This is a genomic window from Pseudomonas sp. 5Vm1k, assembly GCF_056161485.1.
This window is the reverse complement of the sequence record NZ_JBSPCZ010000002.1, coordinates 402,752-458,808: the sequence shown is the minus strand read 5'-3', so window position 1 is coordinate 458,808 and position 56,057 is coordinate 402,752. Positions and strand designations below refer to the sequence as shown.

Sequence of the window (56,057 nt, the reverse complement as noted above, 5' to 3'; positions counted from 1 at the left end):
ACTCCGCAGGTGGACCCACGCACAATCAACCGCGCCGCAAAATCCACGGTCCGCACGGGGCCAACATCCCCACGCAAGCGCTTGAGCAAACATTCAAACGCACTCGCGCCAATCTCGGCCGTCGGCTGGGCGAGGGCGGTGATCCCGCTGCCCACCAACGGATACCAATCCAGATCATCCAGGGCAATCAGCCCGATATCCTCGAACAGCTTGCAGCCCAGTTCTCGCAACGCATGAGTGCTGGCCAGCGCCGCAATCCCGTTGGCACAGAACAGTGCTTTTGGTCCTGGCCCGGGTGTATCGAGGAAGGTTTTCAAGCGTGAGGTCAGATCATTGCCGGTTTCGACTACGGCACCTTGCAACGCCGAACGCTGCTCGATCTGCGCCTTGAAACTGCTCACCCGCTCGATCCGCGAACTAGTGCCGTCAAACGGTTCGGTCACTAGCAGCACATCGCGGTAGCCGCGCTCTTCAAGGTGGGCGAGGGCCATTTCAACGGCGACGGGATTATCCAGCCCCACCAGGTCGCTTTCGAGCTGCTCGACCTTGCGGTCCACCAACACCAGGGGCATTTCCCGATGCAATTCGAGCAGTTCGTCGCGGTGATGACCCAGGGTGTTCACGATCAAGCCTTCAATGTTGTACGAGCGCAGCAACGCCAGATGCTGACGTTCCTGCTCGTCATCGCGGTCGGTGTTGCACACTACAAGGCTGTAACCGTGTTGACGGCAGGCGGTTTCCACGCCATGCATCACGGCAATCGAATATGGGTTACGGATGTCGGCTACCAGCATGCCGATCAGGCGGGTTCGCCCGCGTTTAAGGCCGCGGGCCATCTGGTTCGGGCGGTAGCCCAATTGGCTGATCGCTTGCTCGATGCGCAGGGCAATGGCATCGGAAAGCAGGGCGCGGTCGTCGCCAATAAAGCGCGAAACGCTGGCTTTGGACACACCCGCGTGTTCGGCGACATCGAGCATGGTGACGCGGCTGCGCTGGGCGGCGGAAAAGTCGTTCACGGTCTGAAACCTTTTTATTGGATTTATTAGGTTCAGCGCTTCGTGATAACGCGGAAACCGGTTTCAGGAAACACCAAAAGCAAATCACCCGTCAAGCGATTGGTGGTTCATCGCCTCATGAACACCGACGGATGGCAGTCAGATCAACACGCTCAGCCATGCCGAAACCAGCAACAGCAGGGCCATCAGCCGATTGAAACGCTGCATCGCCCGGGGTGAGCGCAACCACCGGCTGGAACCTGCACCGAGCAAGGCCCAGACACTCAGGCAAGGCAGCGAAATCATAAAGAACACCAACGACAGGTACGCCACGTGCACCAGCCGCTGCTCGCCGGCGCCCGCAAATACGCTGACGACAGCGAGCGCCATCATCCAGGTCTTCGGGTTGATCAGTTGCAGGCTGGCGGCACCGACCAATCCAAGCCTGGCCTGAGTGTCCTGAGGGGTAAGGGCTTGGGCCGGGGCGAAGAAAATCTGCCAGGCAAGATAGCTCAGCCAAGCCACACCGACCCACTGCATAGTGGTTTGAACACCGGGCAATGACGTCAGCGAGGAGCCTGCGCCAGTACCGACCAATAACACGATAGTCGCGGCGCTGGCACAAGCGCCGAAGATGATCGGGACGGCAGCTTTCAGGCCATATCGGGCACTGTTGCTCAACACCAGGATATTGGTCGGCCCGGGCGTGATCGAGGCCACAAAAGCAAACAGCAGGAAGGGCAGTAACGTCGGAAAAGAAGACCACATCGCAGGCAAACTCCAGTGAAGATCATTGAAGTCGATCTTCACAATGGCCGTGCTACCTGTCTGGAAGATTTGAGCAGCGCTTGCGATACATCGCCGGCGTCAGCCCATAGGCCCGAACAAACCAGCGCCCCAGGTGACTCTGATCGGCAAACCCCAATTCCATCGCCACCGCTGCTGGTTGCAAGCCGCTGGCAAGCATTCGCCGGGCCTTGGACAGGCGCAATTGCACCAGATACGCATGGGGCGCCAAACCGTAGGCAGCCTTGAAGGCGCGGGTCAGGCGAAAGCGATCGACGCCAGTGGCTGCGGCCAGTTGATCGAGGCCGATATCGAGGTGGGCATTGGCGTGCAGGTAGTCCCGGGCCTTTTGCGCCACCCGAGGCAGACGTGGGTCTTCGCTGTAGCGGGTGCGCCAGTGCAGGTGGCTGGTGAGGCGTTCGAGTAAGCCGTCGAGGGCGGTCTGACGAACGATTTTCAGCTCGCCGCCGTGCAAGGTCTGGAACGCCAGGCTGGTGGCCTGGGCCAGTTGTGGGTCGGTGGTAAGGGTGTTGGCGAAACTCAGTTGACTGCCCGCCGGCGCGTCTTCGAACAGCGCGGCCAATTCGCGCTCCAGCCATTGCGGATCGAGGTACAGCATGCGGTAGGTGAAACCGTCCGCAGTGGGTGCTTCACCGTCGTGGATGTCGCCGGGTTCCAGTAGAAACACCTTGCCCGGCGTACTTTGATGCCGAGCCCGGCGGCAATTGAATTGCTGCACGCCTTGCTCGGTAACCCCCACCAGATAGCTGTCATGCCAGTGCGGGTCGTAAGCGTGGCCCTCGAAATGCGCACGCAGGGTCTCGATGCCAGTGTCGGCGTCCTGGGCCAGGTCGATCCAGTTATGCGGGCTCATGCTGCACCTGTGAGACGGATTACCGACTTATTTAACGCCCGCGCCACAGTGGATGCCTAGAACGTTTGTGCAGTGTTTAGCTGAAAAGTCCGGCCGCGATGTTGATTGAAAATCCGAGAATCGCGGTGTTGAACAGAAAACCGATCAACGATTGCGCCAGCACAATCTTGCGAATGCCCCGGGTGGCGACACCGACATCCGCCGTTTGCACCGCCACGCCGATGGTGAACGAGAAGTACAGGAAGTCCCAGTAATTGGGGGTGGTCAGGCCTTCGGCGAAGCGCAATGCCGGCTCCTTGCCATCCCAGGTGTAAAACAACCGCGCGTAGTGCACGCAGAAAATCACGCCGATCAGCAGCCACGAGCCGATCACCGTCGCCGCGGTAAAGGCGTAATGCAGCAGCTTGCGCGAAGTTTCCAGGTCTTTGCTGCCGGCCAGTTCGAAGGTGATGGTCGCCAGGCTCGCAATTGCCGCGATGCACACCACGAACAACACCAATCCAGCGTTTTCGTCTTCGACCTCGGCGATGCGCTTCACATCCGGGGCCTTGGCACGTGCCGCGAGCCAGAACATCAGGATCAGGTAGGTCCAGACCCCGGCATTCCAGCCGATGAGGATTTTGCTGATGATCGAATCGGCCGGAGCCAGAATGCCGACCGCTATACCGAGTGTGGCCGCGGCGGACAGGCGAGGGTGGGTGCGGGCGAGGAGGGGCATGAGAACTCACAGAAGCAGAATTCTACCCACCATAGCTCAGGTCACCGGGCTTTTGTAGGAGCTGCCGAAGGCTGCGATCTTTTGATTTTGATTTTCAAGATCAAGATCAAAAGATCGCAGCCTTCGGCAGCTCCTACAGGGGAATGAGCCTTTACTTTTTGTGGCGGGCCTTGACCAGCTTCATCACCACCACAAAAAACACTGGCACAAACAGCACCGCCAGGGTCGCGGTGATCATCCCGCCGATCACTCCTGTACCGATGGCCTGTTGGCTCGCCGAGCTGGCCCCGGTGGCAATCGCCAGCGGTACCACGCCGAGGATGAACGCCAGGGACGTCATGATAATTGGCCGTAACCGCAGCCGCGCGGCTTGCAACGTCGCGTCGATCAGGTCGTGGCCTTCGTCGTACAGGCTCTTGGCGAATTCGATGATCAGGATCGCGTTCTTTGCCGACAAGCCGATGATGGTAATCAGCCCGACCTTGAAGAACACATCGTTGGGCATCCCGCGCAACGTCACCGCCAGCACCGCACCGAGCACTCCAAGCGGCACGACCAACAGCACTGAGGTCGGGATCGACCAACTCTCATACAACGCCGCCAGGCACAGGAACACGATCAGCAGCGACAAGCCGAGCAGGATCGGTGCCTGACTGCCGGACAAACGTTCCTGCAGCGACAGACCGGTCCATTCCTGACCCAACCCCGCCGGGCCTTGCGCCACCAGCCGTTCGATTTCCGCCATGGCTTCGCCGGTGCTGTGGCCCGGTTTGGGTTCACCGGAAATGCTGATGGCCGGATAGCCGTTGTAGCGAGTTAACTGCGCCGGACCCTGGGTCCACCTGGCCTGGACGAAGGCCGACAACGGCACCATTTTCCCGGCGCTGTTGCGCACGTTGATCTTCAGCAGATCCTCGACCTGACTGCGCTGATCACCTTCGGCTTGAACCACGACGCGCTGCATCCGTCCTTGATTGGGGAAGTCATTGATGTAGGCCGAACCGACCGCCGTGGACAGCACGCTACCGATATCGGCAAACGAAACCCCCAGCGCGTTGGCCTGTTTACGGTCGACTTCCAGTTGCACTTGCGGCGCTTCGGCCAGTGCGCTTTCGCGCACGTTCATCAGGATCGGACTTTTCTCCGCCGCCGCCAGCAATTGCGTGCGAGCCTCCATCAGCGTGGCATGGCCGAGGCCGCCGCGATCCTGCAAGCGGAACTCGAAACCACTGGAGGTACCAAGGCCATCCACGGGCGGTGGCAAGACGGCGAACACCACCGCGTCCTTGATCTGACTGAGCGCGATGTTGGCCCGATCGGCAATCGAGCTGGCAGAGTCATCACTGCTGCGCTCGGACCAATCCTTCAACGTGGTAAATGCCAGTGCCGCGTTCTGCCCACTGCCTGAGAAGCTGAAACCGAGAATCACCGTGCTGTCGCCAACGCCGGGTTCCTTGGCATTATGCTTTTCGATCTGCTCAACCACCTGCACCGTACGGTTCTTGCTCGCGCCCGGTGGCAGTTGAATGTCGGTGATGGTGTAACCCTGGTCTTCCACCGGCAGGAACGAGGAGGGCAGGCGACTGAAACACAGGCCCAGCCCGATCAGCAGCACGCCGTAAATCAGCAGGTAGCGACCGGTGCGTTTCAGCGCATAGGCGACCCAGCCTTGATAACGCACCGTCAGTTGTTCGAAACGACGGTTGAACCAGCCGAAGAAACCGCCCTTTTCGTGATGCTCACCTTTGGCAATCGGCTTGAGCAGCGTCGCGCAGAGCGCCGGGGTCAAGGTCAGGGCGAGGAATGCCGAGAACAGGATCGAGGTGGCCATGGACAGCGAGAACTGCTGATAAATGACCCCGACCGAACCCTGCATGAACGCCATCGGAATGAACACCGCCACCAGCACCAGGGTGATGCCGATGATCGCGCCGGTGATCTGCGTCATCGCCTTGCGCGTCGCCTCCTTGGGCGACAGGCCTTCGGTGACCATGATCCGCTCGACGTTCTCCACCACCACAATAGCGTCGTCCACCAGAATGCCGATGGCCAGTACCATGCCGAACATAGTCAGTACGTTGATCGAGAAGCCCAGCGCGAGCATGGTCGCAAAGGTGCCCATCAACGCCACCGGCACCACCAGGGTCGGGATCAGCGTGTAGCGGATGTTTTGCAGGAACAGGAACATCACCGCAAATACCAGCAACATCGCCTCGCCAAGGGTGTAGACCACTTTGGTGATCGAGACTTTGACGAACGGCGAAGTGTCGTAGGGGATCTTGTATTCGACGTTGGCCGGGAAGTAGCGCGCCAGCTCGTCCATCTTCGCCCGCACGGCGGTGGCGGTGCTCAGGGCGTTGGCCCCCGGCGACAGCTGTACGCCGACGGCAGTGGACGGTTTGCCGTTCAGGCGGGTGCCGAACTGGTATTCCTGGCTGCCGATCTCGACCCGCGCAACATCTTTGATGCGCACGGTGGAACCGTCGGGATTGGCCTTGAGCACGATGTCGGCGAATTCTTCCGGCGTAGCCAACTGGCCCTTGACCACGATGGTCGCGGTGATTTCCTGGGTGCTGCGGGTCGGCAGGTCACCAATGCTGCCGGCGGACACCTGGGCGTTTTGCGCAACGATGGCGGCGTTGACGTCGGCGGGGGTCAGGTTGAAGCCGATCAGCTTGCGCGGGTCGATCCAGATCCGCATCGCCCGCTCGGCACCGTAGAGCTGGGCCTTGCCGACACCGTCCAGGCGCTTGATTTCGTTCATAACGTTACGCGCCAGGTAATCGCTGAGCGCCACGTCGTCGAGCTTGCCATCACTGGATGTCAGGGTGATCAGCAACAGGAAGCCGGAGGAGACTTTCTCCACCTGCAAGCCCTGTTGATTCACCGCCTGGGGCAGACGCGATTCCACGACTTTCAGTCGATTCTGCACATCGACCTGGGCCATTTCCGGGTTGGTGCCCGGCTGAAAGGTGGCTTTGATGGTTGCGCTGCCGAGGCTGCTCTGGGATTCGAAATACAGCAGGTGATCGGCGCCGTTGAGCTCCTCCTCGATCAGGCTCACCACACTTTCGTCGATGGTCTGCGCCGAGGCGCCGGGGTACGTGGCGTTGATTTCGATCTGCGGCGGCGCGACGTCGGGATACTGCGCCACCGGCAACTGCGGAATGGCCAGCGCACCGGCCAACAGGATGAACAACGCGACCACCCAGGCAAACACCGGACGGTCGATAAAGAACTGCGGCATAAAAAAGCGTCCTGCTTACTGACCAGAAACCTGGGCAAGTGGAAGAGGGGTTTCGTCGATCTGCACTTTTTCGCCGGGCTTGGCGTGTTGCAGGCCTTCGGTGACGATGCGATCGCCTGGCTTGAGGCCGCCGCTGACGATCCAGCGATCGTTCTGCACCGCGCCCAGTTGCACCGATTGCAGGCCCACGCGCTGATCGGCGTCGAGCAGCATCACCTGGGCCACCCCGGCGCTGTCACGCTGGATTGCCCGTTGCGGCACGCTGATGCCTTGCTGGTTGACCGCTTGCTCGATGCGCACCCGCACGAAGCTGCCGGGCAGCAAGTCGAGGTCGGGGTTGGGGAACTCGCTGCGCAGGATGATCTGCCCGGTGCCCGGGTCCACGGAAATCTCCGCGAACAGCAACTTGCCCGGCAGCGGGTAGAGGCTGCCGTCATCCTGAATCAACGTGGCCTTGGCCTGATCGTGACCAACTTGCTGCAATTGCCCGGAGCGAAACGCCCGGCGCAGGTCGTTGAGTTCACGGGTCGACTGCGTCAGATCGGCGTGGATCGGGTTCAGTTGCTGGATCAGCGCCAGCGGCGTGGTCTCGTTCTGCCCGACCAGCGCGCCTTCGGTGACCAGCGCACGGCCGACACGACCGGAAATCGGCGCGGTGACGGTGGCGTAACCGAGGTTCAGCTTGGCCCGCGCCACGGCGGCTTTATTAGCAGCCACATCAGCGGCGGTTTGCCGGGCATTGGCCCGGGCGTTGTCGTAGTCCTGGCCGCTGATGGCATTGCCTTCGATCAACTGCGAATAGCGCTGCTCTTGCAATTTAGCCTGGAACGCATTGGCCTCGGCCTTGCGCAACGCCGCTTCGGCGCTGTCCAGATCGGCCTTGAACGGCGCCGGGTCGATGCGAAACAGCACGTCACCCTGTTTCACGTCGCTGCCTTCGCGAAAGGTCCGTTGCAATACGACGCCGGCCACCCGGGCGCGGACTTCGGCAATCCGTGGCGCGGCAATTCGCCCGCTCAGTTCGCTGCTGATCGACAGGGGCCGGGCTTCGATGGTTTCGATGCGCACGGTGGCCAGTGGTGCCGCTTCTTCGGCGGTCGAGGACTTGTCACAAGCGCTCAGTGTCAACGCCAGTGCAAGCAGGCTGAGCGTGGCAAGCAGATTCTTTGACATGTGAATACCCCAATAATGACCCCCGGCATCCTACGGGGAGGCGACGAGAGTAGCGGTGAAGCTTTGTAGGCGCTGTGTGAAATTGTGTAAGGGTTTTACTCTTAGACGAGCGAGGGCGTATATCCTTTGCCGCTTGATTACTTTTGCGACTGTCAGATTGCCTTCGCGGGCAAGCCTCGCTCCTACATAAGAATGCGAAATCCCTGTAGGAGCGAGGCTTGTCCGCGAAGAGGCCAGCCCCGTCGCCACAGCACTTTTCTGGAAACACCCCATGCCCAACATCCTCCTGGTCGAAGACGACACCGCGCTCTCCGAACTGATCGCCAGTTACCTGGAACGCAACGGCTACTCCGTCAGCGTGATCAGCCGCGGCGATCATGTGCGCGAACGCGCGCGCGTAAATCCGCCGGACCTGGTGATCCTCGACCTGATGCTGCCGGGGCTCGACGGGCTGCAAGTCTGTCGGTTGCTCAGGGCGGACTCGGCAACGCTGCCGATCCTGATGCTGACTGCCCGGGACGATAGTCACGACCAGGTGCTAGGCCTGGAAATGGGCGCTGACGACTACGTCACCAAACCCTGCGAGCCACGCGTCCTGCTGGCTCGGGTGCGCACCTTGTTACGCCGCAGTAGCCTCGGCGAACCGCAGACCGCCAACGATCGCATCTTGATGGGTAATCTGTGCATCGACCTGTCCGAACGCACGGTGACCTGGCGCGAACAACTGGTGGAACTGTCCAGCGGCGAATACAACCTGCTGGTGGTACTGGCCCGGCATGCCGGCGAAGTGCTGAGCCGCGACCAGATCCTGCAACGCCTGCGCGGCATCGAATTCAACGGCACCGACCGTTCGGTGGACGTGGCGATTTCCAAGCTGCGGCGCAAGTTCGACGACCACGCCGGCGAGGCGCGCAAGATCAAGACCGTGTGGGGCAAGGGTTACCTGTTCAGCCGCTCCGAGTGGGAATGCTGAGTCGATGTTCAGAATCCTTTTTCGCCTGTACCTGGTGACGATCGTTTCGTACAGCGCGGCGATTTACCTGGTGCCGGACGTGGTGATCAAGCTGTTCCATGAACGCTTTGTCACCTACAACCTCGATTACTCGCGCGGCTTGCAAACCCTGATCGTCAAACAGTTTCACGCTGTGCCAACCGAGCAGTGGCCGGCCCTGGCGGCGGAGATGGACAAGGAGTTTCAGCCGCTGCACATCGTGCTGGCCGGCAATGACGATGCGGATTTCACCCTCGATGAGCAAGAGCGTTTGCAGCGTGGCGAGAATGTCGTGCGCATCGGCGACTGGGGTTGGCGCACCCTGGCGGTGGCACCGTTGAACGAGCAGACGGTGGTGCAAATGGTGGTGCCGCCGGACCCGATGGACGTCAATCTGTTGTACTGGAGCATCAACGTGCTGATCGGCGCGACGATGCTCGCCTGCCTGCTGTTGTGGTTGCGCCCGCACTGGCGCGACCTCGAACGCCTGAAAGGCACCGCCGAGCGCTTCGGTAAAGGGCATTTGAGCGAACGTACGCAGATATCCCACAAATCCAACATCGGCAGCCTGGCCAACGTGTTCGACACCATGGCCGGCGACATCGAAAACCTGCTCAACCAACAACGGGACTTGCTCAACGCCGTGTCCCACGAACTGCGCACGCCACTGACGCGTCTGGATTTCGGTCTGGCCCTGGCGCTCTCCGATGACATGCCGGCGCCTAGCCGCGAACGCTTGCAAGGTCTGGTGGCGCATATTCGTGAGCTGGATGAATTGGTCCTGGAATTGCTGTCCTACAGCCGCCTGCAAAATCCGGCGCGGCTGCCGGAGCAGGTTGAAGTGTCGCTGGATGAATTCATCGACAGCATTCTGGGCAGCGTGGACGAAGAGCTGGAGTCGCCGGACATCGTCATTGATGTGCTGTTGCATGGTCAGCTCGAACGCTTCAGCCTCGACCCGCGCCTGACCGCGCGTGCGTTGCAGAACCTGCTGCGTAATGCGATGCGCTACTGTGAAAAGCGCATTCAGATTGGCGTGCAGGTGTGCCCGAAAGGCTGCGAAATCTGGGTCGATGATGACGGGATCGGCATTCCGGATGATGAGCGGGAGCGGATATTCGAGCCGTTTTATCGGCTGGATCGCAGTCGTGACCGCGCCACGGGTGGTTTCGGCCTCGGGCTGGCCATCAGCCGCCGCGCCCTCGAAGCCCAGGGCGGGACGTTGACGGTTGAAGCGTCGCCGCTGGGTGGGGCGCGGTTCAGGCTTTGGTTACCGACACCGGCGTAAGCCTGTGGCGACCACGGACCTGTGGCGAGGGAGCTTGCTCCCGTTCGGCTGCAAAGCAGTCGCAAAACCTGCCTGCGCGGTGTAACTGAACGAATGCCGGGGGCCGCTCCGCAGCCCAGCGGGAGCAAGCTCCCTCGCCACAGGGATTTGGTTTCAGCCAGGAATATCACCCGCCAAAATCAGTTTCACCCCAGCCACCTGCATCCGCTCAACCGCCGCCGCCAGCGAGCCATCCAGATCAATCGCCCGGCAGGCATCCAGCACCACAAACGCATTGAACCCCGCCGCCCGTGCGTCCAGCGCCGAATACATCACGCAGAAATCCAGCGCCAGGCCCACCAGGTAAACCGTGTCGATGCCGCGTTCCTTCAAATAGCCGGCCAACCCCGTGGTGGTGGTTCGATCGGCCTCCAGAAACGCCGAATAACTGTCGATATCCGGATTACAGCCCTTGCGGATGATCAACTGCGCGTGGGGCAAATCCAGCTCTGCATGTAACTCGGCGCCGTGGGTGCCGCGCACACAATGCTCCGGCCACAGCGTCTGCTCGCCGTAGGGCAGTTGAATGGCATCGTAAGGTTTGCGATTCGGGTGGCTGGACGCAAACGAGGCGTGCCCCGCCGGGTGCCAGTCCTGGGCAATCACCACTTGGTTGAACTGAGCGCCCAGTTGATTGATCAGTGGCACGATCAAGTCGCCTTCGGGCACTGCCAGTTGGCCACCGGGGATGAAGTCGTTCTGCACGTCGATGACCAGCAACGCCGTGCGTGAAGGTTGAAGCGAGGGATGTGACATGGGTGGGTTCCTCCTTGGAAGTCAGTTACCAGTCTAGAGACGATTGGCCTTATGTGCTCAACCGGCTTCTCAAGACTTTAGCCATGTCTTCGAGATCCGCCACGGTGCTGTGCCCGATCAACATCCAGGCGTGCTCCGTGTCAGCCCAGTACACGACGTTCATGTCGTGCCGGCGTTCATGGGCAAACGGCCGGCTGCCTTTGTTGGAGCGGGTGACGCACAGTGCCATCGGACCGTGGGCCGGGTCGAGGTAGGTGATCTGGGCGATGGGCACGCCGTCGTACTCAAGGATTTGCGCACGCTTGAGCTCCAGGCGTGGCAAAGCCAGTTTTGCCGGGGCGAGGTTCAGGCCCAAACGGCTGTCGATGGTGTGCAATTGTGCGCGCTGGGTCGACTCGTCGCTGGGCAAGTGTTCGAGGGTTTGCGGCACGTAGAGCGACATGTAGTCGGCCACCAGTCCCCGCCAGTTGCTCTTCTGCTGACTCAACTGCCAGCCGAGGAACAATCGATCCGCTACCACGCTGCTCACCACCAGGCCGGCGGCCGCCGCCAGAAACCAGCGCCGGTTCAGGCCCGGGCGAGCAGGGCTGGGCAAGGTGTCGAGCATGGCTTGCAGGCGATCCGTCGGGGCTTGCTGCCCCAATTCGTCGTAGGCGTCCTTGAACGGCAGATTGCTGCGGGCCAGCCATTGCACACGCAAGCTGAGCGCCGGGTCTTCGTTGATGGCCGCGTCGATGCGAGTGCGCTGTTCAGTGTCCAGTTGGTCGTCGAGGTAGGCCACCAACTGTTCATCCGACGGTATTGTCGGTCGTGAGTGGTCGTTCATCGACGTTCTCCCGTGGTTGGGTTCGGTACGGACTGCAAGGGCGGGTACTCCGCGAGTTTCAGGCGGGCGGTGGCCAGTCGGCTCATGACGGTGCCGATGGGCACTTGCAGCACTTCGGCAACTTCGCGGTAGGACAAGCCTTCGACATAGGCCAGGTATACCGTTTCACGCTGGGTTTCGGGCAGGGCATCGACACGGCGAATCACCTGCGCCGCCAGCACGTGGGTTTGCGCCGCGTGTTCACCGTCAAACGACAGCGCCTCGTCGGCATTCACCAGCCCTTGCCCCAGCCGTACACGCCGGGCGCGCACTTCATTGAGCCAGATCGAATGCAGGATGCTCAGCAGCCAACGGTCCATGCGGGTGCCGGGCACGAATTGCCCGGCCCGCTCCAGCGCCCGCACGCAAGTGGCCTGCACCAAATCTTCGGCCACATGCCGTTGTCGGGACAGCAGCAAGCCGTAGCGCCATAAACGCGCCAGATGCTGGCCCAACTCTGCTCTAAATGCCTGATCGCTGGCGATGGCGACCTCCGTCCGTTCGGTGTGTCAGGTTTTCGATGAATCGTTGATGGCTTCGGCCAGGTCCTGGTATTCCTCGCAGGTGCTGCCGCAGATCGATTTGATGTGCTGCAACTGTTCCTGGGCCAGGTCGAGGCGACCTTTGATGACGTAAGCCTCGCCGAGGTATTCGCGCACTTGCGCATACTGCGGGTCGAGTTTGACCGATTGCAGGTAATAGCCGATGCCTTCGTCGGTTCGGCCTAGTTTACGCGTGGCATAGCCGCGATAGTTGAGTGCCTTGGCGGTGTTGGGATTTTTAAGTGTATCGAGCAGGGCCAGGGCTTCTTCATAACGACCGTCCTTGGCCAGGCGATAGGCATAGTCGACACGGTCGTTATCCGGCACCAGGCTGCTGGTTTGCAGCACGCATTTGTTCGACTTGCTGTCGTACACCTGGCCTTTGGGGCAATTGGGCTTGGCCGGCTCGTCATCGTCGCCGTGGGCAAACGCCGCAGTGCTGGATAGCGCCGCGACCAACAACAGCGGAGCGGTGAAAACAGCGAAACGGATACTCATGGGTGAAACTCCATTCACAGTGAAAACAGAATTCAAGGGCAAGCATTCTAAGAACACCCGGCCTCGGTGTTTTATTCGTTTCAGTTCACTTCGCGCCCCGGCAACATCCGGCGCAACGTGCCGTCCCGCAGACCGTAATGATGGACCAGCGCCATCACTGCATGCAGCCCAGCCAGAATCACAATGGCCCACGCCACGTTTTCATGCAGCCCGCCGAACACCGACTTCATGCTTTTATCGAAGGTCATTAAGGCAGGGACATCGAACAGGCCGAAGAAGTTGAATGGTTCGGCCTGGGCCCAGCGAAACAGAAAACCCAGCACGATCTGGCTCAACAGCAGCAGATACAGCGCCAGATGCGCGGTTTTCGCCGCAATGTTCATCACTCCCTGGTTGGCCGGCGGCAAACGTCGGCCACGGGACAGACGCCAGAGCAGCCGACCGATCACGATCACCGCCAGCAGGATGCCGCAGGAAATGTGCACCGACTGCAAACCCTTGCGCAGCGGCGTGCCTTTGGCCAGTTGTTCCCAGATTTGCGCACTGGCGAACATAAAAATCACCAGCGCGGCGGTCAGCCAGTGCAGGCTCATGGTCAGGCGGTCGTAACGTGTCGGCGAATCAAGGTTCAAGCGGTTCATGGGCAATCCTCATGGGCGATGGCAAGTGAACACCGCTGTGTGAACAATTATTCATTTCTTAGTTGCGATCTTTGCAGGGGAGATTCAGGTCCAGACGCTATGCTCGCAAGCATCGCTGTAAATCGGGAGAACTGCCATGAGAGAACACATTCACCATGCTGCCGCCGATGGTTACAAAACCGGTGCCGACACCTACGTGCGCGGTCGTCCGGACTATCCGCCGCAAGTGGCCGACTGGCTGACCGGCACGTTGGGGCTCAATGACGACAAAACCGTGATCGACCTTGGTGCCGGCACCGGCAAGTTCACTGGGCGTCTGGTGGCCACCGGAGCACAGGTGATTGCCGTGGAACCGGTACCTGAAATGCTGGAAAAACTGTCCGCTGCGTATCCCGATGTCCTGGCGGTGAGTGGCACCGCCACCGATTTGCCGTTGCCGAATGCCTCGGTGGACGTGGTGATCTGTGCCCAGGCCTTTCACTGGTTTGCCAGCCCCGAAGCGCTCAGTGAAATTGCTCGGGTCCTCAGGCCCGGCGGCAAGTTGGGCCTGGTGTGGAACCTGCGTGATACCCGGGTGAGCTGGGTGCCGAAACTCGACGCCATCGTCAACGCACTGGAGGGTGATACCCCGCGCTACTACACCGGGGCCTGGCGCCTGGCTTTTCCGCACAAGGCGTTTGGACCGCTGCAGGCACAGCATTTCGGCCATGGGCATACCGGTTCGCCGGAGGATGTGATTTTCAATCGAGTGCGCTCCACCAGTTTTATCGCGGCGCTGCCCCGGACGCAGCGGGACAAGGTGGATGCGCAGATGAAGGCGTTGATTGAAAGTGAGCCGGAGTTACGGGGCAAGGATGTGATTACAGTGCCTTATGTGACGGCGGCGTTTGTGGCGGTGAAAGGGGGCTAGATCGGCGGTGCGGCCTTCGCGAGCAAGCCCGCTCCCACATTTGGAATGCGTTCCCCTGTGGGAGCGGGCTTGCTCGCGAAGGCGTCAGACCAGACACCACAGAGCCCAAGCCAGTCCCGCATTTGGCCGAACCACTGCCTTACTCCCACCAGCGATGCCTTGTTATAGTTCGGGCCTCATTTTCTGCCCGGTAAAGGATCACTGCCATGTCTCAGTACACCGCGTTCACCGTCGAACTCGCTGACAAAATCGCCCATGTGCAGATCAACCGCCCGGAAAAGATCAACGCTATGAACGCCGCGTTCTGGAGCGAGATCATCGAGATTTTCCAATGGATCGACGACACCGACGAAGTGCGGGTGGTGGTCCTCAGCGGCGCCGGCAAGCACTTTTCCTCTGGCATCGACCTGATGATGCTCGCTGGCGTGGCCAATGAACTGGGCAAAGACGTCGGCCGCAATGCTCGTCTGCTGCGGCGCAAGATCCTCGCCCTGCAAGCTTCGTTCAATGCCGTCGACAACTGCCGCAAACCGGTGCTCGCGGCGATTCAGGGCTATTGCCTGGGCGGGGCCATCGATCTGATCGCTGCGTGTGACATGCGCTACGCCGCCGAAGACGCGCAATTCTCGATCAAGGAAATCGACATCGGCATGGCCGCCGACGTCGGCACGTTGCAACGCTTGCCGCGGATCATCGGTGACGGCATGCTGCGTGAACTGGCTTACACTGGTCGCAACTTTGGTGCCGAGGAAGCGCGCGGCATGGGCCTGGTCAATCGCGTCTACAGCGACCGCGACAGCCTGCTTGATGGCGTGATGGGCATTGCCCGCGAGATCGCCGGCAAATCGCCGATCGCTATCACCGGCACCAAGGAGATGATCAGCTACATGCGCGACCATCGCATCGACGACGGCCTCGAATACGTCGCCACCTGGAACGCCGCCATGCTGCAATCCACCGATTTGCGCGTGGCCATGGCCGCCCATATGACGAAACAGAAACCCGAATTTCTGGACTGATTAACCATGACTTCACGCTGGACCACTGCAGTACTGGACACCGATCAACCCGGCGGCTGGGCCGTGGCACGCAGCCCCGAAGGCTTTCTGTTCGATGACAATGGCGCGCTGTTCCCCCGGGAATGGCTCAAACGCCAGGACTTGTCGATCCTCGCCGAGCACGGTATCGGCCTTCTCGATGGCGAGCCGGTTTACCTGCTGGAGTTGCGTAGCGCCAGCGAAGTGCCGAGCTGCAACTGGAAAGGCCTGCGGGCGTTCATGCTGGAGGGCGATCACACCGTCTACAAGGTGCTCGGTTACGCCGCGCAGATTGGCACCTGGTACCGCGAGCACCGTTTTTGCGGTAACTGCGGGCAAGCGACGCATCAGGTTTCCCGCGAGCGGGCGATGTACTGCGAACCTTGCGATATCCGCTATTACCCACGAATTTCGCCAAGCATGATCGTGCTGGTGACCCGTGGCGATGAAGTGCTGCTGGCCCGTTCGCCACGCTTCGTCGCCGGGGTCTACAGCACGTTGGCGGGGTTTGCCGAGCCGGGTGAGTCGGCCGAGGATTGCCTGATTCGCGAGGTCCGCGAAGAGGTGCAGATCGAGGTCAAGAACATCCAGTACATGGGCAGTCAGTGCTGGCCGTTTCCGCACTCGATGATGCTCGGGTTTCATGCCGAATACGCCGGTGGCGAGATCGTCTGCCAGGAAGACGAGATCGAAGACGCCCAGTGGTTCAATATCCACGCGATGCCGCCGTTGCCGGCATCACGATCGATTGCCCGTTACCTGATCGACGTCTACCTGGCGCGGCGCTTAGGCCATGCTGAACCAGTGCTGCCAAGCTAGGCGCACGGTCAAACCCAGCACCACGGTGATGAACACCGGGCGAATGAACTTCGCACCGCCGCTGATGGCGGTGCGCGCGCCGAAGAACGCGCCAACCATCACTGACACGCCCATGCTCAGGCCGATGATCCAGTCCACCTGCCCGGAAAACACGAACACCGACAGCGCTGCAATGTTGCTGACGAAGTTCATGCTGCGGGCCACACCGCTGGCCTTCACCAGGTCGATGGGGTACATCAGCAGGCTGCTGACGGTCCAGAACGCACCAGTGCCGGGGCCGGCCACGCCGTCATAGAAACCGAGGCTGAAGCCTTGGGTCGATTGCCACTTCTTCTTGATCGGCGCGTCGCTGTCCAACGGCGCTTTTGGCGTGCCGCCGAACAACAGGTAGACGCCGCAGGCGAAGACAATCACCGGCAGCATCTTATTCAGCCATTCGGCCGGCAGATAATGCGCGACCACGGCGCCGGTCAGCGCGCCAACCAGCGTGCCGACGATGGCATGCACCCATTGCTTGGGGTGGAACAGTTTGCGGCGGTAGAAAGTGAAACTGGCGGTGGCCGAGCCGAAAGTCGAACTCAGTTTGTTGGTGCCCAGCACCAAGTGCGGCGGCAGGCCGGCGGTCAGCAACGCGGGGGTGGTGAGCAGACCGCCACCGCCGGCAATGGCGTCGATGAAACCGGCAATGAAAGCGACGAAGGCCAGAATGGCCAGGGTGGTGAGGTCAACGCTGAGTTCGAAAGGCATGGAATCGGCTTATTCGGCGGGGCGCAGAAAGTGGCTGCGGGGAAGGCCGGTATCTTACCTAGAAAGTCATCCTCTTACAGCTGATCGTTCCCATGCTCCGCGTGGGAATGCCGCCATGGACGCTCTGTGTCCGCGCTTGATGCTGGGACGCGGAGCGTCCCGAGATGCATTCCCACGCAGAGCATGGGAACGATCAATCCAACTTCTGCGGCGACCGGTCTGGCCTCTTCGCGGGCAAGCCTCGCTCCTACAGGGGAACGCATTTCAAAATGTAGGAGCGAGGCTTGCCCGCGAAGGCGTCATCCCTGACGAAGCATCACTTGCGCTCAGGCCCATTCCCGATCTGCCACACAAACGGCGGCTCTGTCCCGTTAATCGCCCAATCTCCGATAATCCGTGCCTTGTAGATCACCGGATTGTGCGACGACACCGTCCGCGCATTGCGCCAATGCCGATCCAGGGATTTACCCTGGCGAATATCCGAAGCCCCCAGCGCATTGAACAATTCACTGGTGGCGCGCTGAATCAGTTCGGTGACCACCACTTGCGCCTTCGCCGATTCGATTTCCGCCGCGACATTCGCAGCTTGCTCAAGAGCATCATCACCCGAGAAGCGCGCCTCATAAGCCCGTTGCGCCGGCTGCGCAGCCTTCAATGCACTGGCTTCAGCGGCATACACCAACGCCGCGATTTCACCGACCACCTGCTGCACCTGCGCATCCTGGCTGACATGCGGGGCATTGCCATGGCTGTAGATGCGTTTGCGTTCGCGCACTTGATACGCCACATCGCGCAATGCCGCGCGACCGATGCCAGCCAGGGTCGCCAGCAGCACCAATTGATAGAACGCGGTCTGGTACTTGAAGCGGGTGGCGAAGTCGATGATGTTTTCGGCATCGACTTCGGCATCGATAAACCGCGAGGTGCCACTGCCGGTGGTGCGCTGGCCGAAACCGTCCCAGTCATCACTCTGCACGATTCCAGGCTGGCGGGTGCGCACGGCGGCGATCACGTCGCCACCGGTATCGCTGCGCTGGGCGTAGACGTCGATCCAGTCGGAAAAAATGCTCCCGGTGCTGTAGAACTTCTCGCCGTTGAGCCGCCACTGATCGCCGTGGGGAGAGACTTTGGTAATGACATCGCCGATGGCCACGCTGCCGATTTCGGTCCAGGCGCAACCGACAATGTCGCCGGCCACGAAGCGTTTGAACCAGACGTCCCGCGCCGGGCCGGGCGCGGCGTTGAGGCGGTCCTCGGCAAAGGCGAAATGCCCGCGCAAGGCTTGGGGCACGTTGGAATCGGCTTCGGCCAACTCGATCAACAGCTCGAACAGTTGCGGGACTGAAGCGCCGCCACCGCCATATTCCACCGGAACTCGCACGGCACCGAAACCGGCTTCCTTGAGCCACTGGATCGGCTCGTACGGCAGGCTGCGAGTTTGTTCGCGCTCAACGGCGCCGGCAGCGATGCGCTGGAAGATCGGCCGAAAACGAGTGGCCAGCGCTTCATAGTCTGTACCGGTGGATAGAGGGTTGATTACCTGGTGTTCGGTCATGGGACAGCTCCTGGATCGGCAGTAGAGACAGGGGCGATTGCACGGTCCATGCCGAAGCCCGCAGGCCATGGTTTATGGGATGTCGTGGGTTTTGGCGGGGCCTGAACTGTTGCTGCACCAACAGCGCAGCAGCAAATTGCCCCTGACACACCCCGATCTGTGGCAAAAAGATTTTTTTGTGGCGAGGGAGCTTGCTCCCGCTTGAGTGCGTAGCGCTCACAAGATTTTGGGGCCGCTGCGCAGCCCAGCGGGAGCAAGCTCCCTCGCCACAGTTATCAGTCGTTTCAGATTTCCGGTGCTGGCACGGTTGCTGCTCTTGTCACAAGACTTCCCAAAAGTCCTGAGGACAAGCCAATGAGTCAGCAAGCCGTCAAATTTGCCTACTGGGTACCGAACGTCAGCGGCGGGCTGGTGGTCAGCAAGATCGAGCAACGCACCCACTGGGGCATCGACTACAACCGCAAACTGGCGCAACTGGCCGAAGAGGCGGGGTTCGAGTACGCCCTGACCCAGATTCGTTTCACCGCCGGTTACGGTGCCGAGTTCCAGCATGAGTCCGTTGCCTTCAGCCACGCGCTGCTGGCGGCCACCACCAAACTCAAAGTGATCGCCGCGATCCTGCCCGGCCCGTGGCAACCGGCTCTGGCGGCCAAGCAACTGGCGACCATCGACCAACTCACCAATGGCCGGGTCGCGGTGAACATCGTCAGTGGCTGGTTCAAGGGTGAGTTCCAGGCCATTGGCGAACACTGGCTGGAGCACGACGAGCGTTATCGCCGTTCCGAAGAATTCATTCGTTCGCTCAAGGGCATCTGGAGCCAGGACAACTTCACCTTCCGCGGCGATTTCTACCGCTTCGACAATTACAGCCTCAAGCCCAAGCCACTGGGCCAACCGGAAATCTTCCAGGGCGGTAGCTCTCGCGCAGCTCGGGACATGGCGGCGCGCGTATCGGATTGGTACTTCACCAACGGCAACACACCCGAAGGCATCAAGGCCCAGGTCGACGACATCCGGATCAAGGCTGCGGCGAACAATCATTCGGTGAAAGTCGGGGTGAATGCGTTTGTCATTGCTCGCGATACCGAAGAAGAGGCCCGCGCGGTGCTGGCGCAAATCATCGACCAGGCCGACCCGGAAGCGGTGAATGCGTTTGGCGATGCGGCGAAGCAGGCGGGCAGGGCGTCGCCGGAAGGGGAGGGCAACTGGGCCAAGTCAACGTTTGAAGATCTGGTGCAGTACAACGACGGCTTCAAGACCAACCTGATCGGTACGCCGCAGCAGATTGCCGAGCGGATCGTGGCGTTGAAAGCGGTGGGGGTGGATCTGGTGCTGGCGGGGTTCCTGCACTTCCAGGAAGAAGTGGAGTATTTCGGTAAGCGTGTGTTGCCGTTGGTGCGCGAGCTGGAGGCGAAAGCACTGAGCAAACAGACTGCCGCAGTCGCCTAAACACCAAAAAACCCTTGTGGGAGTGGGCTTGCTCGCGAAAGCGGTGTGTCAGTCAACGATGATGTCGACTGACACGGCCTCTTCGCGAGCAAGCCCGCTCCCACATTGGATCTTCGTGGACCTTACAGGCCGAGGTCGGATAGACCCGGATGATCATCCGGACGACGCCCCAGCGGCCAGTGGAATTTGCGCTCGCTTTCCTTGATCGGCAGGTCGTTGATGCAGGCAAAACGATTGGCCATCAAGCCGTTTTCATCGAACTCCCAGTTTTCATTACCGTAGGAGCGGAACCAGTTGCCCGAATCGTCGTGCCATTCGTAGGCATAGCGCACAGCGATGCGGTTACCGGTGAAGGCCCAGAGTTCCTTGATCAGCCGATAATCCAGTTCCTTGGCCCATTTGCGAGTCAGGAAGCCTTTAGCTTCTTCGCGGTTGTAGGCGAATTCGGCACGGTTACGCCATTTGGTGTCCAGGGTGTAGGCCAGGGACACGCGCTCCGGGTCGCGAGAGTTCCAGCCGTCTTCGGCCAGGCGAACTTTTTCGATAGCCGATTCACGGGTGAACGGCGGCAATGGCGGACGAACTTCGGCATTAGATGACATTTGAATGTCTCCTTATCAAAGTAAAGTTAAAACACAGTGTCGAGCTTGATTAAGCAGTTACAGGTCCAATAACTTTCGCGCCATGCATTGCGCATTATCGGCGGCACTGTGATCACCCATCACAAGCGCTACGGTAATGGCCCCATCGATCAGGATCAGCAGCTGTTTGGCCAGTGCCTGCGGGTCGGTGGCGCCATGTTCGGTGCAAAGCTCGCACACGTAGTCGAGCAATTTCTGTTTATGGTCTTTGGCGACCAGGCGAACCGGGTCTTGTGGGTCGCCGGTTTCGCCGCTGGTGTTAATGAAGGCGCAGCCGCGGAAGCCTTCGGAGTCAAACCAGGACCTGAGCACGGTAAACAGGTTGAGCAAGCGCTCGGCCGGGGTCGGGGCCTTGTCGACTTCGGTTCTGTACCAGTTCATCCAGCGCACGTCGCGCCGTTGCAGGGCCGCGACGGTGAGCTCCTCCTTGTTGGCGAAGTAGCGGTAGATACTTTTTCTGGAGACGCCGGCGGTTTTCACCAGAAGATCCATGCCGGTGGCCGCGATGCCACTTTTGTAGATCAACTTTTCGGTGACATCCAGGATAATGTCGCGTGTGTCGTTGCTGGTGATTTCGTTCATGTGGCAAACAGTAGAACGATCGTTCTCCTTGGTCAACAGGATTTTTATGGCGCCTGTGAAATTGTCTTCGCGGGCAAGCCTCGCTCCTACAGTTAACCGCATTCCCTTGTAGGAGCGAGGCTTGCCCGCGAAGGGGTCTTTACAGACAGTAACAAGACCCAAACGGATCCATGGTGTAAGCTCTCGGGTTCTTCGGATTCGACCTTTTTGCGAGCCTTATGCCGTCGCTTTTCAAACGCTCTCTGCTGCCTAAACTGCGCAGTTTTCCGCTGACCGCCGATGCCGTCACCATTCTGTCCGGCGCCGCCGAATACCGTCGTTGCCTGCTGGAAAAAATCGCCCAGGCCACCCAGCGCATCTATATCGTCGCGCTGTACCTGCAACAGGACGAAGCCGGCCAGGAAGTTCTCGATGCCTTGCACGCCGCCAAACTGGCGCGTCCGGAACTGGACGTGGTGGTGGTCGTCGACTGGTTGCGTGCCCAGCGCGGCTTGATCGGCGCCGGCAAGCAACCGGGCAACTCGGCCTGGTATCAGGAAATGACCCGTACCCATGCCAGTGAGGTGCCGGTGTACGGCGTGCCGGTGCAGACTCGCGAGCTGTTCGGCGTGCTGCACTTGAAGGGTTTCGTGATCGACGATTGCGTGATCTACAGCGGCGCGAGCCTGAACAACGTCTATCTGCACAAATTCGACAAGTACCGCTACGACCGTTATCACCTGCTGCAGAACAGCGCGCTGGCCGACTCCATGCAGCACCTGATTCAGCACGGTTTGATCGCCTCTAAAGCGGTGCATCGCCTCGACCTGCCTGACCTGCCGACCACCCGCAGCCTGCGCAACGACATCGGCGACCTGCGCAGCCGTCTCAAGCACGCGACCTACGACACCACGGCCGGCAGTACGGCCAAGGGCGGTCTGTCGGTCAGCCCGTTGCTTGGCGTGGGCAAGAACAACCCGCTGAGCCGGGTGATCTGCGAACTGATCGCCAGCGCCCAGCATCAACTGACCATTTGCACGCCGTATTTCAACCTGCCGCTGCAAGTGACCCGGGAAATCAACCGGGCCCTGGCCCGTGGGGTGAAGATCGACATCATCGTCGGCGACAAGACCGCCAACGACTTCTACATCCCGCCGAGCGAGCCGTTCAAGGTGATTGCCGCGCTGCCGTACCTCTACGAGATCAGCCTGCGCCGCTTCGCCAAGCGCCATCAGCAGAACATCGACAGCGGCCAGTTGAACCTGCACCTGTGGCGTGACGGTGACAACACCTATCACCTCAAGGGCATGTGGGTCGACGAGCGCTACACCTTGCTGACCGGCAACAACCTCAACCCACGGGCGTTCCGTCTCGATCTGGAAAACGCGTTGTTGATCGACGACCCGAAAAACGAGTTGCAGGCGCCGCGTCGCAAGGAACTGGCGGAGATTTTCGAGAATACCCAGCGCGTCACGCGCTATCTGGACCTGGAAACTTTGCCGGAGTATCCGGGGGCAGTGGCCAAGTTTCTCAAGCGGGTGAGTCGGGTAAGGATTGAGCGATTGCTCTATCGGATGTTGTGAGGCTTTAAAGCAAAAGATCGCAGCCTCCGGCAGCTCCTACATTGGGATGACGTACACCCTGTAGGAGCTGCCGAAGGCTGCGATCTTTTTTGCAAACAACGCTGATGTTTAATTCAGGCCGAGTTTGCCACGCAACGTCGACAAATCTTCAGCCAAGGTATTCACCGGGCCAACCAGCGCTTTACGGTCAGCTTCTTTCACTTTGTCGTAAGTTTCGAAACCGCCATCCTTGGTTTTGTACTTGGCCAGGATCTTGTCCACGGTCGCGAAGTTCTTGTCGACTTTGGCGATGAAGGCTTTGTCCTGCTTCTCGATCTGCGGGTGGAACAGGTCGACGATTTTCTTCGCGCCGTCAATGTTGCCCTGGAAGTCATAGAGGTCAGTGTGGCTGTAACGATCTTCTTCACCGGAGATTTTGGTGGCCGCGACTTCTTCGAGCAGCGCAGCGGCGCCGCCCACGACTTTCTCAGGCGGGAAGGTCAGACCGGCGACGCGGGCTTGCAGGTCTTTGACGTCCTTGTTCAGGCCGTCAGCCAGTTCGTCCAGGCCCTGGGTGCTCTTTTCCGAGAACAGTGTGTATTCGATGCGGTGGAAACCGGTGAAATCTTCGGCTTTCACGCCTTTTTCGTGGTCGTCGACACGGGAGTCGATGGACCCGTCGAGGTCACTGAATAGCTCGGCAATCGGCTCGATCGACTCGTAGAACACGCGGGTCGGTGCGTAAAGCTTTTGCGCAGTGGCGAGGTCGCCTTTTTTCACGGCGTCGGTGAACTTCTGGGTGTGCTCGCCCAATTGGTCCAGTTGTTCGGTGACGTAGATCTTGTAGTCCGAGACCGGTCCCACCAGATCCAGCGGCGCTGTTGCCGCGAAAGCCGAAAACGGGGTGTTGAGCAAGCCAAGGGTCAGCATTAAAGCGAGTGACGACTTTTTCATGGGACGGTTCCGTGGGGGTTGTTATTAAGTTAGGCCGTGGTTTTTGGATGTGTAGCGTCAAGCAGCGAGCGACCGATGAAGTCCTTGTCACCCGTAACACCCGGTAAGGTGAAGAAGTACCCGCCGCCCACTGGCTTGAGGTATTCCTCCAGCGGCTCGCCGTTGAGACGGGTTTGTACGGTGATGAAGCCTTTTTGCAGGTCGGCCTGGTAGCAGATGAACAGCAGGCCCATTTCCAGCTGGCCGTTCTTGTTCACGCCGTTGGAGTAGTTGAACGGACGACGCAGGATCAGGTTGGCCTGGGTTTCGGCAGTGCGCGGATTCGCCAGGCGAATGTGCGCGTCGAGCTTGGTCAGCTTGCCTTCCGGGTCCTTGGCGTAGTCCGGGATCTGGCCTTCATGTTCGCCGCCCATCGGTGCGCCGGTGCTCTTGACCCGGCCGAGGATGCTTTCCTGTTCCTGCAGCGGCGTGCGGTCCCAGCGTTCAACGAAATTGCGGATGATCCGCACCGCCTGGTAACTGCCATTGGCAGCCCACGCCGGCTCATCACTGCCAGTCTGCACCCAGACAATGTTGTCCATGGCCTTGGCATCGTTGGAATCGGGGTTGGCCGAGCCATCGCGGAAACCCAAAAAGTTGCGCGCACTCTGCGCCGGCACCCCCGGTTTCGCCGGGGCTTGTGGCGGTACACTGCCTTCCTGTTTCCAGCGCACCAGCAGCAGGTCTGGCAGGTTTTTCACGATGTCGCGCAGGGCGTGAATGTTGGTGTCGGTGGTGTTGGAACAGAACTGCAAGCTCAAGTCACCGTGGCAGCAATCCGCTTCCAGGGCATCGTTCGGGAAGCCGACCATGCGGATCAGCCGCTTGGGTTTGGCGTTGGCCAGGCCGAAGCGCTCGTCGAACAGCGACTCGCCGACCGACACGGTAATGGTCAAGTTGTCCGGCGTGACCACCGGGCCAAGAATCCCCGAATCCACGGGCGGCAATTTCGGATCGACCTGCGCCACCGCGCCGCCCTTCATCAGGAACGCGATGCGCTCGTTGAGGGTGCGGAACAACCGCTCCAGATCATCACGGTCGCTGGCCAACACATCAAAGGACACCAACATGCCCGACGCCGGGCGCGGGGTGACGATGCCGGTCTGGTGCTGGCCATAGAAGGTGTGGCGGTCTTCGGTTTTTTCGCTGCTTGGCGCTTCGGTCACCTGACTGGAAGCGGCCATCGCCGGGCAGCTCAGGGCGGTGCCGGCCAACGCGACACCGGCGGCGCCCATGCCCATCAATACACGGCGACGCTGGGCGGAAAACTGTTCTAAATCTTTCATCTAAATGTCGTCTTCTGCTTACAGGCCGGAAAGGCCAAGGGCTGGATCGATTTCGTCGAGTACGGCGGCCAGGGTCTTGGCCTTGTCGGCGATGTGTTTGCGCTGCTCGGCACTGACCGTGTCGTAGCTGGCGTAGCCGTCCTTGACCTTGAAGCCGTTGAGTTCAGCGTCGAAAGCTTCGATGGCGCTGTCGATTTTCGGCAACAGCTCGGCGGCTGATTTGGTCAGCAGTGGTCGCAACAGGTCGACAACCTTGCGCGCCGCTTCGAGATTGGCGGCGAAGCCATTCAGGTCGGTGTGGCTGTAGCGTTCTTCTTCACCGCTGCTGGCGCGCACGTCGGCGATGCTGTTGAGATTGCGCACCACAATGCTCACCAGTTGTTCCGGTGGCAGGGACTGGGCGAGCAATTGCTGTTTGAGCGTGGTGATGTCGATGATCAATTGCATGGCCACCGGCGTCAGAGCATCGAGTTTGCGTTGCTGGAACAGCGCGTATTCGAGGCGATGGAAACCGGTGAAGGCCGAATCCTGCTCGCGTTTTTCAAAGTAATCGGCGCGAGCGTTGACGGCATTGTCCAGCTCGGCCAGACGTTGGGCGGCCGGGGCAATTCGTTGATAGGCAGCGCGGGCCGGTACATAAAGCGCTTGGGCCTGGGCCAGATCACCAGCTTCAATCGCCTGTTTCAGGGCGGTCACGGCTTTGATCAGCGCGCTGCTCTGGCTGCTCAGGTACACACGGAATTCCGACAGCGGACCAATAAACGCGACCATCGATGGCCGGGCCTTGGCCGCCGCATCGGAGGCCGCCGTCGGGGTCACGTGCAAGGTGCCGCGCGGATTGCTCAGCAAGCCGCAAGTGATCGCGTAGTCGCCAGGCGCCAGGTTGGCGTTGATCACCTGGCTCAGGCCGGGGGCGATGTTTTCCCGTTCTTCGAGCACTAGCACGCCGTCGAGGATTTCCCATTCCACAGCACGGTCGGAGCGGTTGACGATGCGGAAACTCGCACGCCCGGCCGGGACCGTCAGCGCATTCGGCTCGCAACTTTTAGGGTGGATGTTCACCACCACTTCGTCATGGTTGGTCTGGCGCTTTTCAGCAGCCATTTTCGACGCGTAGTAAAACAGGCCACCGGCCGCGATCATCACGATCACCGAACCGGCCACCGCCCAGCGCAACGCGCGGGGAGGTGAGGCCACGGGAGGATTAGGCGTTGACATGAATGCCCTTATTGGCTGGATACGGAAGAAGATTGCTTGACGGGCGCGGCGGCCGGGAGGAAGAACATCACCAGCGCCACCACCAGATAAATCAGATACGCCCCGAGGGTGCTGACGGTCGGTGCGTCCTGGTAACCGAACATGCCGGCCAGCACTGAGCCCAGCGGACCGTCCATCGGCAGCGTGGCGCTGAAGTCGAAGAGCACGGTTTGCAGGTGATTCCAGACGCCCGCTTCATGCAGCGCCTGCACAGAATTGGAGAGGATGCCAGCGGCGACTACGAGGATGAACAAACCGGTCCAGCGGAAGAACGCACCGAGGTTCAGGCGCATGCTGCCGGTGTAGATCAGGAAGCCGACGATAATCGCCAGGATCAGGCCGAGCAGGGCGCCAATCGGCGCGGCCGGGCCTTCGCTTTGCTGGAACACCGCGAGCAGGAAAAATACGGTTTCCAGGCCTTCCCGGGCCACGGCGAAAAACACCATGGCGATCAGCGCCGTGACCTGATGCTTGGAGCCGGCCAGCGCGTGATCGAGGGAAACGTGCAGGGAATGCTTGATCGAACGCGCCACTTTGCGCATCCAGAACACCATCGAACTGAGAATGCCGACGGCGACCAAACCGACGATGCCTTCGAACAGTTCCTGTTGTTTCTGCGGGAATTCGGCGCTCATCAACTCCAGGCCACCGCCAACCAACAGGGCCAGAGCCGCGGCGAGGAACACGCCAATCCACACGGCGGGCATCCACTGGCCGCGACCTGTTTGCTTGAGATAACTGGCGATAATGCCGACGATCAACGCCGCTTCAATGCCTTCGCGCAGCATGATCAAAAAGGGAACAAGCATTCAGCACCGTGTCGAGTTAGTAAGGTTGCTAATTTGTAACATAATGACACTCATTCTCACATGCCATCGATTGACTTTAGCTGAACCTGAGCTGAACGACCCAAAAGATCGCCCCGATCCCTGTAGGAGCAAGGCTTGCCCGCGAAGGCGTCTTAACATTCAACATCATCGTTGACTGATACACCGCTTTCGCGAGCAGGCTCGCTCCCACAGGGCTCTCCCACAGGGGCTCTGCGCTGGGCTAATATGCCCGCCACTTGAACAAGAACAGGGCTTACCCCGCGCAATGTCGGAAAAAGACACCATCGCCATCCAACTGGTGCGTGAAGCGCTGTTGCAAAGTTGCGCTCCTGGGGCCGCCACCGAAGAGGTGTTGCAAAAAGTCGGGATTGATCCTGCGTTGCTGGACGCTGTTGACGCCCGAGTCCCAGCCACCGCGTACGCACGCCTATGGCGTTTGCTGGCCCGGCGCGGCGACGATGAGTTTTTCGGCATGGACCCGCGCCAGCTCAAATCCGGCAGCCTTGAGTTTCTGTGCCGCTGCGCCATGGTCCAACCCAATCTCGCCGCTGGCCTCAGCTCGGGCCTGAGCTTTCTGTCGCTGATGCTCGAACACCTGCCGGCGCAACTGGTGCGCCAGCAGAGCCTGGCGGAAATTGTCTTGTTGGAAGACGATCAGGACCCGCGCCGGGCCTTCACCTATTTCACTTACTGGATGATCGTCCACGGTGTCGCTTGTTGGCTGGCCGGGCGGCGGATTCCGATCCTGGCCATCGAACTGCGCGGCCCGGCGCCGGATTTCTGCGATGACTACCAGGTGATGTTTTCCGAGAACCTGCGCTTCGACCGCCCCCGCACCCGGATGATTTTCGCCGCCGATTGCCTGGACCTGCCGATCAAGCGCAGCCCGGAAGAACTCAAGCGTTTCCTGGCCCATGCGCCGGCCAACATCCTGGTCAAATACCGCGACCCCGAGAGCCTGGCCAGCCGGATCAAAAACGATCTACGACAACTGCCCGCCGAGCAATGGCCGGAAACCGAAGCCCTGGCGCAGCAATTGTGCATGTCCGCCTCGACTCTGCGGCGGCGCTTGGCCGAAGAAGGGCAGACCTGGCAGGGTTTGAAAGACAGCGTGCGCAAGGAACTGGCCATCGTCTGGCTGGCGGAACCGAGCATCAGCTTTGCCGAGATTGCCGCGCGGTTGGGGTTTGCCGATGCGAGTTCGTTCTACAAGGCGTTTCGCAAGTGGTCGGGGACCAATCCTGGGCATTATCGGAGTTTGATTCTTAACGAGGCGAGCTGATCCAGATCTTGCGTTGATTCGCGTGGCGCCTTCGCGAGCAAGCCCGCTCCCACATTGGGAATGCGTTCCCCTGTGGGAGCGGGCTTGCTCGCGAAGAGGCCAGGCCAAACAACACATCTCCTGAACCTTGGCCAAACCAGTCACGCAACTTGATAGCTTTGACCATTGCCCCACACCCCGCGCAGCGCGAGTATTCCTGTGTTAATTACGGTTCCCCCAACCTAATAAAAATACAGAGGGATTCTGGCAATGCGCGATTACTTGTCTGCCACTTCACAGTTCGATTACCAGCACACCGTGGATGCCGCGCTCGCCGGCGATTTGACGGCGCTTAACGCCTGCGTCGAATGTTGCGACCGTCACGCGTTGCCAGGTCGCATTGCGCTGTTCTGGGAAGGGCGTGATGGCGCCAGCGCGACGTACACCTTCAGCGACTTGCAGGACAAGGCTGCGCGGTTTGCCAATTTCCTCCTGGCCCAGGGCGTGCAGAAGGGTGACAAAGTTGCCGGCCTGCTGCCCCGCAACATCGAATTGCTGATTACCGTATTTGCTACATGGCGCATCGGCGCGGTCTATCAGCCGCTGTTCACCGCTTTCGGCCCGAAAGCCATCGAACACCGCTTGAGCAGTTCCGGCGCCAAAGTCGTAGTCACCGATGCAGTCAATCGCTCGAAACTTGCGGAAGTCGCCGATTGCCCGACCATCGTCACCGTGGGCGGCGCCAAAGGGCAGGGGATCGTCCGTGGTGATTACAGTTTCTGGGCCGAACTGGCCAATTACTCTCCAGTCTGCGAACCGGTGCTGCTGACCGGCGAAGACCCGTTCCTGTTGATGTTCACCTCGGGCACCACCGGCCCGTCGAAAGCGCTGTCGGTGCCGCTCAAGGCCATCGTCGCTTTCCAAAGCTACACCCGCGACGCCGTGGACTTGCGCCCGGAAGACGCGTTCTGGAACGTCGCCGATCCAGGCTGGGCCTACGGCATCTATTTTGGCGTCACCGGGCCGATGTCGATGGGGCATCCGATCACGTTTTACGATGGCCCGTTCACCCTCGAAAGCACTTGCCGGGTGATCAACAAATACAACATCACCAACCTGACCGGCTCGCCGACGGCTTACCGTTTGCTGATTGCCGGTGGCAACGAGTTTGCCAAGTCGATCAAAGGCAAGCTGCGCATCGTCAGCAGCGCCGGCGAACCGTTGAACCCGGAAGTGATCCGCTGGTTCGCCGACAACCTCGGCGTGGTGATCCACGACCATTACGGCCAGACGGAGCTGGGCATGGTGCTGTGCAACCATCATGGCCTGGAACATCCGATCCAGATGGGCGCCGCCGGTTTTGCCTCGCCGGGCCATCGCATCGTGGTGCTGGATGACGAGTACAAAGAACTCGGTGTCGGCCAACCCGGCATCCTGGCCATCGACCGCACCCAGTCGCCGATGTGCTGGTTCAACGGCTACGAAGGCGCACCAACCAAAGCTTTCGTCGGCAACTATTACCTGAGCGGCGACACCGTCGAGTGGAACCCCGACGGTAGCATCAGTTTCGTTGGCCGCAGCGACGACGTGATCACCACTTCCGGCTACCGCGTCGGCCCGTTCGACGTCGAAAGCGCACTGATCGAACACCCGGCAGTGATCGAAGCCGCGGTGGTCGGTAAACCCGACCCGGAACGCACCGAACTGGTGAAAGCCTTCGTGGTGATCTGCGAGCAATACCGCGCCACGCCGGAACTAGCCGAAGAACTGCGCCAACACGTGCGCAAGCGTCTGGCCGCGCACTCGTACCCCCGTGAAATCGAATTTGTCAGCGAATTGCCGAAAACCCCAAGCGGCAAATTGCAGCGCTTTATCTTACGCAACCAGGAAATCGCCAAGGCTCAAGAGGCCGCGGCTCACAAAGCTTCTGCTTGAATCGAAGGAAACAATGATGCAGATCGAAAACAAGGTTTTTCTCGTCACCGGCGGTGCGTCGGGCCTGGGTGCCGCCACCGCTGAAATGCTCGTGGCTGCCGGTGCCAAAGTAATGCTGGTGGACATGAACGCCGAGGCTGTCGCGGCCCAGGCTGAACGTCTCGGCGCGCAAAGCGTAGTCGCCGACATCAGCAACGAAACCGCTGCCGAAGCCGCCGTCGCCGCAACCGTTAAAGCCTTCGGTGGCTTGCACGGTCTGGTGAACTGCGCCGGCATCGTCCGTGGCGAGAAGATTCTCGGCAAGACCGGCCCACATGCGCTGGCCAGTTTCAGCCAGGTGATCAACGTCAACCTGATAGGCAGCTTCAATATGCTGCGCCTGGCTGCAGCGGCCATCGCCGAAACCGAAGCGGATGCCGATGGCGAGCGCGGCGTGATCATCAACACCGCATCGGCAGCGGCCTACGACGGCCAGATTGGCCAGGCTGCTTACGCTGCGTCCAAAGGCGCGATTGTCAGCCTGACCCTGCCCGCTGCCCGTGAACTGGCGCGCTTCGGCATCCGTGTGATGACCATCGCGCCGGGCATCTTCGAAACGCCGATGATGGCCGGCATGACCGAGGAAGTCCGCGCGTCCTTGGCCGCTGGCGTGCCGTTCCCGCCGCGTCTTGGCAAACCTGCCGAGTATGCCGCGCTGGTCAGGCATATCATTGAAAACAGCATGCTCAACGGCGAGGTGATCCGTCTCGACGGTGCCTTGCGTATGGCCGCCAAGTAAGGAGGATTTGTCATGACCCTTTCCAACGATCCGATTGTTATTGTCAGCGCCGTCCGCACACCGATGGGCGGTTTCCAGGGCGAACTGAAAAGCCTGACCGCGCCGCAGCTCGGTGCCGCTGCGATCAAAGCCGCCGTGGAACGCGCCGGTGTGGCCTCAGACGCGGTTGACGAAGTCCTGTTCGGTTGTGTGCTGCCCGCCGGCCTCGGCCAGGCGCCTGCACGTCAGGCAGCACTGGGTGCAGGGCTGGATAAATCGACCCGTTGCACCACCGTGAACAAGATGTGCGGTTCCGGCATGGAAACCACCATCCTCGCCCACGACATGCTGATCGCCGGCAGTGCCGATGTAGTGATCGCCGGTGGTATGGAAAGCATGTCCAACTCGCCGTACCTGCTGGACCGTGCCCGCAGCGGTTACCGCATGGGCCATGGCCGGGTGCTGGATTCGATGTTCCTTGATGGCCTGGAAGATGCCTACGACAAGGGTCGCCTCATGGGCACCTTCGCCGAAGATTGCGCCGAAGCCAACGGCTTCACCCGCGAAGCTCAGGACGCGTTTGCCATTGCCTCGACCACCCGCGCACAACAGGCGATCAAGGACGGCAGTTTCAAGGCCGAAATCGTGCCGCTGACCGTCACCGTCGGTAAAGAACAGGTGCTGATCAGCCACGACGAGCAGCCACCGAAAGCCAAACTGGACAAGATCGCCTCGCTGAAACCGGCATTCCGCGACGGCGGCACCGTGACGGCGGCCAACTCCAGCTCAATCTCCGACGGCGCGGCTGCACTGGTGTTGATGCGGCGTTCCGAGGCTGAAAAGCGCGGCCTCAAGCCACTGGCGGTGATCCACGGCCACGCGGCGTTTGCCGATACGCCGGGCCTGTTCCCGGTGGCCCCGGTCGGCGCGATCAAGAAGCTGATGAAGAAAACCGGTTGGTCCCTGAACGAAGTCGAGTTGTTTGAAATCAACGAAGCCTTCGCCGTGGTCAGCCTGGTGACGATGACCAAACTCGAAATCCCCCACGAGAAGGTCAACATTCACGGCGGCGCTTGTGCGTTGGGCCATCCGATCGGTGCGTCAGGCGCGCGAATTCTCGTGACCTTGCTCTCGGCCCTGCGCCAGAAAGGCCTGAAACGCGGCGTTGCGGCGATCTGCATCGGCGGCGGTGAAGCGACGGCCATGGCTGTGGAATGCCTGTACTGAAGCAAACGCCAATCCCCCTGTGGGAGCGGGCTTGCTCGCGAATGCGGTGTGTCATTCAACATTAATGTCGACTGACACGGCCTCTTCGCGAGCAAGCCCGCTCCCACAGGGGGTCAGCATTTCAGCCAGACATTTGGTGCGTAAGGTTCATTTTTAAGGATTCACCATGATTCCCAATGACGAACAACTGCAGATCAGCGAAGCCGCCCGGCAATTCGCCCAGGAACGGCTGAAACCGTTCGCTGCCGAATGGGACCGCGAGCACCGCTTCCCAAAAGAAGCCATCGGCGAAATGGCCGAGCTGGGCTTCTTCGGCATGTTGGTGCCGGAAGAGTGGGGCGGTTGTGACACCGGTTACCTGGCCTACGCCATGGCCCTGGAAGAAATCGCTGCCGGCGACGGCGCCTGCTCGACGATCATGAGCGTGCACAACTCCGTGGGTTGCGTGCCGATCCTCAAGTACGGCACCGACGAGCAGAAAGAACGCTTCCTCAAGCCGCTGGCCAGCGGTTCGATGCTCGGCGCGTTTGCCCTGACCGAACCCCAGGCCGGTTCCGACGCCAGCGGCCTGAAAACCCGCGCCAAATTGAACGGCGATCACTACGTACTCAACGGCTGCAAACAATTCATCACCTCCGGGCAGAACGCCGGGGTGGTGATTGTGTTTGCCGTGACAGACCCGAGTGCCGGTAAACGCGGGATCACCGCGCTGATCGTGCCCACCGACTCCCCAGGCTACAAAGTCGCGCGGGTCGAAGACAAACTCGGTCAGCACGCTTCCGATACCTGCCAGATTCTGTTCGAAGACGTGAAAGTACCGGTGGCCAACCGCTTGGGCGAGGAGGGCGAAGGTTACCGGATCGCCCTGGCCAACCTTGAAGGCGGGCGCGTCGGCATCGCTTCGCAATCGGTGGGCATGGCCCGGGCCGCGTTTGAAGCAGCCCGCGATTACGCCCGGGAGCGCGAAAGCTTCGGCAAGCCAATCATCGAACATCAAGCGGTAGCATTCCGTTTGGCGGATATGGCGACCCAGATTGCTGTCGCCCGGCAGATGGTGCATTACGCCGCAGCGTTAAGAGACAGCGGCAAACCGGCGCTGGTCGAAGCGTCGATGGCCAAGCTGTTCGCCTCGGAAATGGCCGAGAAAGTCTGCTCGTCAGCGTTGCAAACCCTCGGCGGTTACGGTTACCTGAACGACTTCCCGCTGGAGCGGATCTACCGCGACGTGCGGGTGTGCCAGATCTACGAAGGCACCAGCGATATTCAGCGCATGGTTATTTCGCGCAATCTTTGAAGGAGTCCCCGGTAGGAGCTGCCGAAGGCTGCGAACTTTTGATCGTTGATTTTAAAAAGCAGGATCAAAAGATCGCAGCCTCGTTGCACTCGACAGCTCCTACAGGGGGATCGAGCCTTATGCAAAACAGGAGTTATTTATGAGCTACGAAACGATTTTGCTGGAAATTCACGGTCGCGTCGGCCTGATCACCCTCAACCGTCCGCAAGCCTTGAACGCGCTGAACGCGCAGCTCGTCAGCGAAGTGAACCACGCCCTCGATGGCCTGGAAGCCGATTCGAACATCGGCTGCATCGTGCTGACTGGCTCGAAAAAAGCCTTCGCCGCCGGTGCCGACATCAAGGAAATGGCCGAGCTGACCTACCCGCAGATCTACCTCGACGACCTGTTCAGCGACAGTGATCGGGTGGCCAACCGCCGCAAGCCGATCATTGCTGCGGTGAACGGTTTCGCCCTCGGCGGTGGCTGTGAACTGGCGCTGATGTGCGACTTTATCCTGGCCGGCGACAATGCCAAATTCGGCCAGCCGGAAATCAACCTCGGCGTGCTGCCGGGCATGGGCGGCACCCAACGCCTGACCCGCGCCGTGGGCAAAGCCAAGGCCATGGAAATGTGCCTCAGCGGCCGTTTGATCGATGCGGTGGAAGCGGAGCGGTGCGGGATTGTCGCGCGGATCGTACCGGCGGATGAGCTGCTGGAAGAAGCGCTGAAAGTCGCGGCGTTGATTGCCAAGAAGTCGTTGCCGATTGCGATGATGGTCAAGGAAAGCGTGAACCGGGCGTTTGAAGTCAGCCTGTCCGAAGGTGTGCGCTTTGAGCGTCGGGTGTTCCATGCGGCGTTTGCCACGCAGGATCAGAAGGAAGGGATGGCGGCATTTATTGCCAAGCGTGAGGCTGAGTTCCAGGGTAAGTGATGTAGCGTTTTTGCCTACGCCTTCGCGAGCAAGCCCGCTCCCACAAGGGATCTCCGAAACACAGAGATCCAATGTGGGAGCGGGCTTGCTCGCGAAGCTTTTAACGCATCACACCAGATAGTTCTTCAATTCCCGAGCAATCACCATCCGCTGTATCTCGCTCGACCCCTCATAAATCTGGGTAATCCGCGCATCCCGGTAGTAACGCTCCACCGGATAATCCTCCAGATACCCATACCCGCCATGAATCTGCATCGCCGAAGAACACACCTTCTCCGCCATCTCAGACGCAAACAACTTCGCCTGTGAAGCCTCCGACAAACATGGCTTGCCCGCACTGCGCAACCGCGCGGCGTGGAGGATCATCAATCGCGCCGCGTTCAGTTGCATGTGCATGTCCGCCAGCATGTTGGCGATGCTTTGGTGCTCGATGATCGCCTTGCCGAACTGCACCCGATCCCGCGCGTAAGCCAGCGCCGCTTCGAACGCCGCCCGAGCAATGCCCAGCGCCTGCGCGGCAATGCCGATGCGCCCGCCTTCGAGGTTGGAGAGGGCGATGGCCAGGCCTTTGCCGCGATCACCGAGCAGATTGGCTTCAGGAACAGTGCAATCGCTCAGCGTTACCGCGCAGGTATCGGAGGCGCGGATACCCATTTTGTGTTCGGTACGATCGACGATGAAACCCGGCGTATCGGTCGGCACCAGGAACGCCGAGATGCCGCGCTTGCCCAGGTCCGGATCGGTCACCGCAAACACGATCGCCAGTTTCGCTCGCTTGCCGTTGCTGACAAATTGCTTGGCGCCGTTGATGACCCACTGGCCGTCCCGCAGTTCGGCGCGGGTGCGCAGGTTGTGGGCTTCGGAACCGGCTTGTGGCTCGGTCAGGCCGAAGCAGCCGATGGCCTGACCGCTGGCCAGGTCCGGCAACCAGGTCTGTTTCTGTTCTTCGGTGCCGTAGTTCAAAACCGGGCCGCAGCCCACGGAGTTGTGGATGCTCATCAACGCGCCGGTCGCGCCATCGCCGGCGGAAATCTCTTCCACGGCCAAGGCGTAGGCGACGTAATCGACATAAGTGCCGCCCCATTCTTCCGGGACCACCATGCCCAGCAGACCCAATTCACCCATCTTCGCCACCAGACCGTCGTCGATCCAGCCAGCCTTTTCCCAGGCCTGCGCGTGGGGTGCGATTTCGCCGCGGGCAAAGTCCCGGGCCATGTCGCGGATCATTACTTGCTCTTCGCTCAATTCGATATCGTGCATGGCTCAGCTCCCGCTCTGCTCAAAACCCGTGAAGAAACTCGTGACGTGCTCGGCGTGCAACGCCTGCAAGGTCGGTGGGTTCCAGCGCGGTTTCTTGTCTTTGTCGATCAACAAGGCGCGCACGCCTTCGATCAGGTCGCCGCGCTCGAACCACTGACGGTCCAGGTGCAGCTCAAGGGCGAAGCATTGTTCCAGATTCAACTTGCGACCGCGCCGGAGCATTTCCAGGGTCACGCCCATGGCCAGCGGCGAACGGCTTTCCAGCAGGTCCGCGGTGGTTTTCGCCCATTCGTGGCTGTCGGCGACGGTCACTTCGCGCATTTGCTCCACCATACTCGCCACGTCGGGGAGGGCGAAGAAGTGGTCGATGGCCGGGCGCAACGCAATCAGCGGCGCATCCGACAGTTGTTGCACGGCGAGTTTGGCCAGCACGCCTTGCAGGTCCTTGAGCGGCGATTCGTGCCACGCAAGCTGATCGAGCTGCTCGTCCAGGGTGCCCAGTTTGTCGCTTTCCAGATACCAGTCAGCCAGACCGCAATACAACGCATCCGCCGCGCGAATCTGCACGCCGCTGACGCCCAGGTAAATTCCCAGTTCGCCAGGAATCCGTGGCAGGAAGTAGCTGCCGCCAACGTCCGGAAAATAACCGATGGCCACTTCCGGCATCGCCAGGCGACTGCGTTCGGTGACCACGCGCATATCGGCGCCTTGCACCAGGCCCATGCCGCCGCCCAGCACAAAGCCGTCCATCAAGGCCAGGACCGGTTTGCAATAGTTATGGATAGCGAGGTCGAGGGCGTATTCCTCGACGAAGAAGTCTTCGTGCAGGCTGTCGCCGTTTTTGTAACTGTCGTACAGCGAACGAATGTCGCCGCCAGCGCAGAAGGCTTTCTCGCCCGCACCGCGCAATACCACGGCGTTGACCTGGGAATCTTCGGCCCAGGCATCAAGCTGGTTTTGCAGGCGGCGGACCATGTTCAGGGTGAGGGCGTTGAGACCGGCGGGGCGATTGAGGGTCAGGTGACCGATGTGGTTGCGAACCTCGGCCAGCACTTCATTTTGCATGGCATCCATGGTGTTGGCCTCCTGGGATGAAACCTGAGCAGTCATCGATAACTCCCTGCTTTTATTGTTCTTTATAGAGAAGCTCGCGCGCGAGCGATGCTGGATCGTAACAGTGCAAATTTGTGATGTACAACCGGGATACGTGCAGGTTCTGTCTGCATTTTTACCTTAGATCAAAGATCAAAAGATCGCAGCCTTCGGCAGCGCCCTCAAGGCGCGTAGGAGCTGCCGCAGGCTGCGATCTTTTGATCTTCGGCACCCACGACCGAATCGGCTGCCGAACACGCACGTTCAGCGTACTTGCGCTGTCTGAACAAGGCCTTACGACACCTGACCCACCCCGGCAATTGGCATTCTGGCGTCCCTGCCCATAAAAGCGGCCTGGCCGCGATAACTCCAAATAATCCGGGACTCTAGAAGATGAACATCAAATGGCTGACCTTGCCGGCATTGGCTTTGCTGTGCTGCACCACCGCCGCCAATGCCAAAGAATGGAAAGAACTGCGCTTTGGCGTCAATCCAAGCTACCCACCCTTTGAATCGACCACCGCCGATGGCGGCGTACAAGGCTTCGGCGTGGACCTGGGCAACGCGATCTGCGCCGAGCTGAAGCTGACCTGCGTGTGGGTCAGCAATGACTTCGACGGGCTGATCCCGGCGCTGAAGGCCGGCAAGTTCGATGCCATCGAGTCCTCGATGACGGTTACCGACGCCCGTAAGAAGCAGATCGACTTCACCGATCGTCTGTACGCCGGGCCGACCGCCATCGTCACCCGCAAGGATTCCGGTTTGTTGCCCACCGCCGAGTCGCTGCGGGGCAAGACCATCGGTTACATGCAGGGCACCATCCAGGAAACCTACGCCCGGGCCAAACTGGGGCCGGGTGGCGTGAAGTTGCGCGCTTATCAGAATCAGGATCAGGTTTACGCCGACCTGGTGTTCGGTCGGCTCGACGCGTCGATCCAGGACAAGCTGCAAGCACAAATGAGCTTCCTGGCTTCGCCACAGGGGGCTGACTTCCAGAACAGCGAAGGCATCAGTGACCCGTTGGTGCCGTCGGACATCGCCATTGGCATCCGCAAGGACAACGAAGAACTCAAAGGCATGCTCAATGCCGCCATCAAGGCCCTGCACGACAAGGGCATCTACGCACAGATCCAGCAGAAGCACTTCGGCGATCTGGACCTCTACAACAACTGATCCCCGCGCCCCGAACACTGTGCCGTGCTAATCGGCGCAGTGCTTCAACGCGGGCGCCTCAAGACAGGTGACTGGCGTGAATTCCTTCCTGAATCTGATCGGGCTCGATGTTTCGGCCCTGCAAGGCTATGGCCCGCTGTTGCTGCACGGCACCTGGGTCACCCTAAAACTATCGGCGCTGTCCTTGCTGGTGAGCATGGCCCTGGGCCTGCTCGGTGCGGCGGCCAAGCTCTCACCGCTGAAGGTGTTGAACCTGCCGGCGACGTTTTACACGACGCTGATCCGCGGGGTGCCGGACCTGGTGCTGATGCTGTTGATTTTCTACAGCCTGCAAGGCTGGCTGAGCAACCTGACCGAAGCGATGGGCTGGCCGTACATGGAAATCGACCCGTTCGTGGCGGGGATCGTCACCCTCGGGTTTATCTACGGCGCGTATTTCACCGAAACCTTTCGCGGGGCGATCCTCAGCGTGCCCCGTGGCCAACAGGAAGCGGCGGCGTGTTTCGGCTTGAATCGCTGGCAACGCTTTCGCTTCGTGGTGTTCCCGCAAATGATGCGTTTCGCCTTGCCGAGCCTCGGCAACAACTGGCTGGTGCTGCTCAAGGCTACCGCGCTGGTGTCGATCATCGGCTTGTCGGACCTGGTCAAGGTCGCGCAGGAGGCGGGCAAGAGCACCTTCAATATGCTCGACTTTTTGTTGCTGGCGGCAGCGCTGTACTTGCTGATCACCAGCGCTTCGAACTACGTCTTGCGGGTTCTGGAACGCCGCTATAACCAAGGCGTGCGGGGGATGGCGCGATGATCGAATTGATTGCCGAATACTGGAAACCCTTCCTGTTCAGCGACGGATACAGCCTGACCGGGTTGGCCATGACCTTGTGGTTGCTGGTGGCGAGCATCGTGATGGGGTTTTTCCTGTCATTGCCATTGGCGATCCTGCGCACCTCGCGCTGGGGCCTGTTGCGCTGGCCGGTTCAGCTATTCACCTATGTGTTCCGTGGCACGCCGTTGTATATCCAGTTGCTGATTTGCTACGGCGGGATCTACGGCATCGCGGTGGTGCGCTCGCAACCGTTGCTCGAAGCGTTCTTTCGCGACGCGATGAATTGCACCTTGCTGGCGTTCACCCTCAACACCTGCGCCTACACCGTGGAGATTTTCGCCGGGGCGATTCGCAGCATTCCCTACGGTGAAATCGAGGCGGCCCACGCTTACGGCTTGAGCGGTTGGCGCTTGTATCTGCGGCTGATCCTGCCCTCGGCGTTGCGCCGGGCGCTGCCGTATTACAGCAACGAAGTGATTCTGATGCTGCACGCCACATCAGTAGCCTTCACCGCAACCATCCCCGACATCCTCAAAGTTGCCCGTGACGCCAATGCCGCGACCTTCATGACCTTCCAGGCGTTCGGCATCGCCGGGTTGCTGTACCTGGCGTTGTCGTTTGGCCTGGTCGGCGCATTTCGCCTGGCGGAAAAACGCTGGCTGAACTTCCTCGGTCCCGCTCACTAAAGAGGTTTGCATGAACAAATTGACCGTAGAAAATCTGTTTAAACGCTTCGGTGACAACGAAGTGCTCAAGGGCGTCTCGTTGAACGCCCGGGCCGGGGACGTGGTGAGCATGATCGGCGCCAGCGGCTCGGGCAAAAGCACCATGCTGCGTTGCATCAACTTTCTGGAGCGGGCGGACGAAGGCGCCATCGAGCTGGACGGCGAACGCATCGTCACCCGTCCAGGCATCGGTGGCATGCGCGTGGCCAATCCGGCACAGTTGCAGCGCTTGCGCACGCGGTTGGCGATGGTGTTCCAGCATTTCAATCTGTGGAGCCACCTGACCGTGCTGGAGAACATTGTCATGGCGCCGTGTCGGGTGCTTGGGGTCAGCCGCAAGGCCGCTGAAGAGAGTGCCCGGGCCTATCTGGACAAGGTTGGCTTGCCGCAACGGGTCGCCGATCAATACCCGGCGTTTCTCTCCGGCGGCCAGCAACAACGGGTGGCGATTGCCCGGGCCCTGGCGGTGGAACCGGAGATTTTGTTGTTCGATGAGCCGACCTCGGCACTCGATCCGGAACTGGTGGGCGAGGTGCTCAAGGTGATTCAGGCGCTGGCCGAAGAAGGCCGGACCATGTTGATGGTGACCCACGAAATGGGCTTTGCCCGGCAAGTGTCGACCCAGGTGTTGTTTTTGCATCAGGGCCGGGTTGAAGAGCAGGGCGATGCGACTATCCTCGACCAGCCGGGCAGCGAACGTTTACAGCAATTTTTATCAGGCCGTTTGAAGTGAGAGACGTACATGGCGGATATCCGCGATCTGTCGATCGTGCTTGATCGTATCGATCAAGCCATCATCGAAGTGCTGCGCCACGAAGGGCGCATCACCTATCAAAAGCTGTCCGAGCGCGTGCACCTGACGCCCAGACCCTGTCTGGAGCGGGTGCGCAAACTGGAACAGCTCGGGGTTATCCGCGGGTACGGGGCGATTCTCGATGAAAAGAAACTGACACCGGGGTTGTCGTTGCTGGTGTTGGTGGCTCTGTCGAACCAGAGCGGGCGGGCGGCGCAGAAGGCGTTTGAAGCCAAGGTCCGGGCGTGTCCGCAAGTGTTGGAGTGCCGGTTGATCAGTGGTGCGTTTGACTACAGCCTGCGCATGCGTTGCCGGGACATGGAGCATTACCGGGTGCTGACCGAAGTCTGGTTTGATGACCCGGATTTGCATATCGACAAGTTGGTAAGCCATCCGGAATTGGCGATGGTCAAGACCATGATGGAGTAATGAACGGTGCAATCCCCTGTGGGAGCGGGCTTGCTCGCGAAGGCGTCATGTCAGTCAATATTGAAGTTGGATGACACACCGCTTTCGCGAGCAAGCCCGCTCCCACATTGGTTTTGCGGTCTTCGCCGAATCGGCTGAGCATGCCAACATCTTCAGCCGTTTCCAGCATCACCAACCCCCTTATCAACCGGGTTTTCCCGCCTCCGAAACAGACAATGAGCCTCTCTCAACCCTCATTGAATCTGTGCCCATGCAAACCACCAATACCGTTTTGATGATTCGCCCGACACGTTTCTCCTTCAATCAGGACACGGCGGCGAACAACCGTTTCCAGCGCCCGGCGCAGGTGTCCGAAGACGTTCAGCTCAAGGCCTTGCAGGAGTTCGACGGCTATGTCGCCGCACTGCGCGGGCATGGCGTTGAAGTGCTGGTGCACAACGATGCCGAAGCGCCGCATACGCCGGATTCGATCTTTCCTAACAATTGGTGGAGCAGCCACCCCGACGGCACGTTGGTGCTGTATCCGATGCAGGGCCATAACCGGCGGCTGGAGCGGGACAAAGGCGTGCTCGACTGGTTGCGGGACGAATACCGGGTCGAGCAATTTCTCGACCTGTCGAGTCTCGAACAGCAGGAAGTGTTCCTGGAAGGCACCGGCAGCATGGTGCTGGATCGGCAGCAGCGGATTTGTTACGCCGGCTACTCGACCCGTACTCACGCCCAGGCGCTGGACCAAGTGGTCAGCCACCTCGGTTATGAACTGTGCGCGTTCAACGCGGTGGACCGCCAAGGCGTGGCGATTTACCACACCAACGTGATGATGAGCATCGGCACGCGGCTGGCCATCGCCTGCCTGGCCTCGGTCACGAATCCCGGCGAACGCATGGCCCTGCGTAAACGTCTGGAAGACAGCGGCAAAAAGGTGATCGCCCTCGACTGGGCGCAGCTGGAATCCTTCGCCGGCAACATGCTGGAAGTGCACAACGCCGCGGGTGAGCCGCTGTTGGTGATGTCGCGCACAGCATGGCAGTCGCTGGATCTCGCCCAGCGGCAGTTGATCGAAGCCCACGCCACGCCGCTGCCGGTGAATATCGACACCATCGAACGCATTGGCGGCGGCAGCGCGCGCTGCATGTTGGCTGAGGTTTTCCTGCCCAAACAACTGGCTATCAAGGAGCAACAGCGATGATTGTCCGTCCCGCTACACCTGCCGATTTGCCGGCACTGCTGGCCCTGGCCCATAGCGCCGGCACCGGTTTGACCACGTTGCCCGCCGATGTCGCGCGTTTGCGCCAGCGCCTGGAATGGGCGGCGAAAACCTTTGCCCACGAGGCAGAACGTGCTGATGCCGATTACTTGTTTGTGCTGGAAAACGATGCCCGTGAGGCCATTGGCATTTGCGCCCTGGCCGGTGCTGTCGGGCTGCGCGAGCCTTGGTACAACTATCGTCTGGGCTTGTTTGTCGCTGCGTCGAAAAACCTCGGGATCAATCAGCAACTGCCGACGTTGTTCCTCGGCAATGACATGACCGGGCATTCGGAGTTGTGCTCGCTGTTCCTCCACGCCGATCACCGCAGCGGGCTCAATGGGCGTTTGCTGTCGAAGGCGCGGTTTCTGTTTCTGGCGGAGTTTCGTCAGCACTTTGGCGACAAGGTGATTGCCGAAATGCGCGGCTATTCGGACGACGACGGCGTATCACCGTTCTGGGAAGGCCTGGGACGGCACTTCTTCAAGATGGATTTTGCCTATGCCGATTACCTGACCGGGCTCGGTAACAAGACCTTTATCGCCGAACTGATGCCCAAATTCCCGCTGCCGACTTGCCTGCTTCCGGAAGCAGCGCGTTCGGTGATCGGTCGGGTGCACCCCAATACTGAACCGGCGCTGGGCATGCTCCAGGCCGAAGGGTTTGAACATCGGGATTACATCGACATCTTCGACGGCGGGCCATTGATTGAATGCGCCACCGGGGATATTCGAGCGGTGCGCGACAGCGAAGTGTTGCAGTTGAGCATTGGCACGCCGGGGGAGCAGGCGGCGACGTATCTGATCCATAACCGCCAGTTTGCGCAGTGCCGGATTACCGCGGCACCGGCGAGGGTGGCAGCGGGGACGTTGATTGTGGAGGCGCAAACCGCCAAAACGTTGGGGCTGAGCGTGGGGGATTCGGTCAGGGCGGTGAGTCTGGCGGTGCCGGCTCGGCAGCAGTCTGCGGCCTGACGCCTTTTTTTTGAACCCGCACAGTTACCCTTGTGGGAGCGGGCTTGCTCGCGAAAGCGGTGTGTTATCCAGCATTAATGTTGACTGACACGGCCCCTTCGCGAGCAAGCCCGCTCCCACAGGGGATCTGTGTGATGTCAGGTTCTGCTGCTGAGCACTTCGCCGATGCTACGCCGCTTGGCATGCAACTCACTGGCATGAATCAACTGCTCAAGATCTTCCGGCGTGACGTCGAAAAACGCCTTCATGTCCGCCAACGCGAGTTTCAAATCCTCGGCAGTAATCGCCTGGCTGTCCGCCGAAGGCATGACCGGCACCGGTTCGGCGGGCCGTTTCGGATAGCGAATCCGCGTCAGGTTGTTGTACGCCAGCGCGCTGAGCAGCATGGCGCAAGCGCTGAGCATCACCGGGCCGAGGGCTTTCCAGTCCAGGGCAATGGTCGCCGGGTCGGCCAGCACCAACAGCAGCGCCAACGCCCCGGCCGGCGGGTGCAGGCAACGCAGCCAGCACATCAGGATCAGCGCCATCCCCGCCGCCAGGCACGCGCTGCCCAACGTGCGCCCGAGCACATGGGCGACCAGCAACGAAACCACCCCGGCGCTCAAGTAGCCGCCCAGAATCGACCACGGCTGGGCGAGGGCGCCGGAGGACACGGCGAATAGCAACACCGCCGAGGCACCCAACGGCCCGACCAGGTGTTGCGCCACTTCGATGCCAAACACTTGGCTGCACAACCAGACGCTGAACAGCGTGCCCAGGGACATGCCGATGGCCGCGCGGCTCCATTCCGAAGGACGAGTGTTGACGGCGGCAGGTAACCAGCGTGCGAGCATGATGATTCCGTTGACAAAAAACTTAAGCAAAAAAAAGGCTTACCGGGGATACCCAGAAAGCCCTTGAAGGTGTTCCAACTATTGGGGGAGGAACGGGGCACAGTGTGCCGTTGATTCCAGGTGCTGACAAATTCATATTAATGCAGCTTCAATGCATTATTTTTGCAGTAAAGCTACTCGCCGACCGGCCATGAAACACAGGGATCCACCCATCGCGGTCAGTGCGCACAAGGCGTAGAACATCGTCGGCGCCGGGGTGTGCATCAGCAGGAAACCGCAAATCACCGGACTCAACGCACCGCCCAGTGCCGCAAGATTTTGCGCGCCGTAGTAACTGCCGCGCAGTTCTTCCGGGGCCAGGGTGTCGACGAACAGGAATTCCGCCGGGTAAATGATCATTTCCCCCAAGGTGAAAATGAACATCGCCACGCACCAGCTCACCAGGCCGTCAGCCAGGCTGAAACCAATCAACCCCAGGATGAACAGACTGGTGCCACCGGCAATCCAGTAGCGCAGTTGCTCGCGCTTGAGGAAGCGGCCGATCTGGTATTGCAGCAGGATCACGCTGATGGCGTTGCAGGCGAGCAGGGCGGCCATGGTTTCCAGGGCGCGCTTGGAGTCGTGGGTCACCAGCAGGTGTTGCGACAGGTACAGGGTGAAACGACCGTGGACCACGGTACTGAACAGGCAGCCGCAGGTGAACATGATCAACGTGCGGTCGTTCTTCAGGGTGGTCAGGGTCTTGAGAAAGCTTTGCGGCTGGCCGATGGCGGGCACTTGGGCGGCGTCTTTCGGAATCCCGCTCATCAAGAAAATGCTGAAGAAGGCTATACCACCGGCAATCAGGAACGGTGCAATCGGATAGGCCCCGGCGATCACCACACCAAGCATGGGGCCTGTGGCGTAGCCGATGTTGGTCAGGGTGTAGCGCAGGGAAAACGCCTTGGCCCGCTGGCCCATGGGCAGGTTTTCGCTGAGGATCGCCTTCGAACCGATCAGGAATAAAGCCGAGGCGGTTTCGGTGATCACCAGGGTGGCGGTGGTCAGGTAAAGGTTCTCGGCGAAGGTCAGCAGCACGAATCCGATGGAGCTGGAGAGCATGGCCAGGATCAACAGCCGCCGCTTTTCCAGACGATCGATGATGTAACCGCCGTAGAGCGCGAGCAGGGTGGCGATAAACACCGCGATACCCAGCAGCAAGCCAACGTCCTGTTGGTTGAGACCGAGTTTGTTGCTCAGGAACAGCGTGAGCAACGGGCTGGTGATGGCGCGGCTGACGACGATGGTCAGCGAGCAAATCATCAACCGGCGGATAACGAGCGAGTAAGTGGCCACGGTGGTGCGGATGTCCTTATTCAGATGTTGTGGGGCTTGGCGTCATACCGAGTTGCTGCCATTCGCGAGCAAGCCCGCTCCCACATGTGGAATGCATTCCCCTGTGGGAGCGGGCTTGCCCGCGAAGAGGCCAGTGCTGACAACAAAAATTTCAAGTCAGCCACCGATCCAGCGTCGCGACAGACTCCAGTTCTTCAACCCGCCACAACTGCTCAAGCAATTCCTCAGCCTGCCGCCGCGGCAAAACCCGCCCGGCCAGACTGAAAAACTTCTCTTCCAGCGCCGTATCACTCAGCGGATTCCCCGGCGCGCCCAATGGCACTTCGACGCACAGGCTGGCCTGCCGACCGTCCACGGTCCGCACGCTCACAATAGGCTCGCCATCCTCGGACAATCGCGGGTTCACCTCAAGCCGAATTCGCGACATCCAGTGCGCCATTCGCGGATCACTGCGCTGTGCATCGTCATAGGCTTGCAACCGGCAATGCCCCAGCACCAGCCGCGCGGCGAGGGCATAGCGCAAGCTCATTTGCGCCGCCGCCAGACTGGCGACTTCCTGCCCGCCGCACATATCCTGGAGGAATCCGCACAGCGACACCTGAATGTCCTCGACCTGATCGACATCAACCTGCAACCGCGCCAGCAACAAACCAAGGGCATCAATCGCTGAATGGGTCCCGCGACACGCCGCGTAAGGCTTGATCGAGCAGCGGGCGAGTTTCCATACCTGGCCCAGCTCCGCGTCCAGTGCCTCGGGCACAGCGGCATCGCCGGCGAGGGTCTTGAGAAAACCACCCCAGACGTCATCGAAAAGTTTCGTCGGTCCGGTGATGCCGCGCTGGGCAAACCGTGCAGCCAGCAAGCCACCTTCGGCGGCGCGACCGCTGTGGAGTTTTTTGCTTTGGGAACCGTCATGAATAAACGCCCAAAGACCGCCGCTGAAACTGCCGGCGATGCCGAGCGCGGACAAGGTTTGCGCAGTATCGAGGCCAAAGATCCGCGCACTGGCCGCCGCCGCACCGAACACTCCACAAGTTGCCGTTGAGTGCCAGCCGGCGCCGTTATGCGCCGAATAACTGCCGCAGGCTTCGAGCACGCGACGGCCGATTTCGTAGCCGATGACCACGGCGGTGATGAACTCCCGGCCGCTCACGGTTTTGCCGGACATCGACACGGCGGCCATGACTGCCGGCAGCACCACGGCGCCGGAATGGTCGCAACCACCGGTATCGTCCAGCTCCAGCGCATGGGCGGCGATGCCGTTGAGCATGGCCGCTTGAGCAGCGCCGACTTGCCAATCGGTGCCCCAGACCAATGTGCTGCCGGTTTCACCTTCAAACACCTGGCGTGCCTGTTTCGCCACGTCACTGGCGGCTCCGGCCAGGGTCGCGCCGAAGGTGTCGAGAATGTGCCGCTTGGCTTGTGCCACCAGGGCCGCCGGTAAATCTTCAAACGTCGTATCAACACAGAATCGCGCCAGGTGTTCCATGCGCATCACGCCTTGGTACGCGCTGCCGAACTCGTTCATACGCCGTAATCCCGATAATGCCGCTCATACACCGCCGAAGGATGATCCTCCGTCACCGGCACTGCCGAATCCGCCCACCATTGCGCGACTTCACCCGCCGTGGCGATCCAGACGTCCTTGTGTTGTTGAATGCCTTCGAGCAACTCACGCAGCACGCCAATGCGCCCCGGCGTGGCGATGATTTCCGGGTGCAACCGCAGCACGTAGCACAGGCCAAAGCGGTGAAACCCGGCGAAGTCCATTTGCAGATTGCCGAGGGTGTGGCTGTAGGAAGCGATCCGCGATTGCGCCGGTGGCACCGCCGGGCTGAGGTTGAAGGCGAAGTAGGGTTCGTCTTCCAGTTCGTAGTGCAACGGCAGCTCGATCACTTCGGGCGCCGTCGGGTGAGCGAATGGCAGATCATCGCCACGCCAGGATGAAGACCAGCGGATGCCTTGATCCCTTAGCGCTTCGATAAATCCTGGCGCACCGTTGCCCGCCGGGATACGGAACCCTGTCGGACGCTGACCGGTCAACGTGGCCAAGGCTTCGCAGCCCTTGGCGATGTCGGCGCTCTGGGCAGCCAGGTCGAGATTGTCGTAGTTCTGATGGCGATAGCCGGCGCAGGCAATTTCATGCCCGCCAGCGAGTATTGCCTTGATGTGTTCAGGGTTTTCCTCGGCGACGATGCCGGGGATGCACCAGCTGCTGGAAACCCCCAGTTCTTTGAATAATCCGAGCAAGCGATCGACACCGCGTTGGCTGCCATAGCGCCACACCGATAGCGTCTTGTCGCGCCCGGCGACTTCCGGGGCTTGGGTCAGGATGCCGTGGATGTCGTTGTAATCGACGGTCAATACGACGGCGCACCGGTAGCCGTTCGGCCAGACGTTGGAATCAGCCATGGTGATGCTCCTTCAGCCACCACTGGGCGACATCGCGACAGGTGGCGAACCACACGCCATCGCGCTGGCGCATGTGTTCGAAGAGTTTTTCCAGCAACAGGATGCGTCCCGGTTTGCCGGTGATCTTGGGGTGGAACAGAGTAGTCAGGCACAACCCTTCGTCCATGGCGCCGTCGTATTCGCGGCACCAGTTGTCCAGGGTCAGCTCGTAACTGGCGGTGCGGTCCAGCCCCGAGGGGAAGTCCGGGGCGCGGGTGTAGGCGAGGGAGGCGTAGTCGTCCATTTCCCAACGGCCGGGGATTTCAACCAATGGAGTGTCGAAGCCAGGGACGTTGACCAGATAGGGCCGATCATCGCCGCGCATGCTGCTGGAGTAAGTCACGCCGGCTTCCACCAGCATCGCCGGGGTTTCGGCGCGCCAGTCACCGGATGGCGTGCGGAAGCCTTCGGCGCGGATGTTCAGGTGCTTCCAGAACACCTCGCGGGATTTCTTCATGACGTCCTTTTGCTGGTCCAGCGTCAGGGCGTAAAAGGATTCGTGTTTGTAGCCGTGATACGCCACCTCATGCCCGCGCTCGACAATCGCCTGGCACTGTTTCGGCCAGTTCTCCACGACCCAGGCCGGGACGAAGAACGTTGTCGGGATGTTGAACGCGTCGAGCAAGTCGAGGAGACGGGGCAGGGCGCGGTAAGGGCCGTAACCGCCGAAACCGAAGTACTCGGGCTTGTGCCAGATCGAGCCATTGAGCATGGCATCGCCGGTCGGGCCGTCGAGATCGAAAGCCAGGGCAAGGCAGGCTTTGTGCGGGCCGGGCCAGGTGGGCTGTAACGAGGAGGACATCAGTGGCACTCCATACATCTATAGGTAAAACACAATCCCCTGTGGGAGCGGGCTTGCTCGCGAAAGCGGTGTGTCATTCAACATCAATGCTGGCCGACAGGGCCCCTTCGCGAGCAAGCCCGCTCCCACATTGGATTTGAGTCGATCTCAATCTCTTGGCCAGGCGAGTTCCCCTGTGGGAGCGAGCTTGCTCGCGATGAGGCCAACACATTCAACATCTTTGTTGGCTGATACACCGCTATCGCGAGCAAGCTCGCTCCCACAAAAGGCAGCTCCTTATTTGCCGGCGTTCACGGTCACCGTCTTGATAGCGCCCAGTTCCAGGTCCCACTTCTTCAGAATGGTCTGGTACGTGCCGTCATCGATCATGCTCTGCAACGCCACTTTCACCGCTTCACTCAGCTCAGGCTTTTTCTTGCTCAACCCCATGCCGGAGAACTGCACGGAAATCGGCTGGCCAACGGTCTTGTACATGTCCTTTTCCTGAGTCTTCAGGTACGACAACGTCTCGCTACCCTGCATCGCCGCATCGATCCGGCTCTGGCGCAGTTGTGCACGGGCATCCGCCGAGCCTTCGGTGCCGACGACCACGATGGCCGGTTTGCCGGCCGCTTCACAGTTAGCCTTGCTGTATTCAGCAATCTCCGCCGGGAAGGTGGTGCGTCGGCTGGTGCCGACTTTCTTGCCGCACAGGTCGGTGATTTCGTTGAAGTCCTTGTTCTTTTGCAAGGTGTAGAACTGCGGACCGCTGGTGAAGTAGTCGACGAAGGTCACGCTGGCCTGACGCTCTACGGTGTCGGTCATGCCCGACAGCACCATGTCCACGCGGTCGGTGGTCAGCGCGTTGATCATTTGCTCGAAGCCGGTTTCCTGCCATTTGATCTTCACGCCCAGACGCTCGGCCAGGGCGTTGCCCAGGTCATAGTCGAGGCCCGTCAGCGTGTTGGTCGCCGGGTCCTTGAAATCCATCGGCGGGTAGTTCGGCATGATCGCAACGACGATCTCGCCCTTGGCCTTGATGCTGGCCGGCAATTCGGCGGCGAAGCTGAAGCTGGAAGCCATCAGGCCGGCGAGTACTGCTGGAATTACGAAGTTCTTCATGGTCGTTCTCTTATGAGTGTTGTGAGCGCCAAGCGGCGCTTAGGTTCGAACGGCAGAAATGAAGCTTTGGGTGCGCGGGTTTTGTGGGCTTATTAGTATTTCTTCGGGGCTTCCAGCCTCCACGATCTGCCCGCCATCCATGAACACCATGCGGTTGGAAACCTCGCGAGCGAAGCCCAGTTCATGGGTGACGACGATCATGGTCATGCCGGTTTGCGCCAGATCGCGCATCACCGACAGCACCTCACCGACCAGTTCCGGGTCGAGTGCCGAAGTGGGTTCATCGAACAGCATCAGCTTGGGTCGCATCGCCAACGCGCGGGCAATCGCCACCCGTTGCTGCTGGCCGCCCGACAGTTCAATCGGGTAGCTGTTGCATTTGTCGGCCAGGCCGACGCGAGCGAGCAATTCCAGAGCTTCTTCGTGCGCTTCTTTGGGCGAGCGCTTGAGCACCTGGCACGGGCCTTCGATGATGTTTTGCAGCACCGTCATGTGCGGGAACAGGTTGAAACGCTGGAACACCATCCCGGTGGACAGGCGCTGACGGGCAATCTGCGACTCGTTGAGTTCGTGCAGTTTGTTGCCAACGACCCGGTAACCCACCAGTTCGCCGTCGACCCAGAGGCCGCCCTTGTCGATTTTTTCCAGCTGATTGACGCAGCGCAGCAAGGTGCTCTTGCCCGAGCCGGACGGACCGATGATGCACAGCACTTCGCCTTGCTCGACTTCGATGTTGATGTCTTTGAGGGCGTGGTACTGGTCGTAATATTTGTTCAGGCTCACGGCCTTGACGATGTTTCTCATGTCGGACTCCTCAAGAACGCTTGCCGGCGCCGCGAGCGAAACGACGCTCCAGACGGCTTTGACCGAAGGAAAGGACGGTGACGGCGACCAGATACCAGATACCGGCGACGATCAGCAATTCCATGACCCGGGCGTTGGCGTAGTAGATGTTCTGGGCGTTGTAGAGCAGTTCCGAGTACTGGATGACGCTCGCCAGCGAGGTCATTTTCACCATGCCGATGAATTCGTTGCCGACCGGCGGAATGATGATCCGCATGGCCTGCGGCAGGATGATCCGGCGCAGCGCTTGCAGGCGCGGCATGCCGATCGACTTGGCGGCTTCGTACTGCCCGGTGTCCACCGACAGCAGGCCGGCGCGCACCACTTCAGCGGTGTAGGCGCCCTGGTTGATACTCAAGCCGAGCAGGGCGGCCACGAACGGCGTCATCAGGCTCACGGTGTCCATTTCGAACAGACCGGGGATGCCGATGGTGGGGAAGATCAGCGCCAGGTTGAACCACAACAGCAGTTGCAGGATCAACGGCGTACCGCGGAACAGCCAGGTGTAAGTCACCGCCACGTAGCGCAGGATCGGGTTGGCCGACATGCGCATGATCGCGGTGATCACCCCGAAGACAATGCCCAGGGCCATCGCCAGCACCGCCATGACGATGGTGTTGAACAAACCCCACATGATCGCCTGGGAGGTGACGAACTGGCCGATGTACGACCATTCGATCTTGCCTTCGGCGAAGGCGCGCACCAGGCCAAGAATGGCGATGACGATCACGGTGGCGAAGAAAATCCGCCCGTAATAGCGCCGTGGCACGTGGTGGTACTGGGTGATATCGAACTGGTTGTCCGCCAGGTTGCGCTCCGCCTGGAGTCGTTCTGCTTGAGTCTGGCTCATGATGTTTCTCCGTACGCTGGTGTTTCAGGTCAAGCCCAACCTCTGTGGGAGCGGGCTTGCTCGCGAAAGCGGTGTGTCAGCCAACAACGATGTTGAATGTGCCGGCCTCTTCGCGAGCAAGCCCGCTCCCACAGGGGTATCGCAGTGCCCCTTGGATCAGAGGCGGAAGCCCTGATAGTTCTCGGTCCATTCATGCTGCGCGGCGAGGGCGGTTTTCAGGCGGCCGATCTGCTCGCGCACCTGTTGCGGCGCGGTGCCGCCCCAGCCACTGCGGGCGGCGATGGCGGCTTCAAGGGTCAGGCTGTCGCGCACTTGCGGGGTCAGGCGTGGATCGATCTCGGCCAGCAGCGCCGTAGAGGCTTCCCACAATTCAATGTCGTGTTTCTCACACGCCTGAACCAGCGCACCGGTGATTTCGTGTGCTTCCTTGAACGGTACGCCGCGCATGGCCAGCCAATCGGCGACTTCGGTGGCAAGGGTGAAGCCCAGTGGTGCCTGACGACGCAACTCTTCGACGTTGACCTTCATGGTCGCGACCATCCCGGCCATCGCTGGCAGCACCAGCAACAGGGTGTCGACACTGTCGAGCACGCCGTTCTTGTCTTCACTCAAGTCGCGGTTGTAGGACAGCGGCAGGGATTTCAGGGTGGACAACAGACCAGTGAGGTTACCGATCAAGCGGCCTGCCTTGCCCCGCGCCAGCTCGGCGATGTCCGGGTTTTTCTTTTGCGGCATGATCGAGCTGCCGGTGGCGTAGGCATCGTCCAGCGCGACCCAGCGAAATTGCCGCGACGACCACAGGCAAAATTCTTCAGCGAGGCGGGAAATGTTGATCCCGAGCATGCTGGCGATAAACAGGAATTCGGCTACGTGATCGCGACTGGCGACGGCGTCGATGGAGTTTTCGCACACGCCGCTGTAGCCCATCTCCTTGGCCGACTGCTGAGGCAGGCGAGCGATAGCGGAACCGGCCATGGCCGCCGCGCCGAGTGGCGACAGCGAGGTGCGCACGTCCCAGTCCACCAGGCGCTGCACGTCACGCAACATTGATTGGGCGTGGGCCAGCAAGTGGTGGGCGAAAACGATCGGTTGCGCCTGCTGCAAGTGAGTGAAGCCCGGGCAAATGCTTTCGATGTGTTGTTCGGCCTGATCCACCAGCGCTTGTTGCAGGGCCAGTACTTCAACGGCCAGGGTGCGCACGTGATCACGCAGGAACAGACGCAGGTCGTTGGCGGTTTGGTCGTTACGCGAACGGCCGGCACGCAGCTTGCCACCGAGGGCGCCGAGGCGTTCGGTCAGCAGGCGCTCGATAAAGGTGTGGACGTCTTCGTCGTCCAGGGTCGGGGCGATGCTGCCGGCGCTGAAGTCCGCACCAATGCCGGCCAAGGCGTCGAGCATGGTCTGGGTTTCTTCTTCGCTCAGCAAACCGGCACGTTGCAGTTCCCGGGCATGCGCCTTGGAGCCGGCCAGGTCGTACGGAGTGAGGCGAAAGTAGCGCTCGGGGCAACGGGACAAGGCCGCCAGGGCTTCGGATGGGCCGCTTTTGAAGCGTGCACCCCAGAGACGGTCGGTGGTTTGAGACATTGTTGTTTTTCCTCGTCGTTACGCGAAAGTTAGAAATCGATCTGCTGTTATGCAAAGAGCTTCGCGGGCAAGCCTCGCTCCTACAGATCGGTGTGCCGGGCCCCGAAACACCCGCCGCAAATCAATGGGGCGTGGTTAGGCCAAAGCAGTTTTCAAAGGGGCAGTTACGAAGTGGCGAGAACTGATCGAAGTGTCAGTTTTTAATGGTGCGAAATCAGTGAGTTGGCACTCAGGTGCGGAATTTATTAACGGTTGCCAAGCCTTGTTTTCTGTGTTCATTATTATTAGCCAGCACTATTTTTGTTGTTGGACACAGAGTGTTGAATAGGGCGCCAGAGGTAAATAAGCATTATGGAAACCCCACTTTCCAATTCCGGAAACCCGCCGCCAAAACCGCCTCACCGGGCACCATTGGCGCTCAGCGGCCTGGACTTCAAATTGCTCAAAGTGTTCAAGGCGGTGGTTGAGGCTGGTGGCTTCAGCGCCGCGCAGAACGAGCTGAATGTGGGCCTGGCGGCGATCAGCAAGCAGATTTCCGACCTGGAAATCCGCATCGGCATGCGCTTGTGCACCCGCGGGAGAGAGGGGTTTCATCTGACCGAAGAAGGACGACTGGTGTATCAGGCGTCGATTGATTTGTTCGCCTCGGTTGATAACTTTCGTGATCGGCTTAGTTCAGCGCAGAACGAACTTATCGGTGATCTGGGTGTGGGAGTTATCGACAATACGATCTCCGACCCTAACTCTCCGTTAGTTGCCGCACTTAGAAGAATTAATGAAGAATCACCGAAGGTCAGGTTTCAACTTCAGGCCTCTCAACTGGATGAAGTAGAACGCGGTGTAGTGGAGGGGCGATTAGTGGCGGGGATCGTGCCGGTTTATCAAAAGCGCGAAGAGTTCGATTACTACGCGCTTTACGAAGAACGCTCCGAGGTTTACTGCGCGTTCGGCCATCCACTGTTCTCGGCGCCAGAGGCGGAAATCAGCAGCAACGTGCTCAAGGATTACGAGTGCATCAACCACCGCTACGCGATTCATCGGGACAAACTCAACTTTGCCCGCTACGACAGCTTTTCAGCCTCGGCCACCCAGGTCGAAGCCGTGGCGCTGCTGATCAAGACTGGCTGTTTTGTGGGCTTCCTGCCGCAGCATTACGCGGTAAACCTGGTGGAACAGGGGCAATTTCGGGCGGTGCGCCCGGACCTGATTCATATCATGACGCCGTTCAATCTGATCCTGCGCCACAACACTGTGCGCAGTCCGCTGGTCAAGGCGTTTGCCCAGGCACTGGGTGTGGATTTGAAAGCTCCGGTTTGAGGGGCAGACACATCGCACACCGACGTTCACCCGGCAAACCGTGGGCGACTTCGTTGCTCAATACCGCCAATAAACGTGGCCCGATTCCACAAGAGCTCAATGTTTCAAAGCCGAATCGTTGATAAAACGGTTCATTCCAGGGCAAGTCTCGAAACGTGGTCAGGGTCAGACCGTCGAGTTCTCGTTTACGGGAATACTCAATCGCCGCTAACAGTAACTTTCGACCGATGCCCCGGCCCTGAAAGTGTTGGCTGACAGACAGTTCCTGAATATGCAGTTGGTTATCGACTTGTTCGGCGCTGAGGAAACCCGCAAGTACGCCATCGGGCAATTCTGCGACCCAGACATCTTTGGTTTCGATGGCTTGCAGGTGTTGCCGGGCGTCGGTCACTGGCGAGTCAGCGAGCCAGGCGAGTGAAGGGTCGGTACGAAAAAGAGCCGCCGCCGAACGCTCGATGTCGGGGAGGGCGTTCGCGTCAGCGGGTTGGGCACGGCGCAGGGTGATGGTCATGATGATCGTGTAGGAGCTGCCGAAGGCTGCGATCTTTTGATCTTAAAGGCAAAGTCAAAAGATCGCAGCCTGCGGCAGCGCCTACAGGGCCATGCGTCAAGGTTTGAGATGGAGCAAGACGTAGTCGTTTTTATCGAAACGACCGGTCAAGGCAGGCGGCAAATCGCCAAGTGCTGTCCCTTTAAGCGCCGTGTAATCACTCCGATCCATCATCACCCAGACCGGTGCCTTGAGGGTTTCCAGTGCCTGAACCGACTCGGTAAATACCGGCTGCAGGTCCTGCTCGATATTGACCATGAACTTGATCGCCTTCGCGTCCTTGCCCATGCCGAACAGCACCAGCGGCGCCGGCTCTTGTTGAACCTGGGCGAAGGCTGCCCGGCTGAAGCTGCGCGAATCGTAGAGCTGACGTTCCACCGGTTCGAACACCAAAATGTAAACCGACCACAACCCCAGCACCGCGCAAAACGCCAATGCCTGTGCCCGCCAGGCCGGCCGGAAAAGCGCAGCCAAAGCGATCACTTGCAAAACGCCGAGTACGATCAATATCGGTGCCAGTGAGGTCAACCATTCGGGGAAACGTCGCTGGCCGACCACCAATCCGACGATCAACAACCCCGGAATCACCAGCCATACCCCTTGCATCAAACCACGCAACACGCCGAACAACCGGCCTTGCATCACCTGAAATGGATACGCCGCAATGATCGCGGCCATCGGCAGCATCGGCAGCAGGTAACGGGCCTTTTTCGCCTGGGGAATCGACAGCCCGACCATCACGATCAAACCGGCCGCCGCGCAGTACTGCACCAGGCGCAACTGTGGTCCAGTCTCACGGGGATTAGTCAGGCAGATCGCCGCCAGCGCCAATACCCCCAATGGATACGCCAGCGCATAGTTGCCCATGGAACTGGTGAAGTAATACAGCGAGCCGCTGACACCTTCACTGCCGTCCATGCGTCCCATGAACTGCATGCGAATCACGTCCTGCATGAAGGCGGGACCACCGCTGACCTTGGCCAGCAGCAACAACAAACCGACACACAGCACCAGCAGCCCGGCGGCAACCAGTCCAAAAACAAACAGCCGTTGCCACTGACGATTGAGCAGGAAATAGCTGCACAGCATGCCTGTGGGAACCACTAACCCGATGGGCCCACGAACCCCGAAACCCAGCAGCAACAAGGCAAAGATCAGCAACCAGCGACGTGGCGCACCAAAGTGATCGGCGGCATAGCCCAGGTAGAACACTGAAAACGCCACCGCCGCGAGCATCAAATCCAGGGACACGGCGCGGGTTTCAGTGACAAAGGTGTTGGTCAGCAGGAGCAGGGCGATGCTCAGTACAGCCCAGCGCGTGGAGTAGGGCGCCAGCAGCCGATACATCAACGTGACGATCACTGAACCGGCCACCGCACTCGGCAGCCAGGCACTGAAGGCGTTCACCTGCCCGAATGGCAGCGACAGC

At 60.3% G+C, this 56,057-nt stretch carries 53 protein-coding genes and 1 pseudogene (2 of these 54 running past the window's edge); 22 read left to right on the top strand and 32 right to left on the bottom strand.

Annotation, left to right across the window (positions count from 1 at the left end; all coding sequences use genetic code 11):
* The 6 genes from ACWIKB_RS05815 to ACWIKB_RS05790 form a co-directional block, all read right to left on the bottom strand.
* A protein-coding gene (locus ACWIKB_RS05815; protein WP_475265743.1) for a LacI family DNA-binding transcriptional regulator crosses the window boundary here: on the bottom strand, positions 1 to 1,016 show its 5' portion. The gene continues 10 nt to the left of window position 1, outside the view; only the first 1,016 of its 1,026 coding nucleotides appear in the window; the start codon lies at positions 1,014 to 1,016; the stop codon falls past the left edge of the window.
* Between the two features lie 138 nt (positions 1,017 to 1,154).
* Positions 1,155 to 1,763 carry a LysE family translocator gene (locus ACWIKB_RS05810; RefSeq protein WP_475265742.1) on the bottom strand — a complete coding sequence of 203 codons (609 nt, stop codon included), beginning with the start codon at positions 1,761 to 1,763 and terminating at the stop codon, positions 1,155 to 1,157.
* 52 nt (positions 1,764 to 1,815) lie between these two features.
* Entirely contained in the window at positions 1,816 to 2,655 is an 840-nt protein-coding gene (locus tag ACWIKB_RS05805; protein WP_475265741.1) for an AraC family transcriptional regulator, read from the bottom strand.
* Positions 2,656 to 2,731: 76 nt separating this feature from the next.
* A complete protein-coding gene (locus ACWIKB_RS05800) occupies positions 2,732 to 3,373 on the bottom strand; it encodes a DUF1345 domain-containing protein (protein ID WP_054050623.1) in 642 nt (213 codons plus the stop codon).
* A gap of 151 nt (positions 3,374 to 3,524) precedes the next feature.
* Positions 3,525 to 6,620, bottom strand: coding sequence for a multidrug efflux RND transporter permease subunit (locus tag ACWIKB_RS05795; protein WP_475265740.1), 3,096 nt, complete (start codon positions 6,618 to 6,620; stop codon positions 3,525 to 3,527).
* A gap of 15 nt (positions 6,621 to 6,635) precedes the next feature.
* Entirely contained in the window at positions 6,636 to 7,793 is a 1,158-nt protein-coding gene (locus ACWIKB_RS05790) for an efflux RND transporter periplasmic adaptor subunit (RefSeq protein ID WP_475265739.1), read from the bottom strand.
* 271 nt (positions 7,794 to 8,064) lie between these two features.
* Between ACWIKB_RS05790 and ACWIKB_RS05785 the strand changes: the two genes are divergently transcribed.
* Together ACWIKB_RS05785 and ACWIKB_RS05780 are read left to right on the top strand one after the other, a co-directional pair.
* Positions 8,065 to 8,766: a response regulator gene (locus tag ACWIKB_RS05785; RefSeq protein WP_027923024.1), complete on the top strand. Its 702-nt coding sequence runs from the start codon at positions 8,065 to 8,067 to the stop codon at positions 8,764 to 8,766.
* Positions 8,767 to 8,770: 4 nt separating this feature from the next.
* On the top strand, positions 8,771 to 10,072 hold the full coding sequence (locus tag ACWIKB_RS05780) for an ATP-binding protein (RefSeq protein WP_475265738.1): 1,302 nt from the start codon (positions 8,771 to 8,773) through the stop codon (positions 10,070 to 10,072).
* A 153-nt stretch (positions 10,073 to 10,225) separates the two neighbouring features.
* Here ACWIKB_RS05780 and pncA read toward each other — a convergent pair whose 3' ends face one another.
* The 5 genes from pncA to ACWIKB_RS05755 all read right to left on the bottom strand — a co-directional run bounded on the left by pncA (position 10,226) and on the right by ACWIKB_RS05755 (position 13,413).
* The gene (gene pncA / locus ACWIKB_RS05775; RefSeq protein WP_475265737.1) at positions 10,226 to 10,867 is read right to left on the bottom strand and encodes a bifunctional nicotinamidase/pyrazinamidase; all 642 of its coding nucleotides are present in this window, start codon (positions 10,865 to 10,867) and stop codon (positions 10,226 to 10,228) included.
* A gap of 49 nt (positions 10,868 to 10,916) precedes the next feature.
* On the bottom strand, positions 10,917 to 11,693 hold the full coding sequence (locus tag ACWIKB_RS05770; RefSeq protein ID WP_475265736.1) for an anti-sigma factor family protein: 777 nt from the start codon (positions 11,691 to 11,693) through the stop codon (positions 10,917 to 10,919).
* Positions 11,690 to 12,187: an RNA polymerase sigma factor gene (locus tag ACWIKB_RS05765; protein ID WP_475265735.1), complete on the bottom strand. Its 498-nt coding sequence runs from the start codon at positions 12,185 to 12,187 to the stop codon at positions 11,690 to 11,692. The genes ACWIKB_RS05770 and ACWIKB_RS05765 overlap by 4 nt, the downstream gene beginning before the upstream one ends.
* A 54-nt stretch (positions 12,188 to 12,241) precedes the next feature.
* Positions 12,242 to 12,772, bottom strand: a complete 531-nt coding sequence (locus ACWIKB_RS05760; protein ID WP_475265734.1) for a tetratricopeptide repeat protein — start codon at positions 12,770 to 12,772, stop codon at positions 12,242 to 12,244.
* A gap of 80 nt (positions 12,773 to 12,852) precedes the next feature.
* Entirely contained in the window at positions 12,853 to 13,413 is a 561-nt protein-coding gene (locus ACWIKB_RS05755) for a cytochrome b (protein WP_475265733.1), read from the bottom strand.
* A gap of 136 nt (positions 13,414 to 13,549) precedes the next feature.
* Here ACWIKB_RS05755 and ACWIKB_RS05750 point away from each other — a divergent pair, with 136 nt between their 5' ends.
* From ACWIKB_RS05750 to nudC, 3 genes are all read left to right on the top strand, one after another.
* Entirely contained in the window at positions 13,550 to 14,323 is a 774-nt protein-coding gene (locus ACWIKB_RS05750) for a class I SAM-dependent methyltransferase (protein ID WP_475265732.1), read from the top strand.
* A 206-nt stretch (positions 14,324 to 14,529) separates the two neighbouring features.
* Complete coding sequence (locus tag ACWIKB_RS05745) at positions 14,530 to 15,342, top strand: crotonase/enoyl-CoA hydratase family protein (protein WP_475265731.1); 813 nt, start codon at positions 14,530 to 14,532, stop codon at positions 15,340 to 15,342.
* 6 nt (positions 15,343 to 15,348) lie between these two features.
* Positions 15,349 to 16,179 (top strand): NAD(+) diphosphatase, encoded by an 831-nt coding sequence (gene nudC, locus ACWIKB_RS05740; protein ID WP_475265730.1) that lies wholly within the window; start codon positions 15,349 to 15,351, stop codon positions 16,177 to 16,179.
* Here the strand turns inward: nudC and ACWIKB_RS05735 are convergent.
* Positions 16,147 to 16,926, bottom strand: coding sequence for a TSUP family transporter (locus ACWIKB_RS05735; RefSeq protein ID WP_475265729.1), 780 nt, complete (start codon positions 16,924 to 16,926; stop codon positions 16,147 to 16,149). The genes nudC and ACWIKB_RS05735 overlap by 33 nt on opposite strands.
* Before the next feature lie 316 nt (positions 16,927 to 17,242).
* Positions 17,243 to 18,481, bottom strand: coding sequence for an acyl-CoA dehydrogenase family protein (locus tag ACWIKB_RS05730; protein WP_475265728.1), 1,239 nt, complete (start codon positions 18,479 to 18,481; stop codon positions 17,243 to 17,245).
* A 354-nt stretch (positions 18,482 to 18,835) separates the two neighbouring features.
* Between ACWIKB_RS05730 and sfnG the strand changes: the two genes are divergently transcribed.
* Positions 18,836 to 19,930, top strand: a complete 1,095-nt coding sequence (gene sfnG / locus ACWIKB_RS05725; RefSeq protein ID WP_475265727.1) for a dimethylsulfone monooxygenase SfnG — start codon at positions 18,836 to 18,838, stop codon at positions 19,928 to 19,930.
* Positions 19,931 to 20,052: 122 nt separating this feature from the next.
* On the opposite strand, the gene ACWIKB_RS05720 is transcribed toward sfnG, so the two are convergent.
* Complete coding sequence (locus tag ACWIKB_RS05720; protein ID WP_475265726.1) at positions 20,053 to 20,532, bottom strand: nuclear transport factor 2 family protein; 480 nt, start codon at positions 20,530 to 20,532, stop codon at positions 20,053 to 20,055.
* A 57-nt stretch (positions 20,533 to 20,589) separates the two neighbouring features.
* On the bottom strand, positions 20,590 to 21,153 hold the full coding sequence (locus ACWIKB_RS05715; RefSeq protein ID WP_475265866.1) for a TetR/AcrR family transcriptional regulator: 564 nt from the start codon (positions 21,151 to 21,153) through the stop codon (positions 20,590 to 20,592).
* Positions 21,154 to 21,371: 218 nt separating this feature from the next.
* On the opposite strand from ACWIKB_RS05715, the gene pssA reads away from it, so the two are divergent.
* Positions 21,372 to 22,715, top strand: a complete 1,344-nt coding sequence (gene pssA / locus ACWIKB_RS05710) for a CDP-diacylglycerol--serine O-phosphatidyltransferase (protein WP_475265725.1) — start codon at positions 21,372 to 21,374, stop codon at positions 22,713 to 22,715.
* 108 nt (positions 22,716 to 22,823) lie between these two features.
* Here the strand turns inward: pssA and efeO (ACWIKB_RS05705) are convergent, their stop codons facing one another.
* From efeO (ACWIKB_RS05705) to efeU, 4 genes are read right to left on the bottom strand one after another with little or no spacing between them, the layout of a single operon-like run.
* Positions 22,824 to 23,648 (bottom strand): iron uptake system protein EfeO, encoded by an 825-nt coding sequence (gene efeO, locus ACWIKB_RS05705; protein WP_475265724.1) that lies wholly within the window; start codon positions 23,646 to 23,648, stop codon positions 22,824 to 22,826.
* 29 nt (positions 23,649 to 23,677) lie between these two features.
* Positions 23,678 to 24,973 (bottom strand): iron uptake transporter deferrochelatase/peroxidase subunit, encoded by a 1,296-nt coding sequence (efeB, locus tag ACWIKB_RS05700; protein ID WP_475265723.1) that lies wholly within the window; start codon positions 24,971 to 24,973, stop codon positions 23,678 to 23,680.
* 18 nt (positions 24,974 to 24,991) lie between these two features.
* Positions 24,992 to 26,191, bottom strand: coding sequence for an iron uptake system protein EfeO (gene efeO, locus ACWIKB_RS05695; protein ID WP_475265722.1), 1,200 nt, complete (start codon positions 26,189 to 26,191; stop codon positions 24,992 to 24,994).
* A gap of 8 nt (positions 26,192 to 26,199) precedes the next feature.
* Entirely contained in the window at positions 26,200 to 27,039 is an 840-nt protein-coding gene (efeU, locus tag ACWIKB_RS05690; RefSeq protein ID WP_403022457.1) for an iron uptake transporter permease EfeU, read from the bottom strand.
* 286 nt (positions 27,040 to 27,325) lie between these two features.
* Here efeU and ACWIKB_RS05685 point away from each other — a divergent pair, with 286 nt between their 5' ends.
* The 6 genes from ACWIKB_RS05685 to ACWIKB_RS05660 all read left to right on the top strand — a co-directional run bounded on the left by ACWIKB_RS05685 (position 27,326) and on the right by ACWIKB_RS05660 (position 34,447).
* Entirely contained in the window at positions 27,326 to 28,342 is a 1,017-nt protein-coding gene (locus ACWIKB_RS05685) for an AraC family transcriptional regulator (protein WP_475265721.1), read from the top strand.
* Positions 28,343 to 28,591: 249 nt separating this feature from the next.
* A complete protein-coding gene (locus ACWIKB_RS05680; RefSeq protein ID WP_475265720.1) occupies positions 28,592 to 30,256 on the top strand; it encodes an AMP-binding protein in 1,665 nt (554 codons plus the stop codon).
* Between the two features lie 16 nt (positions 30,257 to 30,272).
* A complete protein-coding gene (locus ACWIKB_RS05675) occupies positions 30,273 to 31,034 on the top strand; it encodes an SDR family NAD(P)-dependent oxidoreductase (protein ID WP_475265719.1) in 762 nt (253 codons plus the stop codon).
* Positions 31,035 to 31,046: 12 nt separating this feature from the next.
* Entirely contained in the window at positions 31,047 to 32,240 is a 1,194-nt protein-coding gene (locus tag ACWIKB_RS05670; RefSeq protein ID WP_475265718.1) for an acetyl-CoA C-acyltransferase, read from the top strand.
* A gap of 166 nt (positions 32,241 to 32,406) precedes the next feature.
* The gene (locus ACWIKB_RS05665) at positions 32,407 to 33,534 is read left to right on the top strand and encodes an acyl-CoA dehydrogenase (RefSeq protein WP_265038668.1); all 1,128 of its coding nucleotides are present in this window, start codon (positions 32,407 to 32,409) and stop codon (positions 33,532 to 33,534) included.
* Between the two features lie 139 nt (positions 33,535 to 33,673).
* Positions 33,674 to 34,447, top strand: a complete 774-nt coding sequence (locus ACWIKB_RS05660) for an enoyl-CoA hydratase (RefSeq protein WP_475265717.1) — start codon at positions 33,674 to 33,676, stop codon at positions 34,445 to 34,447.
* Positions 34,448 to 34,555: 108 nt separating this feature from the next.
* Here the strand turns inward: ACWIKB_RS05660 and ACWIKB_RS05655 are convergent, their stop codons facing one another.
* Positions 34,556 to 35,707 carry an acyl-CoA dehydrogenase family protein gene (locus ACWIKB_RS05655; protein WP_475265716.1) on the bottom strand — a complete coding sequence of 384 codons (1,152 nt, stop codon included), beginning with the start codon at positions 35,705 to 35,707 and terminating at the stop codon, positions 34,556 to 34,558.
* A gap of 3 nt (positions 35,708 to 35,710) precedes the next feature.
* The gene (locus tag ACWIKB_RS05650) at positions 35,711 to 36,817 is read right to left on the bottom strand and encodes an enoyl-CoA hydratase/isomerase family protein (protein WP_475265715.1); all 1,107 of its coding nucleotides are present in this window, start codon (positions 36,815 to 36,817) and stop codon (positions 35,711 to 35,713) included.
* A gap of 375 nt (positions 36,818 to 37,192) precedes the next feature.
* Between ACWIKB_RS05650 and ACWIKB_RS05645 the strand changes: the two genes are divergently transcribed.
* The 8 genes and pseudogenes from ACWIKB_RS05645 to astA all read left to right on the top strand — a co-directional run bounded on the left by ACWIKB_RS05645 (position 37,193) and on the right by astA (position 42,962).
* Positions 37,193 to 37,972 (top strand): transporter substrate-binding domain-containing protein, encoded by a 780-nt coding sequence (locus tag ACWIKB_RS05645; protein ID WP_475265714.1) that lies wholly within the window; start codon positions 37,193 to 37,195, stop codon positions 37,970 to 37,972.
* Between the two features lie 76 nt (positions 37,973 to 38,048).
* On the top strand, positions 38,049 to 38,774 hold the full coding sequence (locus ACWIKB_RS05640; protein ID WP_475265713.1) for an ABC transporter permease: 726 nt from the start codon (positions 38,049 to 38,051) through the stop codon (positions 38,772 to 38,774).
* On the top strand, positions 38,771 to 39,481 hold the full coding sequence (locus tag ACWIKB_RS05635) for an ABC transporter permease (RefSeq protein WP_475265712.1): 711 nt from the start codon (positions 38,771 to 38,773) through the stop codon (positions 39,479 to 39,481). Before ACWIKB_RS05640 ends, ACWIKB_RS05635 begins: the two co-directional genes overlap by 4 nt.
* A gap of 10 nt (positions 39,482 to 39,491) precedes the next feature.
* On the top strand, positions 39,492 to 40,253 hold the full coding sequence (locus ACWIKB_RS05630; protein ID WP_475265711.1) for an ABC transporter ATP-binding protein: 762 nt from the start codon (positions 39,492 to 39,494) through the stop codon (positions 40,251 to 40,253).
* 9 nt (positions 40,254 to 40,262) lie between these two features.
* On the top strand, positions 40,263 to 40,742 hold the full coding sequence (locus ACWIKB_RS05625; protein ID WP_475265710.1) for an Lrp/AsnC family transcriptional regulator: 480 nt from the start codon (positions 40,263 to 40,265) through the stop codon (positions 40,740 to 40,742).
* A gap of 6 nt (positions 40,743 to 40,748) precedes the next feature.
* A pseudogene (locus tag ACWIKB_RS05620) lies at positions 40,749 to 40,847 on the top strand (metal ABC transporter ATP-binding protein); the annotation flags it as partial.
* Positions 40,848 to 40,992: 145 nt separating this feature from the next.
* A complete protein-coding gene (gene ctlX, locus ACWIKB_RS05615) occupies positions 40,993 to 41,931 on the top strand; it encodes a citrulline utilization hydrolase CtlX (RefSeq protein ID WP_475265709.1) in 939 nt (312 codons plus the stop codon).
* Positions 41,928 to 42,962 (top strand): arginine N-succinyltransferase, encoded by a 1,035-nt coding sequence (gene astA / locus ACWIKB_RS05610; protein WP_475265708.1) that lies wholly within the window; start codon positions 41,928 to 41,930, stop codon positions 42,960 to 42,962. The genes ctlX and astA overlap by 4 nt, the downstream gene beginning before the upstream one ends.
* Before the next feature lie 137 nt (positions 42,963 to 43,099).
* Here the strand turns inward: astA and ACWIKB_RS05605 are convergent, their stop codons facing one another.
* From ACWIKB_RS05605 to argH, 9 genes are all read right to left on the bottom strand, one after another.
* Positions 43,100 to 43,795, bottom strand: a complete 696-nt coding sequence (locus ACWIKB_RS05605) for an HPP family protein (RefSeq protein WP_475265707.1) — start codon at positions 43,793 to 43,795, stop codon at positions 43,100 to 43,102.
* Between the two features lie 156 nt (positions 43,796 to 43,951).
* On the bottom strand, positions 43,952 to 45,130 hold the full coding sequence (locus ACWIKB_RS05600) for an MFS transporter (protein WP_475265706.1): 1,179 nt from the start codon (positions 45,128 to 45,130) through the stop codon (positions 43,952 to 43,954).
* Positions 45,131 to 45,281: 151 nt separating this feature from the next.
* Positions 45,282 to 46,625 (bottom strand): MmgE/PrpD family protein, encoded by a 1,344-nt coding sequence (locus ACWIKB_RS05595; RefSeq protein ID WP_475265865.1) that lies wholly within the window; start codon positions 46,623 to 46,625, stop codon positions 45,282 to 45,284.
* Positions 46,626 to 46,654: 29 nt separating this feature from the next.
* Positions 46,655 to 47,542 (bottom strand): polysaccharide deacetylase family protein, encoded by an 888-nt coding sequence (locus tag ACWIKB_RS05590; protein ID WP_475265705.1) that lies wholly within the window; start codon positions 47,540 to 47,542, stop codon positions 46,655 to 46,657.
* Positions 47,535 to 48,383 (bottom strand): polysaccharide deacetylase family protein, encoded by an 849-nt coding sequence (locus ACWIKB_RS05585; protein WP_475265704.1) that lies wholly within the window; start codon positions 48,381 to 48,383, stop codon positions 47,535 to 47,537. Before ACWIKB_RS05585 ends, ACWIKB_RS05590 begins: the two co-directional genes overlap by 8 nt.
* A 276-nt stretch (positions 48,384 to 48,659) precedes the next feature.
* On the bottom strand, positions 48,660 to 49,484 hold the full coding sequence (locus tag ACWIKB_RS05580; protein WP_475265703.1) for an ABC transporter substrate-binding protein: 825 nt from the start codon (positions 49,482 to 49,484) through the stop codon (positions 48,660 to 48,662).
* Positions 49,485 to 49,523: 39 nt separating this feature from the next.
* Complete coding sequence (locus tag ACWIKB_RS05575) at positions 49,524 to 50,288, bottom strand: amino acid ABC transporter ATP-binding protein (protein WP_475265702.1); 765 nt, start codon at positions 50,286 to 50,288, stop codon at positions 49,524 to 49,526.
* A 10-nt stretch (positions 50,289 to 50,298) separates the two neighbouring features.
* Positions 50,299 to 51,177, bottom strand: a complete 879-nt coding sequence (locus tag ACWIKB_RS05570) for an amino acid ABC transporter permease (protein ID WP_054045850.1) — start codon at positions 51,175 to 51,177, stop codon at positions 50,299 to 50,301.
* A 156-nt stretch (positions 51,178 to 51,333) separates the two neighbouring features.
* Positions 51,334 to 52,761: an argininosuccinate lyase gene (argH, locus tag ACWIKB_RS05565; RefSeq protein ID WP_475265701.1), complete on the bottom strand. Its 1,428-nt coding sequence runs from the start codon at positions 52,759 to 52,761 to the stop codon at positions 51,334 to 51,336.
* A 351-nt stretch (positions 52,762 to 53,112) separates the two neighbouring features.
* Here argH and ACWIKB_RS05560 point away from each other — a divergent pair, with 351 nt between their 5' ends.
* Positions 53,113 to 54,078 carry a LysR family transcriptional regulator gene (locus ACWIKB_RS05560; RefSeq protein WP_475265700.1) on the top strand — a complete coding sequence of 322 codons (966 nt, stop codon included), beginning with the start codon at positions 53,113 to 53,115 and terminating at the stop codon, positions 54,076 to 54,078.
* Here ACWIKB_RS05560 and ACWIKB_RS05555 read toward each other — a convergent pair.
* Both ACWIKB_RS05555 and ACWIKB_RS05550 read right to left on the bottom strand, forming a co-directional pair.
* Positions 54,029 to 54,589, bottom strand: a complete 561-nt coding sequence (locus ACWIKB_RS05555; RefSeq protein ID WP_475265699.1) for a GNAT family N-acetyltransferase — start codon at positions 54,587 to 54,589, stop codon at positions 54,029 to 54,031. The genes ACWIKB_RS05560 and ACWIKB_RS05555 overlap by 50 nt on opposite strands.
* Positions 54,590 to 54,685: 96 nt before the next feature.
* A protein-coding gene (locus ACWIKB_RS05550; protein ID WP_475265698.1) for an ArnT family glycosyltransferase crosses the window boundary here: on the bottom strand, positions 54,686 to 56,057 show its 3' portion. The gene runs 257 nt beyond the window's last position; only the last 1,372 of its 1,629 coding nucleotides appear in the window; the start codon falls outside the window, past its right edge — the gene reads right to left on this strand; the stop codon is at positions 54,686 to 54,688.

What these genes read in the sequence shown, in the direction of transcription:
- ACWIKB_RS05625 (WP_475265710.1), top strand. Translation starts at nt 40,263, where the DNA reads ATGGCGGATATCCGCGATCTGTCGATCGTGCTTGATCGTATCGATCAA.
- ACWIKB_RS05605 (WP_475265707.1), bottom strand. Translation starts at nt 43,795, where the DNA reads ATGCTCGCACGCTGGTTACCTGCCGCCGTCAACACTCGTCCTTCGGAA.
- ACWIKB_RS05745 (WP_475265731.1), top strand. Translation starts at nt 14,530, where the DNA reads ATGTCTCAGTACACCGCGTTCACCGTCGAACTCGCTGACAAAATCGCC.
- ACWIKB_RS05720 (WP_475265726.1), bottom strand. Translation starts at nt 20,532, where the DNA reads ATGTCATCTAATGCCGAAGTTCGTCCGCCATTGCCGCCGTTCACCCGT.
- ACWIKB_RS05595 (WP_475265865.1), bottom strand. Translation starts at nt 46,625, where the DNA reads ATGCGCATGGAACACCTGGCGCGATTCTGTGTTGATACGACGTTTGAA.
- ACWIKB_RS05730 (WP_475265728.1), bottom strand. Translation starts at nt 18,481, where the DNA reads ATGACCGAACACCAGGTAATCAACCCTCTATCCACCGGTACAGACTAT.
- efeO (WP_475265724.1), bottom strand. Translation starts at nt 23,648, where the DNA reads ATGAAAAAGTCGTCACTCGCTTTAATGCTGACCCTTGGCTTGCTCAAC.
- ACWIKB_RS05685 (WP_475265721.1), top strand. Translation starts at nt 27,326, where the DNA reads ATGTCGGAAAAAGACACCATCGCCATCCAACTGGTGCGTGAAGCGCTG.
- ACWIKB_RS05750 (WP_475265732.1), top strand. Translation starts at nt 13,550, where the DNA reads ATGAGAGAACACATTCACCATGCTGCCGCCGATGGTTACAAAACCGGT.
- efeO (WP_475265722.1), bottom strand. Translation starts at nt 26,191, where the DNA reads ATGTCAACGCCTAATCCTCCCGTGGCCTCACCTCCCCGCGCGTTGCGC.
- pncA (WP_475265737.1), bottom strand. Translation starts at nt 10,867, where the DNA reads ATGTCACATCCCTCGCTTCAACCTTCACGCACGGCGTTGCTGGTCATC.
- ACWIKB_RS05675 (WP_475265719.1), top strand. Translation starts at nt 30,273, where the DNA reads ATGCAGATCGAAAACAAGGTTTTTCTCGTCACCGGCGGTGCGTCGGGC.
- pssA (WP_475265725.1), top strand. Translation starts at nt 21,372, where the DNA reads ATGCCGTCGCTTTTCAAACGCTCTCTGCTGCCTAAACTGCGCAGTTTT.
- ACWIKB_RS05770 (WP_475265736.1), bottom strand. Translation starts at nt 11,693, where the DNA reads ATGAACGACCACTCACGACCGACAATACCGTCGGATGAACAGTTGGTG.
- ACWIKB_RS05780 (WP_475265738.1), top strand. Translation starts at nt 8,771, where the DNA reads ATGTTCAGAATCCTTTTTCGCCTGTACCTGGTGACGATCGTTTCGTAC.
- ACWIKB_RS05760 (WP_475265734.1), bottom strand. Translation starts at nt 12,772, where the DNA reads ATGAGTATCCGTTTCGCTGTTTTCACCGCTCCGCTGTTGTTGGTCGCG.
- ACWIKB_RS05645 (WP_475265714.1), top strand. Translation starts at nt 37,193, where the DNA reads ATGAACATCAAATGGCTGACCTTGCCGGCATTGGCTTTGCTGTGCTGC.
- efeB (WP_475265723.1), bottom strand. Translation starts at nt 24,973, where the DNA reads ATGAAAGATTTAGAACAGTTTTCCGCCCAGCGTCGCCGTGTATTGATG.
- sfnG (WP_475265727.1), top strand. Translation starts at nt 18,836, where the DNA reads ATGAGTCAGCAAGCCGTCAAATTTGCCTACTGGGTACCGAACGTCAGC.
- ACWIKB_RS05665 (WP_265038668.1), top strand. Translation starts at nt 32,407, where the DNA reads ATGATTCCCAATGACGAACAACTGCAGATCAGCGAAGCCGCCCGGCAA.
- ACWIKB_RS05630 (WP_475265711.1), top strand. Translation starts at nt 39,492, where the DNA reads ATGAACAAATTGACCGTAGAAAATCTGTTTAAACGCTTCGGTGACAAC.
- ACWIKB_RS05590 (WP_475265705.1), bottom strand. Translation starts at nt 47,542, where the DNA reads ATGGCTGATTCCAACGTCTGGCCGAACGGCTACCGGTGCGCCGTCGTA.
- ctlX (WP_475265709.1), top strand. Translation starts at nt 40,993, where the DNA reads ATGCAAACCACCAATACCGTTTTGATGATTCGCCCGACACGTTTCTCC.
- ACWIKB_RS05570 (WP_054045850.1), bottom strand. Translation starts at nt 51,177, where the DNA reads ATGAGCCAGACTCAAGCAGAACGACTCCAGGCGGAGCGCAACCTGGCG.
- ACWIKB_RS05560 (WP_475265700.1), top strand. Translation starts at nt 53,113, where the DNA reads ATGGAAACCCCACTTTCCAATTCCGGAAACCCGCCGCCAAAACCGCCT.
- ACWIKB_RS05660 (WP_475265717.1), top strand. Translation starts at nt 33,674, where the DNA reads ATGAGCTACGAAACGATTTTGCTGGAAATTCACGGTCGCGTCGGCCTG.
- argH (WP_475265701.1), bottom strand. Translation starts at nt 52,761, where the DNA reads ATGTCTCAAACCACCGACCGTCTCTGGGGTGCACGCTTCAAAAGCGGC.
- ACWIKB_RS05635 (WP_475265712.1), top strand. Translation starts at nt 38,771, where the DNA reads ATGATCGAATTGATTGCCGAATACTGGAAACCCTTCCTGTTCAGCGAC.
- ACWIKB_RS05650 (WP_475265715.1), bottom strand. Translation starts at nt 36,817, where the DNA reads ATGACTGCTCAGGTTTCATCCCAGGAGGCCAACACCATGGATGCCATG.
- ACWIKB_RS05575 (WP_475265702.1), bottom strand. Translation starts at nt 50,288, where the DNA reads ATGAGAAACATCGTCAAGGCCGTGAGCCTGAACAAATATTACGACCAG.
- efeU (WP_403022457.1), bottom strand. Translation starts at nt 27,039, where the DNA reads ATGCTTGTTCCCTTTTTGATCATGCTGCGCGAAGGCATTGAAGCGGCG.
- ACWIKB_RS05785 (WP_027923024.1), top strand. Translation starts at nt 8,065, where the DNA reads ATGCCCAACATCCTCCTGGTCGAAGACGACACCGCGCTCTCCGAACTG.
- nudC (WP_475265730.1), top strand. Translation starts at nt 15,349, where the DNA reads ATGACTTCACGCTGGACCACTGCAGTACTGGACACCGATCAACCCGGC.
- ACWIKB_RS05795 (WP_475265740.1), bottom strand. Translation starts at nt 6,620, where the DNA reads ATGCCGCAGTTCTTTATCGACCGTCCGGTGTTTGCCTGGGTGGTCGCG.
- ACWIKB_RS05805 (WP_475265741.1), bottom strand. Translation starts at nt 2,655, where the DNA reads ATGAGCCCGCATAACTGGATCGACCTGGCCCAGGACGCCGACACTGGC.
- ACWIKB_RS05800 (WP_054050623.1), bottom strand. Translation starts at nt 3,373, where the DNA reads ATGCCCCTCCTCGCCCGCACCCACCCTCGCCTGTCCGCCGCGGCCACA.
- ACWIKB_RS05755 (WP_475265733.1), bottom strand. Translation starts at nt 13,413, where the DNA reads ATGAACCGCTTGAACCTTGATTCGCCGACACGTTACGACCGCCTGACC.
- ACWIKB_RS05735 (WP_475265729.1), bottom strand. Translation starts at nt 16,926, where the DNA reads ATGCCTTTCGAACTCAGCGTTGACCTCACCACCCTGGCCATTCTGGCC.
- ACWIKB_RS05670 (WP_475265718.1), top strand. Translation starts at nt 31,047, where the DNA reads ATGACCCTTTCCAACGATCCGATTGTTATTGTCAGCGCCGTCCGCACA.
- ACWIKB_RS05585 (WP_475265704.1), bottom strand. Translation starts at nt 48,383, where the DNA reads ATGTCCTCCTCGTTACAGCCCACCTGGCCCGGCCCGCACAAAGCCTGC.
- astA (WP_475265708.1), top strand. Translation starts at nt 41,928, where the DNA reads ATGATTGTCCGTCCCGCTACACCTGCCGATTTGCCGGCACTGCTGGCC.
- ACWIKB_RS05580 (WP_475265703.1), bottom strand. Translation starts at nt 49,484, where the DNA reads ATGAAGAACTTCGTAATTCCAGCAGTACTCGCCGGCCTGATGGCTTCC.
- ACWIKB_RS05810 (WP_475265742.1), bottom strand. Translation starts at nt 1,763, where the DNA reads ATGTGGTCTTCTTTTCCGACGTTACTGCCCTTCCTGCTGTTTGCTTTT.
- ACWIKB_RS05790 (WP_475265739.1), bottom strand. Translation starts at nt 7,793, where the DNA reads ATGTCAAAGAATCTGCTTGCCACGCTCAGCCTGCTTGCACTGGCGTTG.
- ACWIKB_RS05680 (WP_475265720.1), top strand. Translation starts at nt 28,592, where the DNA reads ATGCGCGATTACTTGTCTGCCACTTCACAGTTCGATTACCAGCACACC.
- ACWIKB_RS05715 (WP_475265866.1), bottom strand. Translation starts at nt 21,153, where the DNA reads ATGAACGAAATCACCAGCAACGACACACGCGACATTATCCTGGATGTC.
- ACWIKB_RS05555 (WP_475265699.1), bottom strand. Translation starts at nt 54,589, where the DNA reads ATGACCATCACCCTGCGCCGTGCCCAACCCGCTGACGCGAACGCCCTC.
- ACWIKB_RS05655 (WP_475265716.1), bottom strand. Translation starts at nt 35,707, where the DNA reads ATGCACGATATCGAATTGAGCGAAGAGCAAGTAATGATCCGCGACATG.